General features: G+C 61.2%; 45 protein-coding genes, 1 tRNA gene and 6 pseudogenes. 34 read left to right on the top strand and 18 right to left on the bottom strand.

What is annotated here, in order from left to right; genetic code table 11:
• Positions 1–170: pseudogene (locus NKI24_RS29835) on the top strand (MFS transporter); the annotation flags it as partial.
• An 811-nt stretch (positions 171–981) separates the two neighbouring features.
• Entirely contained in the window at positions 982–1173 is a 192-nt protein-coding gene (locus NKI24_RS29830) for a DUF6494 family protein (RefSeq protein ID WP_023679340.1), read from the top strand.
• Between the two features lie 186 nt (positions 1174–1359).
• Here the strand turns inward: NKI24_RS29830 and selD are convergent, their stop codons facing one another.
• Positions 1360–2436, bottom strand: a complete 1077-nt coding sequence (gene selD / locus NKI24_RS29825; RefSeq protein ID WP_352750146.1) for a selenide, water dikinase SelD — start codon at positions 2434–2436, stop codon at positions 1360–1362.
• A 479-nt stretch (positions 2437–2915) separates the two neighbouring features.
• Between selD and fdnG the strand changes: the two genes are divergently transcribed.
• From fdnG to NKI24_RS36045, 20 genes and pseudogenes are all read left to right on the top strand, one after another.
• On the top strand, positions 2916–6002 hold the full coding sequence (gene fdnG / locus NKI24_RS29820; RefSeq protein ID WP_352750145.1) for a formate dehydrogenase-N subunit alpha: 3087 nt from the start codon (positions 2916–2918) through the stop codon (positions 6000–6002).
• A 12-nt stretch (positions 6003–6014) separates the two neighbouring features.
• Entirely contained in the window at positions 6015–6965 is a 951-nt protein-coding gene (gene fdxH, locus NKI24_RS29815) for a formate dehydrogenase subunit beta (protein ID WP_352750144.1), read from the top strand.
• A complete protein-coding gene (locus NKI24_RS29810) occupies positions 6952–7650 on the top strand; it encodes a formate dehydrogenase subunit gamma (protein WP_352750143.1) in 699 nt (232 codons plus the stop codon). The genes fdxH and NKI24_RS29810 overlap by 14 nt, the downstream gene beginning before the upstream one ends.
• Before the next feature lie 114 nt (positions 7651–7764).
• On the top strand, positions 7765–8685 hold the full coding sequence (gene fdhE, locus NKI24_RS29805; RefSeq protein ID WP_352750142.1) for a formate dehydrogenase accessory protein FdhE: 921 nt from the start codon (positions 7765–7767) through the stop codon (positions 8683–8685).
• 7 nt (positions 8686–8692) lie between these two features.
• Positions 8693–10114 (top strand): L-seryl-tRNA(Sec) selenium transferase, encoded by a 1422-nt coding sequence (selA, locus tag NKI24_RS29800; protein ID WP_352750141.1) that lies wholly within the window; start codon positions 8693–8695, stop codon positions 10112–10114.
• Positions 10101–10889, top strand: coding sequence for a tetratricopeptide repeat protein (locus NKI24_RS29795; protein WP_352750140.1), 789 nt, complete (start codon positions 10101–10103; stop codon positions 10887–10889). The genes selA and NKI24_RS29795 overlap by 14 nt, the downstream gene beginning before the upstream one ends.
• Positions 10886–12721, top strand: a pseudogene (selB, locus tag NKI24_RS29790) (selenocysteine-specific translation elongation factor); the annotation flags it as partial. The gene NKI24_RS29795 and the pseudogene selB, both read left to right, overlap by 4 nt.
• Positions 12722–12844: 123 nt before the next feature.
• Positions 12845–12940: transfer RNA gene (locus NKI24_RS29785), tRNA-Sec, on the top strand.
• A gap of 162 nt (positions 12941–13102) precedes the next feature.
• Entirely contained in the window at positions 13103–13411 is a 309-nt protein-coding gene (locus tag NKI24_RS29780) for a hypothetical protein (protein ID WP_352451688.1), read from the top strand.
• A 716-nt stretch (positions 13412–14127) separates the two neighbouring features.
• Positions 14128–14595, top strand: coding sequence for a Ros/MucR family transcriptional regulator (locus NKI24_RS29775; protein WP_352750139.1), 468 nt, complete (start codon positions 14128–14130; stop codon positions 14593–14595).
• A 1098-nt stretch (positions 14596–15693) separates the two neighbouring features.
• A complete protein-coding gene (locus tag NKI24_RS29770; protein WP_502901499.1) occupies positions 15694–16173 on the top strand; it encodes a transposase in 480 nt (159 codons plus the stop codon).
• The gene (gene msuE, locus NKI24_RS29765; protein ID WP_502901498.1) at positions 16166–16834 is read left to right on the top strand and encodes an FMN reductase; all 669 of its coding nucleotides are present in this window, start codon (positions 16166–16168) and stop codon (positions 16832–16834) included. Before NKI24_RS29770 ends, msuE begins: the two co-directional genes overlap by 8 nt.
• Before the next feature lie 222 nt (positions 16835–17056).
• Positions 17057–18019 carry a LysR family transcriptional regulator gene (locus NKI24_RS29760; protein WP_352678655.1) on the top strand — a complete coding sequence of 321 codons (963 nt, stop codon included), beginning with the start codon at positions 17057–17059 and terminating at the stop codon, positions 18017–18019.
• Between the two features lie 196 nt (positions 18020–18215).
• Positions 18216–19229 (top strand): amino acid ABC transporter substrate-binding protein, encoded by a 1014-nt coding sequence (locus tag NKI24_RS29755; protein WP_352750138.1) that lies wholly within the window; start codon positions 18216–18218, stop codon positions 19227–19229.
• Positions 19230–19359: 130 nt separating this feature from the next.
• Positions 19360–20487 carry an amino acid ABC transporter permease gene (locus NKI24_RS29750; protein ID WP_352750137.1) on the top strand — a complete coding sequence of 376 codons (1128 nt, stop codon included), beginning with the start codon at positions 19360–19362 and terminating at the stop codon, positions 20485–20487.
• A 3-nt stretch (positions 20488–20490) separates the two neighbouring features.
• Positions 20491–21630, top strand: a complete 1140-nt coding sequence (locus tag NKI24_RS29745) for an amino acid ABC transporter permease (protein ID WP_352750136.1) — start codon at positions 20491–20493, stop codon at positions 21628–21630.
• A gap of 12 nt (positions 21631–21642) precedes the next feature.
• Entirely contained in the window at positions 21643–22422 is a 780-nt protein-coding gene (locus NKI24_RS29740) for an amino acid ABC transporter ATP-binding protein (RefSeq protein ID WP_502901500.1), read from the top strand.
• 62 nt (positions 22423–22484) lie between these two features.
• The gene (locus tag NKI24_RS29735) at positions 22485–23717 is read left to right on the top strand and encodes a MalY/PatB family protein (RefSeq protein WP_352750134.1); all 1233 of its coding nucleotides are present in this window, start codon (positions 22485–22487) and stop codon (positions 23715–23717) included.
• Between the two features lie 134 nt (positions 23718–23851).
• A complete protein-coding gene (locus NKI24_RS36050; protein WP_502901497.1) occupies positions 23852–24307 on the top strand; it encodes an aspartate/glutamate racemase family protein in 456 nt (151 codons plus the stop codon).
• 17 nt (positions 24308–24324) lie between these two features.
• Positions 24325–24594 carry a 3-methyl-2-oxobutanoate hydroxymethyltransferase gene (locus NKI24_RS36045; RefSeq protein WP_502901496.1) on the top strand — a complete coding sequence of 90 codons (270 nt, stop codon included), beginning with the start codon at positions 24325–24327 and terminating at the stop codon, positions 24592–24594.
• A 187-nt stretch (positions 24595–24781) separates the two neighbouring features.
• On the opposite strand, the gene NKI24_RS29725 is transcribed toward NKI24_RS36045, so the two are convergent.
• A complete protein-coding gene (locus tag NKI24_RS29725; protein WP_352750148.1) occupies positions 24782–25204 on the bottom strand; it encodes a RidA family protein in 423 nt (140 codons plus the stop codon).
• Between the two features lie 59 nt (positions 25205–25263).
• The gene (locus tag NKI24_RS29720; RefSeq protein ID WP_352750133.1) at positions 25264–26112 is read right to left on the bottom strand and encodes an SDR family oxidoreductase; all 849 of its coding nucleotides are present in this window, start codon (positions 26110–26112) and stop codon (positions 25264–25266) included.
• Between the two features lie 97 nt (positions 26113–26209).
• On the opposite strand from NKI24_RS29720, the gene NKI24_RS29715 reads away from it, so the two are divergent.
• From NKI24_RS29715 to NKI24_RS29705, 3 genes are all read left to right on the top strand, one after another.
• Complete coding sequence (locus tag NKI24_RS29715) at positions 26210–27112, top strand: LysR family transcriptional regulator (RefSeq protein WP_352750132.1); 903 nt, start codon at positions 26210–26212, stop codon at positions 27110–27112.
• Positions 27113–27400: 288 nt separating this feature from the next.
• On the top strand, positions 27401–27700 hold the full coding sequence (locus NKI24_RS29710) for a type II toxin-antitoxin system Phd/YefM family antitoxin (protein ID WP_352678672.1): 300 nt from the start codon (positions 27401–27403) through the stop codon (positions 27698–27700).
• Positions 27701–27709: 9 nt separating this feature from the next.
• On the top strand, positions 27710–28141 hold the full coding sequence (locus NKI24_RS29705; RefSeq protein ID WP_352678674.1) for a plasmid maintenance toxin (PemK-like): 432 nt from the start codon (positions 27710–27712) through the stop codon (positions 28139–28141).
• 179 nt (positions 28142–28320) lie between these two features.
• On the opposite strand, the gene NKI24_RS29700 is transcribed toward NKI24_RS29705, so the two are convergent.
• The gene (locus NKI24_RS29700) at positions 28321–28503 is read right to left on the bottom strand and encodes a hypothetical protein (RefSeq protein ID WP_352451700.1); all 183 of its coding nucleotides are present in this window, start codon (positions 28501–28503) and stop codon (positions 28321–28323) included.
• Here NKI24_RS29700 and NKI24_RS29695 point away from each other — a divergent pair.
• The gene (locus NKI24_RS29695) at positions 28503–28652 is read left to right on the top strand and encodes a hypothetical protein (protein WP_352451701.1); all 150 of its coding nucleotides are present in this window, start codon (positions 28503–28505) and stop codon (positions 28650–28652) included. The genes NKI24_RS29700 and NKI24_RS29695 overlap by 1 nt on opposite strands.
• A 631-nt stretch (positions 28653–29283) precedes the next feature.
• Here NKI24_RS29695 and NKI24_RS29690 read toward each other — a convergent pair.
• From NKI24_RS29690 to NKI24_RS29680, 3 genes are read right to left on the bottom strand one after another with little or no spacing between them, the layout of a single operon-like run.
• Positions 29284–30156 carry a carbohydrate ABC transporter permease gene (locus NKI24_RS29690; protein WP_352750131.1) on the bottom strand — a complete coding sequence of 291 codons (873 nt, stop codon included), beginning with the start codon at positions 30154–30156 and terminating at the stop codon, positions 29284–29286.
• Positions 30153–31043, bottom strand: coding sequence for a carbohydrate ABC transporter permease (locus NKI24_RS29685; protein ID WP_352750130.1), 891 nt, complete (start codon positions 31041–31043; stop codon positions 30153–30155). Before NKI24_RS29685 ends, NKI24_RS29690 begins: the two co-directional genes overlap by 4 nt.
• Positions 31044–31086: 43 nt before the next feature.
• Positions 31087–32379, bottom strand: coding sequence for an ABC transporter substrate-binding protein (locus tag NKI24_RS29680; protein WP_352750129.1), 1293 nt, complete (start codon positions 32377–32379; stop codon positions 31087–31089).
• Positions 32380–32826: 447 nt separating this feature from the next.
• Between NKI24_RS29680 and NKI24_RS29675 the strand changes: the two genes are divergently transcribed.
• The 3 genes from NKI24_RS29675 to NKI24_RS29665 are packed head-to-tail and all read left to right on the top strand — an operon-like array spanning position 32827 to position 35298.
• Positions 32827–33702: an ROK family protein gene (locus NKI24_RS29675; protein ID WP_352451705.1), complete on the top strand. Its 876-nt coding sequence runs from the start codon at positions 32827–32829 to the stop codon at positions 33700–33702.
• On the top strand, positions 33699–34469 hold the full coding sequence (locus NKI24_RS29670; RefSeq protein ID WP_352451706.1) for a GntR family transcriptional regulator: 771 nt from the start codon (positions 33699–33701) through the stop codon (positions 34467–34469). The genes NKI24_RS29675 and NKI24_RS29670 overlap by 4 nt, the downstream gene beginning before the upstream one ends.
• Before the next feature lie 37 nt (positions 34470–34506).
• Positions 34507–35298 carry a sugar isomerase domain-containing protein gene (locus NKI24_RS29665; protein ID WP_352750128.1) on the top strand — a complete coding sequence of 264 codons (792 nt, stop codon included), beginning with the start codon at positions 34507–34509 and terminating at the stop codon, positions 35296–35298.
• A gap of 91 nt (positions 35299–35389) precedes the next feature.
• Here the strand turns inward: NKI24_RS29665 and NKI24_RS29660 are convergent, their stop codons facing one another.
• The 4 genes from NKI24_RS29660 to NKI24_RS29645 all read right to left on the bottom strand — a co-directional run bounded on the left by NKI24_RS29660 (position 35390) and on the right by NKI24_RS29645 (position 41215).
• The gene (locus tag NKI24_RS29660) at positions 35390–37429 is read right to left on the bottom strand and encodes a CHASE2 domain-containing protein (protein WP_352750127.1); all 2040 of its coding nucleotides are present in this window, start codon (positions 37427–37429) and stop codon (positions 35390–35392) included.
• Between the two features lie 15 nt (positions 37430–37444).
• A complete protein-coding gene (locus NKI24_RS29655; protein ID WP_352750126.1) occupies positions 37445–38170 on the bottom strand; it encodes a FecR domain-containing protein in 726 nt (241 codons plus the stop codon).
• Between the two features lie 95 nt (positions 38171–38265).
• Complete coding sequence (locus tag NKI24_RS29650; protein WP_352750125.1) at positions 38266–39540, bottom strand: tetratricopeptide repeat protein; 1275 nt, start codon at positions 39538–39540, stop codon at positions 38266–38268.
• Between the two features lie 487 nt (positions 39541–40027).
• The gene (locus NKI24_RS29645; RefSeq protein WP_352750124.1) at positions 40028–41215 is read right to left on the bottom strand and encodes a magnesium transporter; all 1188 of its coding nucleotides are present in this window, start codon (positions 41213–41215) and stop codon (positions 40028–40030) included.
• A gap of 685 nt (positions 41216–41900) precedes the next feature.
• On the opposite strand from NKI24_RS29645, the pseudogene NKI24_RS29640 reads away from it, so the two are divergent.
• Positions 41901–42664, top strand: a pseudogene (locus NKI24_RS29640) (TIM barrel protein).
• A gap of 519 nt (positions 42665–43183) precedes the next feature.
• Here NKI24_RS29640 and NKI24_RS29635 read toward each other — a convergent pair.
• Positions 43184–43432, bottom strand: a complete 249-nt coding sequence (locus tag NKI24_RS29635; RefSeq protein ID WP_352750123.1) for a helix-turn-helix transcriptional regulator — start codon at positions 43430–43432, stop codon at positions 43184–43186.
• A 132-nt stretch (positions 43433–43564) separates the two neighbouring features.
• Between NKI24_RS29635 and NKI24_RS29630 the strand changes: the two genes are divergently transcribed.
• On the top strand, positions 43565–44305 hold the full coding sequence (locus NKI24_RS29630) for a hypothetical protein (RefSeq protein ID WP_352750122.1): 741 nt from the start codon (positions 43565–43567) through the stop codon (positions 44303–44305).
• Positions 44238–44452: pseudogene (locus NKI24_RS29625) on the top strand (DUF2274 domain-containing protein). Before NKI24_RS29630 ends, NKI24_RS29625 begins: the two are co-directional and overlap by 68 nt.
• A 40-nt stretch (positions 44453–44492) precedes the next feature.
• Here NKI24_RS29625 and NKI24_RS29620 read toward each other — a convergent pair.
• A complete protein-coding gene (locus NKI24_RS29620) occupies positions 44493–45380 on the bottom strand; it encodes a LysR family transcriptional regulator (protein ID WP_352750121.1) in 888 nt (295 codons plus the stop codon).
• Positions 45381–45970: 590 nt separating this feature from the next.
• A complete protein-coding gene (locus NKI24_RS29615) occupies positions 45971–46225 on the bottom strand; it encodes a TylF/MycF/NovP-related O-methyltransferase (protein WP_352750147.1) in 255 nt (84 codons plus the stop codon).
• A gap of 320 nt (positions 46226–46545) precedes the next feature.
• Between NKI24_RS29615 and NKI24_RS29610 the strand changes: the two genes are divergently transcribed.
• The gene (locus NKI24_RS29610) at positions 46546–46974 is read left to right on the top strand and encodes an N-acetylmuramidase domain-containing protein (RefSeq protein ID WP_352750120.1); all 429 of its coding nucleotides are present in this window, start codon (positions 46546–46548) and stop codon (positions 46972–46974) included.
• A 57-nt stretch (positions 46975–47031) separates the two neighbouring features.
• On the opposite strand, the gene NKI24_RS29605 is transcribed toward NKI24_RS29610, so the two are convergent.
• From NKI24_RS29605 to NKI24_RS29590, 3 genes and pseudogenes are all read right to left on the bottom strand, one after another.
• The gene (locus tag NKI24_RS29605; RefSeq protein ID WP_352750119.1) at positions 47032–47238 is read right to left on the bottom strand and encodes a hypothetical protein; all 207 of its coding nucleotides are present in this window, start codon (positions 47236–47238) and stop codon (positions 47032–47034) included.
• A 137-nt stretch (positions 47239–47375) separates the two neighbouring features.
• Positions 47376–47942 (bottom strand): annotated as a pseudogene (locus NKI24_RS29595) (transposase); the annotation flags it as partial.
• Positions 47943–48157: 215 nt separating this feature from the next.
• Positions 48158–50140: an acyltransferase family protein gene (locus tag NKI24_RS29590; RefSeq protein ID WP_352750118.1), complete on the bottom strand. Its 1983-nt coding sequence runs from the start codon at positions 50138–50140 to the stop codon at positions 48158–48160.
• A gap of 204 nt (positions 50141–50344) precedes the next feature.
• Between NKI24_RS29590 and NKI24_RS29585 the strand changes: the two are divergent.
• Positions 50345–50830: pseudogene (locus NKI24_RS29585) on the top strand (transposase); the annotation flags it as partial.
• Positions 50831–51701: 871 nt separating this feature from the next.
• Here the strand turns inward: NKI24_RS29585 and NKI24_RS29580 are convergent.
• Positions 51702–52478, bottom strand: coding sequence for a calcium-binding protein (locus NKI24_RS29580; RefSeq protein WP_352750117.1), 777 nt, complete (start codon positions 52476–52478; stop codon positions 51702–51704).
• Positions 52479–52486: the final 8 nt, after the last annotated feature.

The following is a 52486-nucleotide window of genomic DNA, read 5'->3' as shown; positions in this document are numbered from 1 at the left end:
CATCGGTACCGCGCAGTTTGGCTGCCGCAGCCAGTCCCGCCCTGGCGGGCGCTCTGTTCGCTGCCTCGTTCCGGGCTTGGCCCCTCCTGATCTGCGGCACACTCAAAATCATTTATGATCTGCTGCTACTGATGCAGTTCCAGAACGTCAAGCCGCCAGAGGAACGCTGATATTTGGGTTGCTTGACCGGGAGGGGTCAATCGCGAACGCAAACGTTGGAAAGGTCGTCGATCACTTCGGCTCTGACTCCGGACTTGTCGAATGCCTAATGTGACCCGACATCCTCGACGCGATGCCTGCAGACCATCACTCGCAGCGCAGCAGGCAACAAAAGTCTCCGCTGGGCTCTGCCGATCAGGCAGGCCGTGTTTTGTAAAAGCGGCACCAACCATCGGGGCTGATTTCACCCGCGACAATCTCGGATGCATTCGGCTTCAGGAAATGGGTGCACCCGGCGCGGCGGCGACCTTTGTTTGGAACATCCTAATAAAGCGCCACAGGCTTTGGGGTTGTTTCGGCGCCGCGCGCCGCAGGCTGACCTGTCATGCAGGAAGCAAGCCCACCTGCACCGGCAAATCGCCGCGCCGGTCGTCGACACCTTAAGAAATGTCCGGCGAGACAGCGCTTGGCCTGGCTCACGTTGTGCCGACCCGCAATTTATCTCACCACGATCTTCTTTAATGATCTTTCCTCCCAATCGAACCCAAAGAAGCGCCGAGTGCTGATCAGATCGATTTGAGGTACTCGATCAGATCACTCTTTTCCTGATCGGTCAGATCAAGGCCGAGATGGCCGTCATAGTGCTCCTTCTGCGCAAGACGTCGATCGGTTCCACTCCTCCTGCCAGAGGTCGATCAAGTTAAGGACCCGACGTCTCCTCCCGGCTCGAGGTCTATTTCAATAAAACCGTGCGTCACCGTCCTGCTTCCTTGATCCCTTACCTTCCCTTACAATCCCTTCCGGACACAGAGGAGTTCCGCCATGAGCGAAGACGCCGTCAACATGTCGATCCGCAAGTTCCTGAAGGAAGTCGGCGTCACCTCCCAGCGCAAGATCGAGGAGACGGTGCGCGAAGGGCAAATCGGCGGCAAGAAGCTGAAGGTCCGCATGACGCTGACGGCGGAAGGCACCGGCCTCAACCACGTGGTGGACGGCGAGATCGAACTTCCATAAGCCGGGCGAAGCGATCTAGCGAAACGGCCGACGCGGCCGAAAGCGGTCGAGACGGATCAGCGTCCGCCGCCAATCCAGCGTGGACAGGGCAGGCGGCGTCTTTGCCTGCCGATCCATTGGTGGCAGGAGGTGGAGTGCCGCGAACTGGAGGGCGCCCCGTCATCTGGCGGGAAGCGGAGCGGCCGTTCAGGCCTCTACTACTATTGTCGGCGCGCCGGGCCTGGCATGGCCGATGATGCGAGCCGAAGGATAGCCGTCCGCGACGATCCTCTCGACGAGCGCCGCTGCGTCGTCGGTCTCGCAAGCAACCAGCAACCCGCCCGAAGTCTGTGGATCCGTGAGAAGATGGCGTCGCCACTCGGGCATGCCGGGAGGTAAGCTTACCGCGTCGCCATAGCTCGCCCAGTTGCGCCGCGATGCGCCGGTAACGTGGCCGTCGACCGCGAGCGAGGCAGCTTCGGAAAAGAGCGGCACGTCGTGGCTGCAAATTATCAGCGTGCACCCGGCACCGCGTGCCATCTCGAGGCCATGTCCGAGCAAGCCAAATCCGGTCACGTCGGTGACGGCGTGGACGCTCGCGTCCTGCGCCAGCTCCGATCCGATCCGGTTGAGAAGGGTGGTGGAGGCGATCATTTCGCGATAGCCGCTCTCGGAAAGCGCCTGCTTCTTGATGGCGGCGGAGTAGATGCCGACGCCGAGCCCTTTCGTCAGGATCAAGGCGTCACCCGGCCTGGTGTCAGAATTGCGTCGGATATCTCCGGGTCGGCATGTGCCGATGACTGCGAGGCCATAAATCGGCTCCGGCGAGTCGATCGAGTGGCCACCTGCAACCGGGATTCCGGCGTCGGCGCAGACAGCTTCGCCACCTTTCAGGATTTCGCGGACCATGAGCGTCGGGATCTTGTCGAGAGGCATCCCGAGGATCGCCAGCGCCATGATCGGCCGGCCACCCATCGCATAGATATCGGACAGGGCGTTGGTTGCGGCAATCCGGCCGAAATCGTAGGGGTCATCTACCATAGGCATGAAGAAGTCGGTGGTCGCGATGACGCAAGTCGCGCCGTCGAGTTGCCAGACTGCCGCATCGTCGCCGGTCTCCGTGCCGACGAGAAGCTGATGATAGGGACTGGCAGCCGCCGGATTAGCGAGAAGCTGCTGCAGCACTGACGGTGCCAGCTTACAGCCGCAACCGCCGCCATGGGCGAGGCTGGTCAGGCGCACAACGGGCGCATCGGTTATTTCGGGCGAGAGGGCGATTGCCATAGTCGTCGAGCCTCCTCTGCTGGCACGCTTTAGTAGGGATCAAGGTCAACCGGAATGGAAAATACGACCGCGCCAACGCACGGCGCGTTTGGAGCACGCTTGCTCTCAGCGGATTTCATTAAGTTAGGAAAGGCAAGCACCGTATCCGGCGTGCGAGGCATCGCCGTCATTGGGTATCGATCGAAAGGCGCCCCGGCCCGCGGGAGCTGTTTCATCGCCACGCTTTACAGTATGGTAATGCGTTCGTTTTCGTCAATCGCAGTCGCGGTCACGAAAAGATGACAAGAGTATTCAACAATAATACACAATGCCGATTTGCGGGCACAAACCTGTTGCAGGAAGGCGGTTCGGAGGGGCACTTTTGCTGCACCGTACGCACCTCGTTCTTTGGCATTGATTTTATTTGGTCCGAGACTAGTTACTCGGATTGAACCGTTGGTTCGAGTTGCCTTGTGGGGCACCGGCTTCGGGAGGAACCCATGAACATCGATCTTTCTCGACGCGCGTTCCTGCAAACAGCAGGCGCGGGTCTCGCCGGTACTACGCTTGGAGCCCTCGGCTTCGGCGATAGCGAGGCCGCACACGCGGCGGCTATACGGCCCTTCAAGCTCGCGAACACCACCGAAACACGCAACACCTGTCCATACTGCTCGGTGGCTTGCGGCATAATCTTGTATTCGAAGGGCGATCTCAGAAAGGGCGAGCCGGCCGAGATCACCCATATCGAGGGTGACACTGATCATCCGACCAATCGCGGCACCTTGTGCCCCAAAGGGTCGGCCCTGCTCGGATTTGTCAAGTCGCCGACCCGTCTGCAACATCCGATGATCCGCAAACCGGGCTCGGACAAGTTCGAGCCGATAAGCTGGGAAGACGCGCTCGGCCGCATCGCCCGCCTGATGAAGGACGATCGCGACAAGAACTTCGTCGCGACGAACAATGACGGCGTGACGGTCAACCGGTGGATCACCACCGGCTTCCTCGCCGCCTCGGCTTCGACCAATGAAACCGCGTTCGCGACCTACAAGGTGGTCCGCAGCGCGGGCATGCTGGTGTTCGACAACCAGGCACGTGTCTGACACGGCCCGACGGTGGCGAGTCTCGCCCCAACATTCGGCCGCGGCGCAATGACCAATTCCTGGACCGACATCAAGAACACGGATCTCGTCGTCATCATGGGCGGCAATGCCGCGGAAGCGCATCCTTGCGGCTTCAAATGGGTCACAGAGGCGAAGGCCAACCGCGGCGCCAAGCTCATCGTCGTCGACCCGCGCTTTACGCGCTCGGCTTCGGTGTCGGATCTTTACGCGCCGATCCGCCAGGGAACGGACATCGCCTTGCTGCTCGGGCTGATCAACTACTGCATCCAGAACGATAAGGTGCAATGGGACTATCTGAAGGCCTTCACCAACGCGACGTATGTCGTCAAGGAGGGCTTCACCTATCAGGACGGCCTCTTCTCCGGCTATAACGAAGCGAAGCGAGACTATGACAAGTCCAGTTGGGACTATGACATAGGCACGGACGGCTTTGCCGTTGTCGACGCGACATTGGCCAATCCCCGCTGCGTCTGGAATCTGCTCAAGAAGCATGTCGCGGTCTACACGCCGGAGATGGTCGAGCGCATCTGCGGCACACCGAAGGACCGGTTCCTGAAGGTGGCCGCGATGGTCGCCGAGACGTCGTCTCCGACCAAGGCGATGACCTCGATGTACGCGCTCGGCTGGACCCAGCACTCGAAGGGCTCGCAGAACATCCGCGCCATGGCGATGCTGCAGCTTGTTCTCGGCAATATTGGTATACGCGGCGGCGGCATGAACGCGCTTCGCGGTCACTCCAACATCCAGGGGCTGACCGACCTCGGGCTGATGTCGAACCTGCTGCCCGGTTATCTGACGCTGCCGACCGAGAAGGAGGTCGATCTGGCAGCCTACATGTCGACCCGAGGCTTCAAGCCGCTCCGGCCGAACCAGATGAGCTACTGGCAGAACTACAGGAAGTTCTTCGTAAGCTTCCAGAAGTCAATGTGGGGCAACGCGGCAACGCCGGAGAACGGCTTCGCCTACGACTACCTGCCGAAGCTCGACCTGCCGGGCTACGATCTGCTGCGGGCTTTCGAGCTGATGCACCAGGGCAAGATGAACGGCTATTTCTGCCAGGGCTTCAACCCGCTACAGGCAGCTCCGAACAAGAAGAAGGTGATCGAGTCCCTCTCGAAGCTCAAATACCTCGTCATCATGGATCCGTTGGACACGGAGACGGGCCGGTTCTGGGAGAACCACGGGCCGTACAACGATGTCGATCCGTCGCAGATTCAGACGGAAGTCTACCAGCTTCCCTCCACCTGCTTCGCCGAGGACGACGGCTCGCTGGTCAATTCGGGGCGCTGGCTGCAGTGGCATTGGGCCGGCGGCACGCCCCCCGGCGAGGCCAAACGCGATACCTGGATCATGGCGCAGCTCTATCTGCGCCTGAAGGAGCTCTACACCAAGGAAGGCGGCGCCTTCGCCGAGCCGATCGTCAAGCTCAACTGGCCTTATGCCGATCCCGGCGATCCGACGGCCGAGGAGCTTGCCCAGGAGATCAATGGCAGGGCGCTCGCCAGGGTAACCGACACGGCCGACCCGACAAAGGTGCTGGCCGAGGCCGGAAAGCTCTTGCCGGGCTTCGCCGCGCTGCGCGACGACGGCTCCACCTCCTGCGGCTGCTGGATCTATTCCGGCTGCTTCAACGAAAACGGCAACAACATGGCCAGGCGGGACACCACCGATCCTGACGAAACCGGCGCCTATTCCAAATGGGCGTTCTCATGGCCCGCCAACCGCCGCATTCTCTACAACAGGGCGTCGGCTGACCTCACCGGAAAGGCTTGGGATCCAAGCCGCAAGGTGATTGAATGGGACGGCACGAAGTGGTCGGGCTACGATGTCCCCGACATCTTGCCAACGGCAAAGCCCGATCAAGTAGGCCCGTTCATCATGAATCCGGAAGGCGTCTCGCGCCTCTTTACCCGGGGCATGATGCGCGACGGACCATTCCCGGCGCATTACGAGCCATTCGAGTCACCCATCGCGAACCCGATAGCTCCCAAAGTTCGCGGCAACCCCGCAGCGCGGGTGTTCGAAGGAGATATGGCCCAGTTCGCCGAATCGGCTTCGCAGGAGTTCCCCTACGCGGCGACCTCCTACCGACTAACCGAGCATTTCCACTTCTGGACCAAGCACGTCATCACCAATGCGGTGATGCAGCCGGAGTTTTTCGTGGAAATTTCGGAACAGCTTGCGGCCGAGAAAGGCATCACCAAAGGCGGCTGGGTGCGCGTCTGGTCGAAGCGCGGTTCCGTTGTGGCGAAGGCCATGGTGACCAAGCGGATCAGGCCGCTCACCTGCGATGGCAAGACCGTCCACATCGTCGGAATACCATTGCACTGGGGCTTCACGGGAGCGGCGAAGAAAGGCTTTGGCCCGAACATGCTCACCCCCTTTGTCGGTGACGCCAACATCGAGACGCCGGAATACAAGGCGTTCCTTGTCAACATCGAGCCCATCGCCGGGCCGGTAGCGTAGGAGGAGTAAGCGATGTTTCCTCCACTTCCAAATCCTTCGACGACGGATACCGCACCGCGTTTTTCCGACAAGGACCTCATCCGCCGCTCTGCCTCGACGGTTCCCGCGCCCGAGCAGCAATTGAGGGAAGTCGCCAAGCTCATCGATGTTTCGAAATGCATCGGCTGCAAGGCGTGCCAGACGGCCTGCATCGAGTGGAACGACACGCATCCGGAGATCGGCTTCAATGCCGGCGTCTATGAGAATCCTGCCGATCTGACGCCGGACATGTTCACGCTGATGCGCTTCAGCGAATGGGACAATCCCGAGACAAACGAACTCGAATGGCTGATCCGCAAGGATGGCTGTATGCACTGCGCTGACCCGGGCTGCCTCAAGGCTTGTCCGGCACCAGGCGCCATAGTGCAGTATTCGAACGGCATCGTCGATTTCGTCCATGAGAACTGCATTGGCTGCGGCTATTGCATCAAGGGTTGCCCGTTCAACATTCCGCGCATCTCCAAAGTCGATCACACGGCCTACAAATGCACGCTCTGCTCCGACCGCGTGGCTGTCGGCCAGGGACCAGCCTGCGCCAAGGCCTGCCCGACCCAGGCAATCGTGTTCGGCACAAAAGACGAGATGAAACAGCACGCCGACGGCCGCATCAAGGACCTGAAATCGCGCGGCTATTCGAACGCCGGCCTCTACGATCCGCCCGGCGTCGGAGGGACGCATGTGATGTATGTGCTGCACCATGCCGACCAGCCGGAACTCTATTCTGGTCTGCCGAAGGAGCCGAAGATCAGTCCGCTCGTGGAGGCGTGGAAGGGCGTGACCAAATATGCCGGCCTCACCATTCTCGGCGTGGCGGCCGGCGTCGGCCTGCTTCACCATCTGGTGATGGGACCGAACAGGGTCTCCGAGGCGGATGAGGAGCATGCCGAAGAGCTGACGGAAGGCGACAACGATGGCCGCATATGACGTGAAGCCGAACGAGCAGGTACATCCCGGCAAGCCAGTCATCGTGGACCGCTACACGGTGAGCGCGCGGATCAACCATTGGATCACGGCGGCCAGCCTGATCCTGCTCGCCTTGTCCGGCCTTGCCATGTTTCACCCGAGCCTGTTCTTCCTGTCGGGGCTGTTTGGCGGCGGCCAGTTCACGCGCTTCATTCACCCATGGATCGGCGTCTTGCTCTTCTTCAGCTTCCTTGGGCTTTTCCTTCGGTTCTGGAAGGCCAATTTGTGGAGGCCCGAGGACGGAACGTGGCTCGCCCGTTTCCGTGACGTATTGTCCAATCACGAGGACAACGTTCCCGACGTCGGCAAGTACAATGCCGGCCAGAAGCTCGTCTTCTGGTCAATGTCGATCCTCATCATCATCCTGATTTCGAGCGGCATCGTCATCTGGCAACAATATTTCGCCGCTTACACCACGATCGGCCAGCAGCGGGTGGCGCTGCTTGTTCATTCGATCGCTGCCGTGGCGATCATCGGCGTCTGGATTATCCATTTCTATTCGGCCATCTGGGTACGCGGCACCATTCCCGCCATGACGCGCGGACGGGTGACCGGCGGCTGGGCTTGGCGGCATCATCGCAAATGGCTGCGTGAACTGGTCGCAGGCAAACCGGACGGACGTTCGGGATCGAATCCCGCCGAATGAGCGGGTATTTGTTTTTACGCAATTCCGGACGGAAAACCGTTACACACTTTTGGTGGAATTGCTCTGGAGCAGTATCAAGCCGACCACGTGGCCCGTGAGGTTCGTGAGGTTGAAATGCCAAAGCAACAAGATCCGTCACGCCCTGACCCGACTGTAATCGGCGAGGTCTCGGCCCCACCCTTTGCGCGCCTGCCTGATCCGCGGACCTTGTTCATTCGCCGCTCCGAGCGATTGGATGTGTTGGCGGATGACCACCAGCTCGGCCCCTATCTCCGCTTCCTTTCTGCACTGACGGATGCGCAGCACCGCATCCAGGACGGCTTGCCGGAGATCGAATTGCCGACCGCGGAGGCGCGCGAGCGCGCACGAACCTTCGGTATGCCGCCGCTCGATCGCAGCCAATCCACTTCGGATGCCGCCCTTGGAATGACGCTCGGCCGCCTGTTCGAAGTGGCAGCCACGATCGAAAAACCCGAAGCGGCCGCAGCCGCCTTAGACAGGCTGGCGAATATCGATGCGTCCGGGGTCGACTCCATGGCGCGCAATGTGCTCACCGATGCGATCCCAATGAACGCGCTTGCCGAGCATGTCTATGTCGCGGCCGCGCTGCAGGTTCACTTTGCCCGCCTCGCGGCATGTCTCGACAGCTCGAAGCTGGTTCCGGTTGCCGACGGCGCCTGTCCGGCCTGCGGTGGGCCGCCCGTATCCTCGATCATCGTCGGTTGGCACGGCGCACACGGGGCGCGGTTCTGCGTCTGCGCGCTGTGTGGAACATTGTGGAACCACGTCCGTGTCAAATGTACGCTGTGCGGCTCGACCAAGGGGATAGGCTATCAGGAAATCGAGGGAGGCCCTGGCACGGTCAAGGCCGAGACCTGCGATGCATGCGGCTGCTATGTAAAGATCCTGTACCAGCACAAGGATCCGGCTCTCGATCCGGTCGCCGACGACGTGGCGACGCTCGGCCTCGACCTGCTCGTCCGCGAGGGTGGCCATCGCCGCGGATCGTTCAATCCGTTCCTTGTTGGCTATTGAGGATACGATGACCGCTTCATCCGCAAACCCTTTGCGCAATCTTCCGTCGGTCGACCAAGTGCTGAGGACCCCGCTGGCGGCGGCCGCAATCGAGCGCTTCGGACGGCAGGCCGCGACGGAGGCCATTCGCCGAGCCGTCGCCGATGCGCGAATGGCCTCCCGCAATGCCGCAGCCGTCGTGCCGGAGGCAAACGATCTTGCCGGCGACGCGCTCGTGCAGCTCAGGGACGGCGAACGCTCTTCCCTGCGCCCCGTTTTCAACCTGACCGGAACGGTGCTGCATACCAATCTCGGACGAGCCCTCCTCGCGAAAGAGGCGGTCGAGGCTGTTCGGCTGGCGATGCGCGAAGCGGTGGCTCTCGAATTCGATGTCGAGAAAGGCGAGCGCGGCGAACGGGACGATCATCTTCGATCGCTCGTTTGCGAGCTGACCGGAGCCGAGGATGCAACCGTCGTCAACAACAACGCGGCTGCCGTCCTTCTCGTGCTCAACACGCTGGCGCTCGGTCGCGAAGCGATCGTTTCGCGAGGCGAGTTGATCGAGATCGGCGGCTCTTTCCGGATGCCCGAGATCATGACGCGCGCCGGCGCCAGGCTTGTCGAGGTCGGCACCACCAACCGCACGCATCGCAAAGACTATGTCGCGGCGATCGGCCCGGAGACCGGGCTCATCCTCAAGGTGCACACGTCGAACTACCGGGTCGAAGGATTCACGGCCGAGATCCGGGCACCCGAGCTCGCTTCAATCGCAAAGGCGCATGGGGTACCGCTGGTCCATGATCTCGGTTCGGGCACGCTGGTCGATCTAGCCCGCTACGGCCTTGGGCGCGAGCCGACCGTGCGCGAGGCGGTCGCCGACGGCGCCGATCTCGTCACATTCTCCGGCGACAAGCTGCTTGGCGGTCCGCAGGCGGGTTTCATCGTCGGCCGCAGGGACCTGCTCACAGCGATCAGCCGCAACCCGATGAAGCGGGCGCTCAGGGTCGACAAGCTTCGTCTGGCCGCGCTCGAGGCGACGTTGAAGCTCTACCGCGACCCCGACCGCCTGGCCGAGCGCCTGCCGACGCTAAGGCTGCTCTCGCGCTCGGTGAGGGAGATTGCAGCGCAGGCAAAGCGCCTTGCTCCCCTGGTTGCTGACGCCGTGGGCGAAGCCTTTGCGGTCGACACGCTGGAGTGCCGGAGCCAAGTCGGATCCGGCGCGCTGCCGCTCGAAACCGTGCCAAGCGCCGGGCTTGCTCTCAAGCCGCGCTCAGGGAGCGGCCGGTCGCTCGAAGCGCTTGCGGCTGCGCTGCGTGGGCTGGGCGTCCCCGTGATCGGGCGCATCGAAAACCAGGCGCTCGTGCTCGATTTCCGCTGCCTGGAAGACGAGGCGAACTTCGTCGCCAATCTAGCCGGCTTAAATCCGGGAGGAACCGATGCGCTGGCTTGACCGCCTTGCGCGCCGCCCAGCCGAGAGGCCTGTGGCCGCACGCATGACCGAGGCCCTCGAAGCCGCGCGGCGAGGCGATCATGCCGTGGCTCTCTCCATATGGGAGCCGCTGGCTCACCGGGGCGTTGCCCGCGCTCAGAACAATATCGGCGCCTGCTTCGCCGAAGGGCTCGGCGTCGAGCGTGATGCGGATATGGCCTTTCGCTGGCTGGCGCTCGCCGCCGAGGCAGGGGATCCTGTCGGGCAAAGGAACTTGGCGTCGCTCTATTTCCGCGGCGAAGGCGTCGAGCAGGACTTTCGCCGGGCGGCCGAGCTCTATCGGGCCGCAGCGGAAACTGGCGACGGACCGGCGCAGGATATGCTGAGCTGGATGCTGCTGGAGGGCGAAGTGATGGCTCCCGATGCCGGCGAGGCGCGACGCTGGGCGCTTGCCGCGGCCGATCAGGGCATCGCATCCGCTATGACCCGGATCGGCATGCTTTATCACAATGCGCTCGGCGTGCCGCGCGATCCGGACGAGGCTGTCCGCTGGTGGCGCCGTGCTGCCATGCGAGGAGACGCCGAAGGGCAGGCAATGCTCGGCGCCGCCTGCCATCTTGGTACGGGCGTGCCGGCTGACGCGGTCGAGGCGCTGGTTTGGCTCCTGCGTGCCGAGGCAGGCGGCAGCGCCCTTGCCCGCCGCTATCTGGCTGCGGTGCGGGCCGAATTGAGCGCGGGCGATGCCGCCGAGGCCGAGCGTCGCGCCGCCGCGCCGTTGCCGGAGACCGCATCATGATCGTCGGCACGGCGGGACATGTCGATCATGGCAAAACTGCGCTGGTGCATGCGCTGACCGGTATAAACACCGATCGTTTGCAGGAGGAAAAGACACGCGGCATGACCATCGATCTCGGCTTCGCCTATTTGCCGGTGCTGGGTGGGGATAGCATCGGTTTCGTCGATGTTCCCGGCCACGAGCGTTTCGTACACACGATGCTCGCCGGCGCCAGCGGCATCGACTTCGTGTTGCTCGTGGTGGCCGCCGACGACGGCGTCATGCCGCAAACCCGGGAGCATCTCGCCATCGTCGACCTGCTCGGTGTCAAGCGCGGCGCCGTCCTGCTCACGAAATGCGATCTGGCCGGTCCCGAGCGCCGCACCGCGGTGGCGAGCGATATCCGCTCGGTGCTTGCCGGGACGATGCTTGCCGAGGCCCCCCTGATTCCCGTCTCGGTCGTTACAGGCGAAGGTATCGATGAACTCAGGTATCTCTTGGTCGAGGAGGCGTCGCATCTTGCCCGGCGTGCAGTCTCGGGCCGTTTTCGACTAGCGGTGGACCGTTCGTTCACGCTGCGCGGCGTGGGCACCGTCGTGACGGGCACCGTGCTTTCGGGTTCTCTCGGTACTGGGGACAACGTGGTTGTAAGCCCGTCAGGATTGCTTGCGCGGGTTCGATCGATCCACGCCCAGAACCGGCCGACTGAACGTGGTCGGGCGGGAGACCGTTGCGCGCTCAATCTGACCGGCGAAAGGGTTTTCAAGGAGGCGATCCAGCGCGGCGACGTAATTGTCGATCCGAAGCTTCACGCGCCGTCGGACCGGATCGATGCAAGCCTTCGCGTTCTGCCGGGTGAACGCAAGCCGATCGGCCAATGGTTTCCGGTGCGGCTCCACCATGCCGCGACGGAGGTGGGGGCACGCATCGTACTCCTCGGAGACGAACCGATCGGGCCTGGCGGCACGGCCAATGTTCAATTGGTGCTGGACAGTCCGATCGCGGCCACTGCCGGAGACGTTTACGTGGTGCGCGACACCTCCGCGCAGCGAACCATCGGCGGCGGACATTTTCTCGATCTGCGGGCGCCCAGCCGCAAACGCCGCGCGCCGGAACGGCTGGTCCAACTCGATGCCCATGCGCTATTGGCGCCCGAACTGGCCGCCGCCGCACTCCTTGATGCGCCGCCCCACTATTTCGACCTGAAGGCTTTCGCGCGCGACAGGGCGCTCAGTGACTGCGAGACGGAAGGCCTGATCGATCAACTCGGGCTTGTCCGTTTTGCCGTCGGAGAAATGCACCTCGTGCTGTCGCCGGAGCGCTGGTTGCGATTCAAGCGCGACTTGGCCGCGACCCTGGAGAACTTCCATGCCGACAATCCGGATTTGCCGGGCGTAGGAATGGAGAGACTGCGTATTGGGCTTGATCCACGTCTGCCGGCCCCCTCTTTCATAGCAGTTCTGCGGAGCCTTTCGCACGCTGGAGAAGTTGCCTTGGACGGCGCCTGGGTGCGGCTGCCCGGTCATGAGGCGCACCTGACGGCAAAGGATGAAACTTTCTGGCTGCAGATCCAGCCTCTCATCGGCGGACCCGAACGGTTCCATCCGCCGAGAGTGTGGGATATTGCCGAGGTGCTGGCCGCGCCGGCGACGGAAATCCGGCGACTTCTGAAGCTTGCCGGCCGCATGGGGAAGGTCCATGAGGTCGCTCATGACCACTTCTTCCAGCGCGAGGCGTTGGCGCAGATCGTGGAGATCGCGCGCGACCTCGCTGCGTCGATGCCCACAGACGAGTTCACCGCTGCTCAATTTCGCGATCGCGTGGGCAGCGGACGCAAGATCGCCATCCATATCCTCGAATTTCTCGATCGGCACGGCGTGACGCTGCGGCGGGGAGACTTGCGCCGTCTGAACAGGCGCAGGCTGGACCTGTTCCGCCTGACAGGCGAGGGTGAGCCGCCGATGGCGCAAATTTCTGGAGGAGCATCGTCCCCGGTGGGGCGTCCGGACTTCAAATCCGGGAGGGGCCGCGAGTCGGTCTCTGGTGGGTTCGACTCCCACTCTCTTCCGCCATCCTAGTGAGCCAAGATGAACCCGACGGCTTCCTTTCTGAATGACCTGAAAACGACGGCTGAGACCGCCAGGACAACCGAGGCAAGCTTCAGGCGACAAGCGGCCAATCAGATCGCGGTTCTGGAACAGGAGCGCGCTTTCGCCTTCAGGCGGCTCAATCTCATGCAGGCGATCTCGGACGCCGTGGCCTCAGCCGAAAGTGAGGAGATCGCCGTGGCCAGCGCTTTGGCCGTCCTGCGCTTGCGGCTCGGCTGGAACGCGGACAGCGAGGCGCGCACGGAAGCGATCACGCATTTTGGCCCCGTTGCGCTTGCGTTGTTCCAGGCTGCGAAGCTGCCCGAGGACGAACCCGCCACCAATATCGGCGAGGCCCTTGCGATTTTTGAGCATTGGTACTCCGAATCCCGGGGATCGTCGTTCTGGTTGCTATTCGAGCACCAGATCGTGGACACGCCGCTGGTCGACTTTTGACCGACGGACTTTTCGGCATACCCGGATGTGAAAGCAGAGAGCGCAACGTCGCTTTTTTACCGACGACACGATGCGGTAACCGGCGCCTCGGTTACCGCCGCAAGCAGCTGCTTGGGCGCGGACGCCGGAAGGCGTTCACTCCCATGACATGGGAGCCATATTCGAGCCTTATGTCGTCGAGGTTGGCCGGCTACCTAGAGATCGCGCGCGCTCTCAAGCCAGGGGATATGTGACAGGACGAAAGGCGCTCGGCGCCAGGAACGGCGCGCAAGAAGACAGAGAGCAATTAGCAGGTGGCCCGCGGAGCGCGCGACTCGATGGAAGGGCATGGGTGTCACCCCACCAAAGCTGGTGCAGAACTGCGACGAAGCGAAAGGCCCACCACGTCTGGGCATTGTTCCGCTCCGAGGCTTCATCATGGCTCTTTGATAATGGCAGGAGCAATCAAGGTGCTCATTGTCAGGTATCCCGCAATTCGTATAGGCCGCCATGGTTCTTGTTGCACAGTTCTTTGAAGGCGGACTCTGCTTCCCGCGGGATCGTCTTCTCGTACTCACGCCATTTAGGGAGGCAGCCTTTGTCCCCGGGGAGCTTCGTATAGGTCGGGCAGCCCTGGCGGCCGGTCGATGATCCCGAGCATTTCGTTCTGTGGACCTGCTTCTTGCGCGATCCGAGTTTCCCCCATACGAAAGCGGACTTGCAATAGGAGTTGATGAATGACCGAAGAGAAGAATCGCCAGAACGCGGAATTGATGGAATTGACCGCGGATATTGTCGCGGCGTTTGTCCAAAATAACGCAGTGCCCGTAGCAAGCCTGCCCGATCTGATTTCTTCGGTAAACTCCGCTCTCGTTAGCTTAGTCAAGCCAGCTGAAGTCGAGCAGCCAACACAGAACCCGGCGGTCAATCCCAAAAAGTCTGTGTTTCCCGACCACATCATTTCGTTGGAAAACGGGCGCAAGTTCAAGTCGATGAAACGGCACTTGGGCTTGCTTGGCATGACGCCTGACGAGTATCGAGCCAAGTGGGGGTTGGCGCGGGACTATCCTATGGTGGCACCAAGCTACGCAGCACAGCGATCGGAGCTGGCGAAGTCGATCGGACTTGGTCGCAAGGCGGGCGCAAAAATGCCCGCCAAGAAGCCCCCGGGCAAGAAGGTAGCAGCCAAGCGGGTGAAGGCCTAAGACCCAGCCTCAGGCAAGCGGACCAATGCAATGACACGCCAATCATTGCCGAAGAGCTTGAAAGCGCGGCCGATCGCATCGCAGACATTTCGCGCGCGGATCTGCAGATCATTCTGCGTCGCGCTGCATTGATGCTCAGAAATATGACAGGCGTGCCGCTGGAACCGGCAACTCATGACGGCTCTGAAGTCCATTGCTGCTGAATGAGAGTCGGCGGATCAGACCTACTTCAGGTCATCTTGTGCGAGTGGCTCGAAACAACGCGATCCCCGGGGGGTCAGGAATTGGTGATGATTCGTTTCCGACGCTTGATCGAAATCAGATGGGAACGACGGGTTATCTGGAGAGACCAGAGCGAAGCGCTCCCGTCCATTCACTGTCCTCATCGAATTCGCGTACCGGGAGTAAGACGCGACTTCGACACATCGGCGAACGGATCAAAAGCTGCCCCCAGTCTCAGCGACGGGTCCTTACGATATGGCTCTGCTGGGCCTTCTTTGACCGATCGCAACTCTGTTATTATCGGATGGGAGTCCTTCAGCGAAGTGAGCGAGTAGTCAACTTGTCGCCACATGGGCAACTTCATCCGGTCGTTCGAGCCGCCCCCTCATATCATTCGGGAACGCGAACTTTCGACCGCGGGGGAAGTTCGCCCGCTCGCGGCCGCCCTTGTGCCAATCACGTCGCTACTGCCCTGCATTGTACAGCGGCGTCGCAGCACATGGGCGGTGGTCGTTAACACGCTGGGGTTCGGAGCGATGGGCTTCCTGGTCCTTGCATTTGCGCTTGCCTAGGTCCTCAAAACGCCGAACCATCCCTGCAGCAGATGGTGGCCGCGATTTTGGTTCCCGGAGTTCACCGTCTCTCAGCGCGGCCTCCGGTACTGGCCCTGCCATAGGGGTGGCGCCAGAAGACGCCCAGGAACGACTGCAACGATGGCGATGACGACAGATATGCACCAGGCTGCAGCCTCTGCTTCTTGAGGCACTGCGCTACCGCGCAGGGGAGCAGGGGTTTCTGCCCGTATTGACTAAGCCCCGTAAGCCCTTGATGTTGCGTGCTGGAGCATAGATATTTGGCGTCGCTGTGGAGTATCTCATGGCCGATCTCAAGGAAACCGAATCGTCCGCGCCGACCGAAGTGCCGGTGAAAGAACAGACATCTGGCACCAAGAAAACGGCGTCGAAGCCGAAGAAAGCAACCGGGCAGCAGACGCGTGCCGTGCGGACCAGAGCGGCCAAGTCGGGCAAGCCGGTGCCTTCAGCAGAAGCGGTCGCTTCCGCCACAGTCCGGAAAGCGCGGAAAATATACTCTGCAGAGGAGCGTGCCCAAAAGCTCGGAGAGGTCGAGAAGCAGACAAGCCGGGGGGAGAGCACCAAGGCCGCTGTCAAGAAAGCAGGAATATCGGAACAGACCTACTATCACTGGAAGAAGGCTGCCGGGCAGGCGGCGCCGCATAGCGACGAGCTCAAGGATCTGCTGAGGCTTGAAGAGGAGAATGCCCGGCTGAAGAAGCTCCTCGCCGACCGGCTCCGCAAGGAAAATGCCGATCTCAGGAAGAAGCTCGGGCTTGATTGAGCCGGTTCTTGGGGAAAGCTGCGCCGTTGGTCGGGCGCCGAATGCACTTGTGCCGCCTGAGTTTCGACGCCGCTCTTTTCTAGCTGAGCTGCTGCGGCAGAACATCGTCGTGCTTTCAGGCAACACCCACAGGCCGTCGAAATCACGAACGCTGGCGCATCATCTGGGGGAGGCGCTGCGCGAAAGATTATCCGTCACGGTGAATTTCCTCGATCTGGTCGACGCCGGCCGCGGTTTGGGTGCAGCATTCACGCGGCAGGAATTGACGCCGGAGGCGCTGAGTGTCTTGGGGGCTGTCGAGCAGGCTGACGCGCTGATCGTCACGACGCCGGTCTACAACGGCTCCTATGCGGGCCTCTTCAAACATCTGTTCGATCTCATCGATCCGCTGGCGCTCGTCGACCGGCCGGTCCTGATCGGCGCGACGGGTGGTGGCCAGCGCCACGCTCTGGTGGTCGAGCATCAGCTTCGCCCCCTGTTCGGCTTCTACTCGGCCCTGACGGTGCCAAGCGCCGTCTATGGCAGTGACAGCGACTTTGCCGACGGCAAGCTCACGGACCCGCAGGTTCTGGCGCGGGCCGGGCAGGCGGTGGACCAGTTCGCCACCCTGGTTTCGGCACGGCAGCCGAAGCGCCAACAGGTCAGTCTGGCCTCAGCCTAAGGGGCAGCGAGTCGTAGACGTCCCTGGTCCTTAGGTTCGCCAGACCATACGAGAGAATGCGAAGGAAATGGGTTGGCGAACCCTCCGCTAACCTATTGATTTCCCAATACGGAACGTTGACCCTGCAGGTCGAAGGGTCGCATTTGTTCGCCATGGCATCGTTCGCGCGTTGGAAGCGATGTTAGCATGCGGGCGAGGCATGATGAAAACGGGGAAGGTCTCATGAGTTTCGATGATATCGATCTCAATTTGCTGAGAGTGTTCGACGTGATGATGCGTGAAAGGAGCGTAACGCGCGCAGCTGCCGAATTGGGAAGAACACAATCAGCTGTAAGTCATTCCCTATCAAAACTTCGGTATTTATTGCAGGACGAATTGTTCACGAGAGACGGGGGCGAAATGCGACCAACCCCTCGGGCAGTGGAGTTGCTGTCAGATATTTCTGCTGCGCTGGCGACGATCCGCGCGTCGATCGACCGGCATCAGATTTTCAATCCAGCAACGACGCGACGCAACTTTCGCGTGGGACTCACTGACTATCACGCCATGATATTCATCCCAGGGCTCATTCGAGAATTTTCGAGGCAAGCGCCTGGCGCGACGCTGAACGTCATTCCCGCAAACGGACCCGAAATCGGTTCATCGGTCTATTTGAGACAAGTCGACTGTGCACTGACGGGAGCGGCAATACGCGACGACCCAGGTCTCTTGAAGGTGGAGCTTGGCCAGGATCGATTGTTTTGCGCGGTGTGGAGTGGAAGCAAGATCGCCAGGAACGCAATGACACTGGAAACATATTTGGCCAGTTCTCACCTGCAGATTTCCGCAGATGGTCTGGCAGAAGGCCTCGCGGATGCCGCCCTCAAGCAGCATGGTCTCCGGCGCAATGTCGTTGCGACCATCTCGAATTATCTGGTGCTGCCCTGGGCGCTTCGCGGCACTGAACTGATTACTCATTGCGGCGATGCAATCCTGCAAATGCTGGACGAGAGGAGTGAGGTGACGTTGGTCCCGCCGCCCCTTCCCGTATCGAATGTGAATGCCTGGCTCATTGTTCACCGCCAGATGGCGAATGACCCGGGTACCAAATGGCTCCGGGAAATAATCATGAGCATCTACAACGAATCGCGGACCGAGAGAGACCAAGGGTCAACTGTCGGAGCACCGGGGTTGGCTGCACCATAGGTCGCGCGCGCCGTCGCTCATTCGATTAGCCCGCCCCAAGCAAACTAGCCCGATCAGCACTCAAGCTCCCTTTCACCCGAGAGCGAGTGCCTCCTCGATTATGAATGACGCTCATTTTCGCAATGAGAACAGTCAATTTGACGAATAGTCATACTTGAGGCCACATTCCCTTCAACAAAAACAGGGGAATACCGAAATGAGATCGATGTTTAAGGGCTTTCTTGCCCTCGCTATCGCGTGCACCGCCTCCTCGGCGTCGTCCGCAACCCTCGACAATGTCAAGAAAAATGGCGTGCTGACGTGTGGCACAAATTCGGCCACGGCTGGCTTCAGCCTTCCCGATAATGAAGGCAAATGGACCGGATTTGTGGTCGACTATTGTCGCGCCGTGGCCGCTGCCGTGCTCGGGGATGCGCAAAAGGTTAAGTTCATCCCATTGACGCCAAAAGATCGCTTCACCGCCTTGCAGTCGGGGGAGATCGACATTCTTGCACACAACGCAACATGGACATCGTCGCGCGATACGTCGCTCGGCATCCTGTTTGCGGGGACGTACTTCTATGACGGTCAGGGATTTATGGTGCGCAAGGCGGACAACATCACATCAGCCAAGGGGCTCGAGGGCGCATCGATTTGCGTCACCCAGGGCACCACGACCGAGTTGAACCTTGCCGACTATTTTCGCTCGCAGTCGATCAAGTACACCACGGTTGGTTTCGCCGACGAGGAAGCTGTCGTGAAGGCTTACGAGGAGGGGCGTTGCGACGTCCTGTCGGCGGACACCTCCACCTTGAACGCATCGCGGCTTCGCATGGCCAAGCCGGACGACAGCATCGTTCTTCCCGAACTGATCTCCAAGGAGCCGCTTGGCCCGGCAGTGCGGCAGGGAGACGACCAGTGGTTCAATGTGGCTAAGTGGACGCTTTACGTCATGGTGGCCTCCGAAGAATACGGGGTCACCTCCAAAAACGTTGATGCGATGAAGTCGTCGGACAATCCCAGCATCCGCCGTCTGCTTGGCGTGGAAGGCAGCATCGGCAAGGACATCGGGCTCGCCGACAACTGGCCGGTCGAGGTGATCAAACAGGTCGGTAACTACGGCGAAGTGTTTGATCGGAATGTCGGCAAGGACTCCCCGCTGAAAATGGAGCGCGGCATGAACGCGCTCTGGAACAAAGGCGGCGTTCAGTACGCTCCGCCGATTCGCTAGGCAAAGCATGGTTGCAAGGCGCTGGCGCGTTACCGCCAGCGCCTTGCACAGATCCCGATAGGAACACGCCATGTCCGATTTGTCGCTTCCAGCGCCCTCGCGCAGGAGCCTATCGCTGCACGATACGAAAGTGCGCGGCGTTTTCTACCAGCTCTTGCTCGCAGGTTGCCTGTTGGCTTTGGCCCTGGGCATCGGCATGCAGACCGCATCGAATATGCGCGTCCGGGGGATTCCGCTCTCATTCGATTTTTGGGGTGAGGCTGCCGGCTTCGACATCAATCAAACCCTGATACCGTACGATGCACTATCGACCTACGGTCAGGCGTTCTGGGTGGGAGTGGTCAATACCCTCTACGTCAGCTTCCTCGCAATCTTGCTGGCCACCTTGCTTGGCTTCGTCATCGGCGTTGCCCGCCTCTCGCCGAACTGGATCGTTTCGAAGGTGGCGACCGCCTATGTCGAGCTTGTGCGCAATGTCCCGTTATTGCTGCAGCTGCTGTTCTGGTACAACGCCGTCCTCAAGCCGTTGCCTTCCCCGAAGGCGTCCATCGCCATCCCCGGCGGCATCTACCTCAACAATCGCGGCCTCATCATTCCGGAGATCCAGTGGCATCCGGGGGCGGGGCTTGTGGGCCTGGCATTCGTGGCGGCCGTTTTCTGCTGCATTGCATTCTGGTTCCGCGCCAAGAGTGTCCAGAAACGAACTGGCAAGCAGTTGCCGGTGCTTTTGGTCAGTTTGGCGACCTTGATAGGATTTCCGCTGATCGTGTTCCTGGCGGCTGGCGAGCCGGTCTCGTTTGTCGCGCCGCAGCTGCGGGGTTTCAATTTTCAAGGCGGGCATCAGCTCTATCCAGAGTTTGCCGCTCTCCTGATCGGTCTATCGGTCTATACCGCATCTTACATCGCCGAGATCGTCCGGAGTGGAATCCAGGCAGTGCCAAAGGGCCAGAGCGAGGCTGCATATGCGCTGGGGCTGGCGCCGGGCAAGACGCTTCGCCTTGTCGTTGTTCCGCAGGCGCTGCGTATTATCATCCCGCCTTTGACAAGCCAGTATCTCAATCTAATCAAGAACTCGTCGCTTGCGGTGTTCATCGGCTATCCCGACCTCGTTCAGATCTTTGCCGGGACGGTACTCAACCAGACCAGCGCCGCCGTCCAGGTCATGGCGATCACCTTGTCCGTCTATCTCGTTATCTCCCTTGCCACGTCGTTGGCCATGAACGCGTGTAACCGACATTTTGCGATCGTCGAGAGGTGACGCATGAGCGATCAGTCCATGCATTCGCCAGTTGTCAGCAGCGCGCCCATACCAGCGATGGCGCCCCCCGCTGACGTTTGGCCGGGTCCAGTGACCTGGATGAAAAAGAATCTGTTTTCGACGCCGTCTTCAGGCGCGCTGACAATATGCTTTCTCCTCTTCGCCGTGTGGCTGCTGCGTCACTTTCTGAGCTTTGCGATCTTCGACGCGGTCTGGAGCGGCGGTCGCGAGGCTTGCCGCACGAACAGCCAAGGAGCTTGCTGGCCTTTCATTGCCGAGAAGTTCGACTACCTGCGATACGGCGCGTACCCGGCTTCCGAGCGGTGGCGCGTTGATCTCGCACAGGCTATCGGCGCCATCCTCATCGTTTGGCTCCTGTGGACGAAGGCTCCGCGGCGCAAAGTGGCGGCGTTGCTATTCTTCCTTGTCTACCCCGTTGCCGCGTTCGTTCTCGTGCGCGGGGTCGCCTGGCTCCATTTGTCTGTCATCGATACGACGCTCTGGGGCGGTCTCCTGATCACGCTGCTGATGTCGATTGTGGGCATCGTCTTCTCGCTTCCGATCGGGGTTATCCTGGCGCTTGGACGCAGGTCCGAACTCCCTTTCGTCAAGGCGGTTTGCGTCACATTCATCGAAGTCGTCCGGGGGGTGCCGTTTATCACGGTATTGTTCATGGCGAACTTCATGATGCCGCTCTTCGTCCCGGACTATCTGACGCCTGATCGTCTCCTGCGCCCGCTCATGGCGATAGCGCTGTTCTCGTCCGCCTATATGGCCGAAGTTGTGAGGGCCGGCCTTCAGGCGATCCCGAAGGGCCAATACGAGGCGGCGAAGGCGCTTGGGATCAGCTACTTCGACATAATGCGCCTGATCGTCCTCCCCCAGGCGTTGACGATCGTCATACCGAGCATTGTCTCCACCTTCATCGGTCTGTTCAAAGACACGACTCTGGTCGCCATCGTCGGCATCGCGGATTTCCTGAGGGCCGTCGAAACTGCGCGGGTCGATCCGAACTGGGCAGGCCCGACGATCTCCTCAACCGGCTACCTCTTTGCGGGACTGGTCTACTGGGGCTTTTGCTTCGGCATGTCCCGTTACTCGCAATCGATGGAGCGCAAATTGGCGCGCGGCCACAAATCCTAGGATGCGACGATGATGCCACAAGCAGTATATGCAGCGACGAAGGGACAGCCCTACAACAAGGCGATGGCCATCGAGCTGCGTGACGTCAACAAATGGTTTGGCTCATACCATGCGCTCAAGAACATCAGCCTCTCGGTGCCGCAGGGGCAACGCATCGTGATCTGCGGTCCTTCCGGGTCGGGCAAATCGACGATGATCCGTTGCATCAACCATCTCGAGGAGCATCAGTCAGGCGAGATCATCGTCAACGGCAAGGCGGTAACCGGGGATCTGCGCAAGATCGATGAAGTCCGCAGCAACGTCGGGATGGTTTTCCAGCACTTCAACCTGTTTCCCCATCTTACGGTGCTTGAGAATTGCACCCTTGCGCCGGTGTGGGTGAGAAACATGCCGCGGATGGCGGCCGAGGAATTGGCGCGCCACTATCTGGAGCGAGTCAAAATTGCGGAGAAGGCGGACAGCTACCCAGGGCAGCTGTCAGGCGGCCAGCAGCAACGCGCCGCGATAGCCCGGGCTCTCTGCATGAACCCAAAGATCGTGCTCTTCGACGAGCCAACCTCTGCCCTCGATCCGGAGATGGTCAAGGAAGTGCTGGACACGATGGTGTCGCTCGCCAGCGAAGGCATGACGATGCTGTGCGTGACGCATGAGATGGGCTTCGCACGGGAGGTGGCCGATCGCGTGGTGTTCATGGACCGCGGGGAGATCGTCGAGACCAACACGCCCCATCAGTTCTTCACCAACTCTAGGTCGGAACGGGCGCGGCAGTTTCTGGCGCAAATCCTCAAGTAGGGCCGTCCGCAGAGGCAAAGCGGCCGTGGCCGTGGCAATAGATTTTTTCAGGTGATTATCACATGGCTTGTGCAGACACGCCCGCATCGGCGGTTGGGCAACGAAATATTCCGAGAATTGATTTCGACCAAATCCACGATCGCCAGCAATTCGGATCCGTCAAATGGGCCAACCAGTGGGACGAGTTCTCTCCTCAGGTCGAAGGCCAGGACCTGCTGTCCCTATGGACAGCGGATATGGATTTCCGTGCCCCGGAAACCGTCATCGCGCGGCTGCGCCAGGCCGCGGACCATGGAATCTACGGCTACACACGACGCGATCCGCGCCACTATGAGATCGTGCAATCGTGGTTCACACGCCGGCACAATTGGTCACCGAAACTGGAGACCCTGCTTCCCGCGCCGGCGATCATGCCGTCTGTGGCTGCGATATTGCGAACCTTTACGAAGCCCGGTGACGGCGTCATTGTGCAGCCACCCGTGTACTCGCCCTATTTCGAAGTGGTTCAGGGAAACGGGCGGGCTCTGCTCACGAACCAGCTGAGGCTGCAGAACAACAGGTATGAGCTCGATCTGGAGGACTTCGAGAAACTGGCGGCCGGCGGCGCCAAGGCGTTCCTGCTGTGCAATCCTCACAACCCTGGCGGAATGGCCTGGACACGAGAAGAATTGTCTGCGCTGAACGACATTTGTGAGCGCCATGGGATCTTGGTCATATCCGACGACATTCACTGCGACATAAGGCTGTCGGATCGTCCCCACATCGTCTTCTCCTCCATCTCGGACGATGCTGCGGAGAAGTCGTTCATCTGCACCGCTCCAACGAAGACTTTCAATCTTGCCGGGGTGCCTTCGGCAACCATTTCGGTGGCGAGCAAAAAGCGCCGCGAGGCGCTCCTTGCCGCAATGCAGGCGTCATTCATGGTGAACGCGAACTTTTTCGGCCGCCTGGCTCTGGAGGTTGCCTACAGCACCGGCGCGCCCTGGCTCGATCAACTCTCAGGCTACATCGCCAGCAACATCGATCTGGTTTGCGAATTCGCCGGTAAACATCTCCCAGGCATCACGCCCATGCGGCCCGACGCGTCGTTTCTGGTGTGGTTGGACGCGCGCACACTCGATTGCAAAGTGGGTGGAATTCAGAAGTTCTTTGTCGATCAGGCCGGGGTCAATCTGTATGACGGCCGCGTCTATGGGCCTGGCGGCGAAGGTTTCATCCGCCTGAATGTCGGCTGCCCGCGTCCTCTGCTACGCCGAGGGCTGGAGCGGATGTCCAGCGCGCTGGCATCCTTGTGACTGAGCGGAACCAAGCCAGGATGCCCCGAATGCGAATTGCCATCATCAATCCCAACACGACCGCTTCGATGACCAGGGGGATCGTCGCAGCCGCCATGGCGGTGGCAGGCCCAGGGACGAGATAGTGGGCATGCATGCCAACGGCTGGACCTGAAGCGATCGAAGGGCCATTTGACGGTGCACTCTCCGTACCGGGCCTGCTCAAGCAGGTGGTCGCGGCGGAAATGGACAATGTCGACGCCATATATTGGCTGCTTAGACGATACGGGTCTCGACGCGGCAAGGGCCATCGCTACCAAGCCCGTCATCGGTATAGGCAAGGCTTCGCTTCATCCGTCAGCCTTGTCGCTCACAGCTTCTGTGTCGTGGCCACTCTGTCGCGTTCCGCGCCACTGATTGAAGACAACATTCGCCGTTACGGGTTCTCCCATCGCTTCCGGCGCGTGCTTGCCTCCGACATCCCGGTCCTCGAGTTGGAGAGATCTGAAAGTGGTGCCTCCGAACGAATTTCGGAGCTCATACGCGAAGGTGGAGGCATAGGCTGCTTTGGCGCCGAGCTGGAGGTGGTCTCCGACCGGTCGCCGAACTGATCACCTGGAATACACCGATGATCATGCTCGGCATGAGCGCCGGCCCAAATGCCGACGCGCAGTATTTGTTCAGCGAGGACGTGCTTGGCCACACCGCTGGCCACAGGCTGCGCCACGCCAAGACCTACCGCAACTTCGCCGCCGAATATGAGCGGCTGCAACGCGAGCGTATTGCCGCCTATCGCGAGCTCATATCCGACGTGCAGACGGGCGCTTTTCCCGAGCCGCAGCACGTGGTCCCGATCACAGATGAAGAGTTCTCGATCTTCAGCACCGCTCTCGAATAGAAAGCCAAGATACACAACAGGCTGCGAGATTCCCTTGCGGTACGCTGACCAAACGAACCTAATCTGTTCGGTCAGTTCACGACCTCGGTTCTCGCAGGTGGAGGTCAGCTATCTCCGCTCCGGACACAAAAGCTGACAGGCTGCCTTCGTGACCCAAATAGCCAATACAGAACTGCAGGGCGAGCGATCAGCGCTTGTCCGCCGGCTGGCTGCTCGTCGTCGAAGGGATGCGGGCGATGACCTTGATCTCGAAATCGAGGCCCGCAAGCCAATTGACGCCCACTGCGGTCCAGTTCGGGTAGGGAGGTGCACCGATTTCTTCCGCTCGGACGGCCAGAACTGTCTCGATCTGTTCGTCCGGGTTAGTGTGGAACGTTGTGACGTCGACGAGGTCGTCGAAGCTGCACCCGGCGGCCGCCAAGACCGCGCGCAGATTGGCGAAGGCCCGTCGAACCTGATCCTCGAATACGGGCTCAGGCGAGCCGTCCTCACGGCTCCCGACCTGACCCGACACGAAGAGAAGATCGCCGGACCGAATGGCAGCGGAATAGCGGTGGATATCGTATAACGCGTGCCGGTTGGCCGGGTAGACGGCGTCACGTGTAGGCATCTCATGTTCCTTTCTGTCTTGATAAGAGGTGGGCACGAGCAGCGGGCCGGAGCCGGGGGTCACAGCCGCGCCAACTCCTCGTCTGTGAAATCCGCCGCAACCGCGATGTCATTCTGCCGGTCGAGCTCCTCGATGCGTCCGCCGAGTGCCTTGCGGATGCCGGCATAGGCCTCGGCACCGAGCACCAGCCGTTTCGGGAGCGGACCATCCTGATCGGCAAGCCTGATCATTGCGTCCGTCATGCGGTCGGGGTCGCCCTTGATCACCCATGAGACACCCAGCGCCTCGCGGATCTGACCGGCGGGTGTTCCCTCATAGGCCGCGAGCGGCTTGGTCCGCGCGAGATTGCCGCCGAACCCGGTCCGCGCCGGCCCGGGTTCCACAAGGCTGAATTCGATGCCGAAGGGAGCAGCCTCCTGCGCCACGGACTCGACGAACCCCTCGATACCCCACTTGGTCGCGTGATAGAGGCTGAAAGCCGGATAGGCGATCTGGCCTCCCTCGCTCGATACCTGTAGAATCCGACCACCACCCTGGCTGCGCAGATGCGGCAACGCCGCCTGGATGAGCGTGATCGAGCCGATGAGATTGGTGTCGATGATGTCCCGAACCTGCACATCGCCAGCCTCTTCAGCCGCGCCGAGCAGGCCATAGCCAGCATTGCTGACGACGATGTCGATCCGAGCGGATGCCGCGAAGGCCCGGTCGACCGCGGCGCGGACCGAGCTCTGGTCCTTGAGGTCCATTGCGACGATGCGGAGCCGTTCGGGGTAACTTGCACGCAGGTCGGGAAGTGCGTCCTCGCTGCGGCTGGCACCGACAACGCGGTCTCCCCTGATCAGGGTCTTCTCCGCCAGCAGCCGGCCTAGACCGGAAGACACACCCGTTATGAGCCAGGTCTTTTCCATTTCTCATTTCTCCAATTGATCCCAGCAGGAGATAGGGCAATCGCATTGCGCGCATTAGCCGTTGAAATCGGCATGGGATAATGCAAAATCCCCATCAATGCCCCGCCCGTCGCTCAACGATCTCACCGCCTTCGTCGCCGTTGCCACACACCGCAGCTTCCGCCGCGCAGCGGACGAGATCGGCACGGCACCTTCCACATTGAGCCATGCGATGCGTGCGCTCGAGGAACGCATGGGCGTGCGACTTCTGAACCGCACCACACGGAGCGTCTCGCCGACAGAAGCCGGGTTCCGGTTGCTCGACCGTCTTCAGCCGGCGCTCGCCTCGCTGGACGAGGCGCTCGACAGCGTCGCGGGGTTCCGGGGCAATGTCGCAGGAACGGTCCGCCTCAACGCACCGCGATTGGTGGCCGGGCTTCTCGTTCGCGCGGTTCTTCCGCGGATGGCGGAGCGCCATCCGAACGTGACCGTGGACATCGTCGTCGAGGGACGGCTCATCGATATCGTGTCCAGCGGGTTCGATGCCGGCGTGCGCCTCATCACATCAATTCCCAAAGACATGACCGCCGTGCCGTTTGCACGCGCGTTGACGTTCATCTGTATCGCGTCGCCCGCCTATCTCGATCGCTTCGGGGCGCCGGGAACGCCCGAGGAATTGCAACGCCACCATTGCATCGGCCACCGTATGCCCAGCGGCAAGCTCTATAGATGGGAGTTCGAACGCGCAGGCCAGGAACTGGTGATCGGGGCAAACGGCCCCATCGTCCTTGATGACGAGGAACTGATGGTCGAAGCCGCAATAGAGGGTCTGGGCATCGCCTATGTGGCGGATTGGGCCGCCGAAGCGGCGTTGTCCGATGGCCGGCTGCGCAAGGTCCTGACCGCGTGGACGCCAGCACCGGAAGAAGTTGCGGTCTACTACCCCGGACATCGAGCCGTGCCGCCCGCCCTGCGGGCTTTTCTCGATGTTGTAAAGGACCTGCTGAAGAAAGAACCCTAACCAGATCAACGAAGCCGACGCCCTCGCGCGGAACAGCCGCTCTCCGGACAAAGCTGCCCTCGCCACCGGTTCCTTGGCCATGCGCGTCTGAAGTTAGTCCGTGCGTCTGAGCTGGGCTGTGTGGGCGCCTACCCACTGCGTTAGACATGGCGCAGGAAAGGACGCCTTTGACACTAACTCCTTGGCCGATAATCAGGCGGTGACTGGCTGCATCAGTTCGAAGATGTTGCCCGGCATTTGCGGAAAGCCCGGAAAGCCCGTATATTCCGGAATAAAGGAGTCTCGCCGATGAGCACCACCGTCACCGCCGCCGCCGTCTCGAAAAATTTTGGCGCCTATCAGGATGCCGCGGTCCGCGACCCGGTAATCATCACCAAGAACGGTCGCCCGCGCACGGTGCTGCTGGCCTATGAGGATTTTGTCCGGCTGTCGAAGCGCGACCGGCGGGTCGATCTGACAGCGGAGCTCGGCTCGGACGAGATCGCCGCGGTCGAAGCCTCTGAAATGGAGCCGGATCTCGACCATCTCAACGACGAGCTCTCTGGGTCAAAACCCTCGGGTCGAAACCCCACGGGGCAAAAGGCCTGACGGCAAAAAATGCTACCGGCTGAAATCAAGGTCGGCTACGTCTTCCGTTACTCCTACCTCTGGCATTGGCAACACCGCGAAGGCCGCGAGGAAGGCGACAAGGACCGGCCCTGCCTGGTGCTCGCGCTGGTCGCCATGCAGGAGGACGGCTCGCCGGTCGTCCGGGTCCTGCCGATCACTCATACGCCGCCGTCCGATCCCGATGATGCCATCGAGATTCCGGCTGCGGTCAAGCTGCGTTTGCGCCTTGACGGTGAGCGGTCGTGGATCGTTTTGACGGAAAGTAACCGGTTCGCCTGGCCGGGGCCTGACATCCGGCCGCTGGAGACGGAGAGCGGCTACTACGGGCCGCTGCCACCGGCGTTGTTTGCCGCGGTCAAGCGCCGGTTTGTCGCCATCGCGACAGGCCAGGCGCATACGAGCACGTCGCGTACGGCGTGACGTCGGCAGGTGCTGCGGCATGCCGAGCAGCGTGAGGCAATGGCAGTCTCCATCAGGGCATCTTCCAGGCAGGTTGAGGCCTCAACGTCGATATCCATCTGCACCAGCGCGAACCGGTCGTCCGACGCCCGCAGCCAGCCGCCCTCCAGCAGCGACGCATCGCGTGGCTTCGGCTGACGCTACGCCGGTGAGCGCGGTCCGCGTTGGGGGAGCACGTCGCGTTCGGTTTCGACGCCGTCATTCGCCCAGCGCACCGACAAGTCACGATCGCCGAGGTTGATCTGGGCCGGCACCACCAGCGGCATGACCGGTCCGGTTAGCCGCATCAGATGGGGAGGCTGGCCGAGCGCCGAGCGATTCAATGAAAATCGATGCGCTTTTGATAGTCTGCCGGATCGGGCAGGGGCATGCGCTCGGTCGAGCGATAGACGGCGTCCTCATGCGGGTCGTCCACCTCGACAGGCTTGTCGAGCGGCCGATGATCGCCAGGCGGGGCGAAGCGAACAGCTGAAGATCGCGGTCCTGCTCTGACCCAGCTCGCGTCGCATGAGTTCGAGCAACTATTCGAGCGAGAGCTTCTCGCGGGGGCGCAAATTCCTCGATCGGGGCTAGCTTCCCGAGATGAGGCAGGTCACCGCCCGCATCGGGCGATGCCGCCAGATCGGTGTAGATGCCGGCGATGAAACGTTAGAGCTCGACCATCGGCTGGATCAGCACGTCCTTCCCGCGATAGTCGTCGAAGGGTGGGGGATCACATTCTTGCTCACTGGAACAGCGCCTCCCTTACCGCCTGCTCGGCAAGCAGGACGCACTGCGTCGAAAAGGTGCGGTGCGAAAATATTCGCCAGATCTGACGAGACGGTCCGACTCCGGTTAAACGCAGCGTCCAATCACTACCTTCCCGTGACCTTCCGAACGTCTGCAAACGAGCAGGGCCGCGCCGCTTTTCTGGCAGCTGTGAAAACGGCCTGGGGCGGGTACCAAGCGTGAGATTCACTAGTTGCAGCTAACACGGTGGAGGCATTCGCGGCCAGTTTACTGATGAACTGATGGCTCTCAGAACGCGGTCATCTGCTTAGCTCCGTTCAGCGCACCAGCGCGTCCCGATGACAGCCACACGGATGCCGGCAGTGCCGCCGACGCTATCCCTTGACCGCCGAGCCGACGATCGAATCCACAAAGAAGCGCTGCAGGAAGACGAAGAGCACCAGTGGCGGAAGCACGGCAAGCGTCGCGCCAGCCATCACCAGTCCCGTGTTGAGAGCGCCTCGATTGTAGCTGAGCAGGCGACTAAGGCTGATGACGATCGGATATTCGTGTGCATTGCCCTGTAGAACGGTCAGCGGCCAGAGATAGCTATTCCACTGATAGACGAAGGCAAACAGCGCCAGTGCCGCGATTGCCGGCGCCACGCTCGGCGCGACGATCTTGAACAGGATCAGGAGTTCCGACGCCCCATCCATCCGCGCTGCGTCGATCAGATCGTCGGGCACGCCGGCTATGAACTGGCGCATTAGGAAAATGCCGAACGCATTGGCGAGATTTGGCACGATAATACCGGCAAGGCTGGCGTTCAGGCCGATTGATCCGACGAGACGGTAAAGCGGGATCAGCGTGACGATCGGCGGCAGGAACATGGTGGCGATCAGCACCGAAAACAGCAGTGAGCGGCCGGGAAAGTGATGCTTGGCGAAGGCGTAGCCAGCCATCATGCTGGTGACCAGAATGCCGGCGGTGGTGATCGTGGCGATCACGAGCGAATTCCACATCGAGCGGCCGACATTGATGACGCCGGACACTTTCTCATACGCTTCGAGGCTCGGCGTGCGCGGTATCCACACCGGCGGCACCTGCATGGTTTCGGCCGGCGTTTTCAGGCTGGAGAGCACCATCCACAACAGCGGGAAGGCGGAGGCCACGGCAACCAGCAGCATCAGCGTGGTGAGCAGCGCTCTGCGGCCCGCCAGGCGTTTGCGCGCCAACCGGCTCGATGCTGAGCGGCCCGGCGCGCTCATTCGTCATCCTTCCGGTTGGCGAATGCAAACAGCGCACACACAATGACGATCAGCGCCAGCATCAGCATCACTGCCATGGCCGAGCCCAGCCCGCCTTGTGCCCGCTCGATGCCGACTCGGCGGATATGGTAGGTCAGCACGTTGGTCGAGCCGACCGGCCCGCCTTGGGTGATCAGCGCCACCGGCTCGAACACCTGCACGGCATTGATGATGGCAATGACGGCGCTGAACAAGAGCGTGCGGCTCAATAGCGGCAAGGTGATGAAGCGGAACTGTTCGCGCCGGTTGGCGCCGTCAAGCGTCGCCGCCTCGTAAAGACTGCCCGGGATCTGGGTCAGCCCGGCAACGGCCAGCACCGTAAAATAGCCGATCTGCTGCCAGACATTGAGGACGACGATCGAGATCAACGCCGATCTTGGCGAGGACAACCAGAGTTGCGGGCCGATGCCGGCGAGACCGAGCACCTGGTTGAGCGGCCCCTCGCTCGGCGAATAGAGCTTCGACCAGACCAGCGTCACGGCGATCATCGGCACCATGTAGGTGGAAAACAACACGGTCCGCAGCGCCGTGCCGCCTGCGACATCGCGCTGGTGGACGATCGAGCCGAACACTACCGAAAGGGGCAGGATGAGCATCACCGACAATGCCGTGTAGATGGCGGTGTTGAGCAGCGCTCGCTTGAAATCCCGCCCGACCGAGGTCGGCCCGAATATTTCGCGAAAATTGTCGAAGCCGATGAAGCTCGCATTGGAAAAAGGCGTCTGCGTCGACCAGTCCTGGAATGACAGCCAGATGGTGAGCAGCATCGGCAGCAGAATGAAAACGCCGATCAGTGTCATGGCGGGCGCCAGCATGATGCCCGCCGAGGCACGATAGGTCTTGATCATCGCTCTGCTTCCAAAGCGTCGGGCTGTCGAAACAGCGCCTTCGCTATTTGGCGGCACGCTCCAGGATCGAGACGGCATCGGCCTGCGCGTTCGCCTGCGCATCCTTGGCCGAGAGCTGCCCATACTGCAACGCCTCGAGCGTCTGCTGCAGCGATTCGCTGAACTCCTGGCCGCCCGGGACGACAGGGAAGGGCTTGGCGTCGGCAAGCACGCTGACATAGCCGGACAGGAACTCGGAACCGAGCTTGTCCTCATGGGCTTCGATGTCGGAGGTCCGCGTCGGCAAGATGCCCATCGACATCAGAATATCCGACATTGCCGATGCGCCGTTCTTGCCGGACTTCGGACTGTTCAGCCATACCAGGAAATCCCATGCCGCTTTTTGTTCGGCCTGACCGGCATTGGCGTTGACGACGGTCATCCATGAATAGGAGATCGAGTGCGGCTTGTCGCCGCTCGGACCGACCGGGATGGGTGCGGTGGCGATATTGGAGAACTTGTCGCCCATGCCGCCCTTCAATGCGCTTTCCCACCAGTTGGCCATGATGATCATGCCGGTCTTGCCGGAGACGAAATTGTCTAGGAAGGGGCCGGTTGTGTTGGCGTCGGCCGTGGCCATCGCCGGATCGGTGGCGCCGGACTTGATCAGGTCCTCGCAAAGCTGGAAAGTCTCGCCGGCTTGAGGACTGTCGAGCATCGGTTTGCCGTCCTTGACCAGCTCGCCGCCATTGGAGACCAGCAGCGAGGCGAAGGGATGGACGACGCCCGCCGCCCAGGAATTGATCATGCCGAAGCCTTGCTGGCCGGCATCTTTCCTGGTCAGCTTCTGGGCGGTATCCTTCAATTCGGACCAGGTCTTCGGCGCGGCTGTGATGCCTGCCCGTTTGAACAGCTCCTTGTTGTAGTTCAGCGCATAGACGTCGATCTCGTTTGGAATGCCGTAAAGCGTGGCGCCAACAGAGGCCGCACTGACGACACCGGCCGGCCACGCACTCTTGACCTCGCCGGCAACCGCATCGGGGGCCGGCGCGACCAGCTTGTCTCGCGCCAGTTCGGGCAGCCACAAATCATAGATGCCGCCGATCGTCGGCCCGTCCGAACTGCCGCCCTGGGAACGCAGTGTCGTCAGGAGATCGCCGAAGGGAACGGCGCGCACGGTGACGGTCACATCCGGATTGCTCTTGGCGTAGTCCTTGGCCGCAGCGTCCAGCAAAGCAACCGTCTCCGGCGACCAGTGCGTCAGATAGGAGATGTTGACCGACTGGGCCCAACCAATGGTGGGCAACGCCAGCAGGCCTGCGGCCAGTGCCAGTTTCGAAATCCAAGCCAAAGACATACGGATCCTCCGCGTAGCCGCACAGCGATGTCAATGACGTTATGACAACTTGAAGCAATGATGCAAGCGCAATCTTCGTGGAGAGTTCCTGCCGGTGTTGCGGCGTTTTCTTGCTGCGGTCCACAAGCATGTGAGATTATATTGTAAAAACAAAGAATTAGCTGATACAGCTCGAGCTGATTCTCCCCTGCCGGCCATGCCCGAACATACTGCAAGGCACTTGCGGTCGAAGTAATGTCGTTATAATGACACTGAGCCGCTGCAAAGGACGCCGATGTCGAATGGGAGACGGAGCATGGTTCATCGACACGCTGCGCTCAGCCCGATCGGCTTTGGCGCCGCGTGCACCGGGGTCTGTACGGCACTGCCGACCAGAGCCGACGACACCGTGGCGTCGTGGAGCTGGCGCTCCGAGGACCGGGCGGTGGCCAGTCGGAGCCGCTCTCGATGACACGCGTTCTCGCCATTGATCTCGGCGGCACCAATTTGCGCGCCGCAATCCATACCGGCGATGTTCGCTGGCTGGAGATGCTTAGCCGCGAGCCTGCGCCGGCAAGCCTTGATGCCTTCGTCGCCCGAATCGGTGCCTTGCGCGCCGAGGCCGGTCCGGTCGAGGCACTTGGCCTGGCGGTGCCGGGGCTTGTCGAGGGCTCGATCTGCCGCTGGGTTCCGAACCTGCCCTATTTCGATGGTGTCGACGTCGCGACCTTGTTTCCTCGTCTGCCTGTTGCCATTGGCAACGATGCGCAGATCGCCATGCTGGCCGAGGCGGTCGAAGGCGCCGCGAAAGGCCTGTCCGATGCCATCCTGCTGGCGATCGGCACCGGTATCGGCTCCGCCGTTCTGGCTAATAACCACATCGTCGCCGGCGCACGGGGCGGCGCCTGCTCATTCGGCTGGGCCTGCGCCGACATCGAGGATGAAGGCGAGGACCGCAGCGGCTGGCTGGAGCGCTTCGCTTCCGGGCGGGCGTTCGACGCCGCGGCGCGCCAGATCGGGCTGGCCAATGGCGGCAGGCTGGTCGAGGCGGCCCGGGCTGGCAACACGGCCGCACTTGACGCCTTGGAGCTGCCGGCGCGCCGGCTGGGCACTGCCCTTGCGGGTGCGGTCGCGTTGCTCGATCCGCAGGCGATCCTGATTTCCGGCGGCCTTGCCGATGCGCTGGACGTGGTAGGGCCGCCGCTGCTTTCGGCTTTGCAGCGTCATCTGCCGCCGCATCTGCGCGATGTCGTTCTGCGGTCCGGCGAATTCGGCTCCCGCGCCGGTCTCGTCGGCGCCTCGCTGGCCGGTCTCGCCGGAGCACAGTGGAGGCAGATTAGATGAGCCAAGCGAGCTTTCAGCAACCCGACCGCAGAAGGCCCGAGCCGCTCTGGTATCAGGTGGAAGAGGCCATCCGCGCCATCGTCAAGAGTGGCGAGTGGGCGACTGGCGACCAGATTCCGGCCGAAGACAGACTGTGCGCCCTGTTCGGGGTGAGCCGCATCACGCTGCGCCACGCGCTGCGCAATCTTGAGGAGCACGGACTGCTCAGGCGCGAACATGGCCGTGGCACCTTCGTGCGCTCCACCACGCTGGTCGCTGGTACCCGCGAACTCACCAGCTTCACGCAGGAAATGGGCAATATGGGCGTGGTCGCCGGCTCGCGCTTGCTCGACTGCAGCCTGACCACCGCCAATGCCGCCACGGCCGGAGCGCTGGAGATCGAGGAGGGCGACCCGGTGGTGCGCATCCGGCGGCTCAGGCTCGGCAACAACGAACCGATCGGTATTCAGACTGCGCAACTCTCGGCCGCGCGCGTGCCCGGCTTTCTCGATGCCGGCCTGTTGCAGGGCTCGCTCTACGAAGCGTTGGAACGCCATTACGGCATCGTGCCGGTCGCGGCGCGCGAAAACTACCGTGTTGGCGCTGTCGGGGCGGCGGATGCCGAGTTGCTCGATCTGCCTGCGGGGAGTCCCGCTTTCGTGGTCGAGCGCATCACCACCGACGAGCGTGGCCCATTCGAATTCACCGTCTCGGTGATGCGTGGCGACCGCTATGAAATCCGCTCGACGCTGCGCGCCGGCCGTGCCCCGCCAAACGCAAGAAGCTGAGCCATTACCGAAGCCGACACATAACAGGAGAATCCACGTGTCCGATCTTTACATACCCCGCCTTGCCGCCCTCATCGAACAGGCTTCGAAAGCCAATGCCGAAGCCTTTGGCGAGGCGGCCAGCCGCTTTGCCGACACGCTCGAGAGCGGCGGGTTGGTTCATCTTTACGGCTCGGGCCACTCGGTGTTGCCGGTCCAGGAAGTGTTTCCGCGCTACGGCAGCTATGTCGGCTTCAATCCGCTGACCGACCCGCGTGTCATGTGGCATAACGTGCTCGGCGCCGGCGGCGTGCGCGAACTTCTGTGGCTGGAGCGGACCGAGAAATACGCCGAGAGATTCCTCGACCACCAGCCGCTGAACAAAGGCGATTCGATCATCATCTTTGGCCACAGCGGCCGCAATTCGTCCGGCATCGACACCGCGCTTTATGCGAAAAAACGCGGTATCTTCGTCGTTGCGATAACTAGCAAGAACAATCTCGACAAGCCGGCGACGCACTCTTCCGGCAAACGGCTTGCCGATGCCGCCGACCTTGTCATCGACACCTGCTCGCCGATCGAGGATGCAATCGTGCCGGTCGAGGGCTGGAGCCGACCGGTCTCCGGTTCGTCGACCGTGCTTGCCATGATCCTGGCGCATGAGCTGATCGCCCGCACCGCCGAGGCGCTTTCGAAACGCGGCATCGAACTGCCGGTTTTTGCCTCGCCGACAATTGCCGGCGTCACACTGCACGACACCGACGTCATCTATGGCGTCTATCGCGAGAAAATGCTCGAGGCACAGAAGAAGCACCTGCCGACCTTCCAGGCGACCATGCGCGGCGAATGAGAAACAGGCGACGCCGCCCAAATTGCGAGGCCTCCCGAACGGGTAGTCAGGTCGCGATACCGGGCGGCCCGCCGCGATCCACTGGATCCGATCACCGTTTTCTTCGGATTCCGGGTGTAAGATCAGGAGGAGCCGTTTTTGGGGACAGCGGCGAACCGTCCAGCATGGCTGGGGCGCCAGACTGCTCGCCGTGTTGGTCCCGATCTTCGCGGCCCATACGCTGGCGAGTGGCTTGCATCTCCGGAATGGTGAAAACCGGCACCTCGCCCTTGAAACCCTGGAGCTCAAAGGCGCCCGCCTGGACGACCGGCATCGATGCTCCTGCCGCAAAGCCGGGACCAAGCACCAGGGGGATGCCCAGCTTCTTGGTCGTCGACTCGAGCCGTGCCGTGCGGTTCACCGGCGAGCCGATCGCGGTGTAATCGAAGCGCCGTTCGGAGCCGAAATTGCCTACCGAGCAAATGCCCGTCTCGATGGCGACGCCGATTGCGATGGAGGGGTGGCCGTCCGCGCTGAAGGCGGCGTCTTCACGCTTCACCCGTTCGAGCAGGGCAAGCCCCGCGTCGAGCGCCCGCTCGCGATGGTCCGGCTGATCAAGCGGCGCGTTCCAGAAGGCGAGCACCGCATCGCCCATGAACTTGTCGATGGTGCCGTCGCGCTTGAGGATCTCATCGGTCGCAATGCCGAGGAAGTGGTTGACCACCTTGGCGATTTCCTGGGTATCGAGTTGTTCGCTCATCCTCGTGAAGCCGCGTATGTCGCTGAGCAGAATTGTGATCTCGCGCTTCTCGCCGGACAGGATCGCTTCGGTGTCCGAGCTTGCGAGGCGCTGCACCACGGAAGGCGACAGATACTGGGAGAACTGCCGTGCCAGGGTGGACCGGCGCTGCTCGCTGCGCCTGTAGAGGACATAGCCTTCGAAGCCGGCTACCAGGATCGTCGCCAGCGCCGGCTGCAGCGGGTCATAGAGTGCACCCTGCAGGCTGTATTCGAGAGCGCCGAACACGAAGGGCGTGACGGCAAGCAGCACGAGAGCCAGGGCACCAAGCACGACACGCCCGGCGAGCACTCCGGAAAGTCCGATGAAAATGACGGCACCGAGGACAAACCAGAGCCGCTCCACCGTACGCGCGTGCGGCGGCTCTGTCAGGTAGCGCCCGGCAAGCAACTGGCCGATTGCATCGGCGTGGATGTCCGCGCCTGGTCGCGCTGGACGTGTCGGGGTGGGCAGGTACTGCGTCAGTCCCACGGCCGACAGATCGACAATAGCGATGGCCTCCCGCAGCCGCGGATCACTGCCGCCCGAAAGGATAGTGCTGGCAGATATACGGGGCGTATCCGTGGCGGTTTCCCAGAGGCGGATGCTCCCCTCCGGCTCGAGCGGCACGATTGCGCCGGCCATCCTGAGTGCGTTGAACCCGGCGGCATTCATCCGGGCTATGTAGCCGTCCTGCCCGGCGTAAAGGCGCAGAAGCTCGAGCGCGAAGGACGGCCACAGCTGCACGCCTTGAGCGGTATTGCGAAGCCACAGCAGCGGCACATGGCGCAGTACGCCGTCGGGATCAGGCAAGGTGCGAATTACGCCGAGGCCCGCGGCGGCGTTGGAGAATTCGGCAAGCGAGCCGGTCAGGCCGGCGAAGCCGGGAAGTGTGTCGGGTACCTGTCCGACGATCGACCAGCCGGCTTTGGGCCCTGCTTCTGAAACTGTCGCCTCGTTGCCCAGGCTGACGGCAAGCGCCGTTCGATTTTTGGCCAGCGCCGCTGCCAGGCGCTTGTCTCCGGCGATGCCCTCAGGCGAGGTGTCGGCCTCGGGCAGTACCAGCGCAAGCCCGACCACCGCCGCGCCGGATTCGGTGATGCCATCGACCAGATCGGCCAAGAGGCCCCGGTTCCAGGGCCATCGCCCATGTGCCTTGAGGCTGGCGTCGTCTATCGAGACGATCACGACAGGATTGCTCGTCGCCTGGCGCGGGGCGAGAAACTGGTAGAAGTCGTACGTCCGCTCACGCAGGCGCGACAACGGCCCGTCAAAAGCCAAATGGCAAGCGAGCAGCAGGAGCACGACCACAAGGCCGGATATTTTGCGCCTGCCAGCTTGCCGCCAATCAGCCCAACCGACCAAGAGGCTCATGTCGTGCGGCCAGGCCTAATTGCAGTAGTAGCAGCAACCCTCACCCTCACACTCGCCCTTATCCACGCCCCCGCCCACAGGTGGCGTTGGGGTGTCGGGGAACTCCATGACCACTCCAGGCAATGCGCCATCGGTGGAGTCGCAGACTTTGAGCGAGCCGCCCAGTGCCGACGCACAAAGCGCGCTTACGTCCAATCCCGGACCCGGTGCGCCTGGCAGGCCGGTGCCGGCAATCCGGTCGATGCTGTCCAATATCGGGAAGGTGTCGATTCCGCCGTAGCCGGTCAGCAGCTTGCCATCTTCCGATGTGCAGGCGTAGCCCGGGTTTGTGATGACCAGCCGTTTGCCATGGATCGTGCAGGTCATGCGGCCGGCGCGCAGAATGCCCACGGTCTGGCCGGCTGCCACCAGCACTTCGATGATGCCGCCTCTGGCCCCGAGCACCATGTGCGGCGTCGCAACCTGCATGACGCCCCCTTTCGAAACCTGGCCGCCATAAAAACGGGCCAGGCCGCTGTTCATCCCGATGTCGATCTTTCCCGATCCGGAGCCCGGATTGTAGACGAATTCATCGATCGTCAGGCTGGTGTTCGGACCAATCTTGGCGCTCGATTCGTCCCGGAACACCAGCATCCCAAGACCGGTGGGATTGCTGCGCAACTGGTCGCCGAGTTCGACGCCGGCACCCACGTTCATTGTCCCGCCGTTGTTGCGGACGATGTTGGTCTGGTAGGCCGTCATCGACCCGACCGTCTCAGCGGCGGAAGGTGCTGCAAAGGCAAGGCAGGCGACAAAAATGGCGATCTGACGGTACGGGGTCCTCATCGCGGCCTCTTTCAGTTGAGCGTCAACGTGTAGCTCATGAGCATTTCGAACGATTTTCGGTCGCGGTTGGCGATGTCGAAGTTGGTTTCGCGATAGGCGAGATCGACGCTGATCTTTTGCGCCTCCGTCAGCTGAAAATCGCTTTCCGAGGCAATGCGCCAGAAGTCGCTCTTGATATTTGTGCCGATGCCGACGGACAGATCGGGAGTGTTGCTGTGGCCGGCCGAAAAGGCGATCTGGTGCGACCATGCGAAAAGATCCGGTACGTTCATCAACAGGCCGCCATAGCGGACCTCGCCCGTGTAGCTGTGGCCGATTTCGCCAGATCCGGAGGCGAAGTCATTCGAGCCGACCAGCCGCAGTCCGAGCGCCTGGCCATTGCGGAAGCGGTAGCTGCCGCCCGCCTCATAGAAAACCCTGCTATCGGCGAAAATGCCTTGCGAGGGGCTTAGATCGATGTAGCCGCCACCGGCGAAAAGCGTCGTTTCGACCGTCGGGCGCACGAGAAAGCGTCCACTGACACCGATGCCGGTTTCGTGGATATCGCTGTCGAAACGATCCGTAACGGTAAACGCCGAAAGCAGCAGGCGCAGCGAATCGATCCCACTGTTGGGTAGCCCCTTGTCCCAGGTAATCGCTGCGTCGCCGTGGATAAAAGTCTTCTCGCTACCCGGAACTGACAGGTCTTCCGTGAAAAAGCGCTGTGTCGCCGTCAACGACCCCGAAAGGACGAGAGCGTCGGCGCTTGGCGTGCCGAGGTCCCATCGCACAAAGCCTTCCGCCCGCCCATAGGGCGAGACGAAGCTGTCGTCGTCCTGCGCCCCGCCGGGCTCAAAATCGGTAAATGCGCTGAACACGCCGCCGGTCAGGGCGAGTTCCCAGGTGATGCCACGCAACGCGCGCTCGATGCGGGCGAGCAGACGAACAGCTTCCTGCTGCTCACTTGCGGTCAGGCCGCCGACTTCGATGCCATACTGCACCTGCCGCCGGGCCAATTCATAAGAGCCGACGTGGTAGTACAGCCGGCTGGCCGCCAGCCGGGCGCGCGCATCGCGGGGATATTTGATCAGATACTGCTCGATTGAGGAGATCGCCTGATCGTATTGCCCCGCGTTGACGGCAACTGTGACGAACTGGGCGAGCGTTCCGTTGTCGGCCGGACTGGCGATGCGGGCCGAAAACGCATCGTCATAGGCCGGAAAGAGACCCTGCGCGCCGGCCGGCAATACGCCGGTACAAAGCAGCGCCGCGGCGAAGCCGAAGATAGCTGGAAACGAAGATTGCATGCCGAGAACCCACCCCAAACCCGACTAGTGCGAAGGACTTAGCACGACCACAAGAAAAAAAGCGACTGAACTTTGACGAAATCGTCCGAGTTTTCAACAGCTGTTGCAGCCGCGCAACAAACCATCGGAGTTATTCCTATTCCGGCTGCGCCGGTTGTAAGAAATCTTCTCAGCGTTGCAGTAACGATTGAAGTATTCGGCACCAGTGGCAACTAACGCAAATCATCATCAGTGGCGGATCGCACAGCCGACAAGATTAATATTGTTTGCGCGATTCTGCACGTATCTGGTCACCGAATGAGGCTTCAAGGTCACCCACGGCTCATCCAAAGGCCTTCCGTCGCGTTGCGCAGGGTCGGAGAGCTGCCGGAAGGTGCTTCTCACGACGCGTGCGCGATGCGGCCTGACTGTTGCTATTTCATTGAACGCGACAAGGTCAGCTTATCGCCCCCGACTCCCAGGGAACGCGTCACCGGACGCGCCCTTGCTACAGCACGAGCATGGTGGCCAGCCCCAGCATCAGGCCCATGCCTACGATATCGGTCACGGTGGTGAGAAAGATCGCCGAAGCGACCGCCGGATCGGCGCCGACCCGGCGCAGGCCCAACGGGATCAGCACGCCGGAGATTCCGGACATGAGGCACGATCCGGACATGGCAAGCAGGATCACAAGTGCCAGCATGGGCGCCTGGGCCGCCGACTCCGGTTGCCGCGAGGCGTAGAACCACATCGCCGCAGCCGCAACAAGGCCGACGAGCACGCCGTTGGCGATCCCGAGCGCGCCCTCCCGCATCACCAGGTGCAGCTTCGGTCGTTTGTCCACATCCCCCAGGGCAAGGCCACGCAGCGTCATAGCGAGTGCCTGGCAGCCGGTGTTTCCGCTCTGCCCGGCCAAGACCGGGAGGAACGCCGCCAGGGCGACGATCTTCTCGATGGTGCCTGTGAATGAACTGACCACGAAAGCGGCCATGAAGGCAGTCAGCAGGTTCAGCTGCAGCCACGGATGACGCTTCAAGAAGGCTGAAAACAGCGGCGTAAAAGAACGCTCCTCCTTCTGGACACCCACCATCTGGCCAGACTGGGCGGAAATCTCGATGATTTGCTGCTCGAACAAGCGCCAGCCGCGAACCTGCCCGAGCAGCCTGTTCTCCGCGTCCACCACCGGATAGACAGGGTACTGACGGCGTACTGCTGCCTTGCAGGCGTCGCTCAAAGACAGACCGACATTAAGGGCGAACGGCCTCGGCAGCATGATCTGATCCATCGTCGCGTCCGCTTCGCTCAGCATCAGATCGCGCAGGACCACCAGGCCAACCAGTTTATTGCCCTCGTCCGTGACATAGAGATAAGTGAGCTCGGTCGGCACCTGGGCGCGTCTGACCGCCTCCACTGCGGCGGCAACTGTCGTCGCGACAGGAACGCTGGCGGGAATCGGGTCCATCAGCTCGACGAGCGAGTCGGGGACCGCGAAATCCTTACCACCGCCATGAGACCTGATGGGCCGCATATGCGGCGGCAAATGCTCGGCCACCTTACGGGCGTGCCCGTCCGGCAACAGCTTTAGTGTGTCCCGGATGAACTCGGGAGATTCTCGGGCCAGCAATTCAGCCGCGTCATCAGGTGCTCGAGCACGCAGCGTGCGCACCAACTTCTGAACGTCGTTCTCTTCTTTCATCTGCCGCCGCCCCCAAATTCCTAGTGTCTTGCCTGACAGTATGACACGGATCGGATCGCTCTGTCTGGCGCGCAGTGATTCAAGCGCCTCGATCCCGAAATCTTCGCCTCTCGGGCGCCGAGTGGACCGAACCCAGACAGATCTGAGCCGTTGCGGCGTACATAAAGGCGGGCTGTAACCTCTGCGTGTCGCCGAGAATTCAACGTGTTGCGAACTTCATCGGTCTTTTCCTGGGATCTGCGAGCACGCCGCAGCAATGAAACTTAAACCCGGAAATTCTGCAGAGGCAGGGTCTCCGGCGTTCGAATTGATTGCCTCATCCGGCGCATCTTGCCAGTTTCACCAGCTCTGGAGGCGGATGAATTCGCCAGGATGTACAAGGTGATCTGCGTGAAACCGTAATTTAGCCTGAGAAAGGGATTCTCTGTATGAAGTGTGTCAGGAACGAGAGGTGCTCTTGAGAGCTTACAGGTTTGGGGGCAGGCAGTCTGGTTTATGAGACTCGAGCTCGTCGCGGTCCGATCCGAGTTAATGTAGGCCCACTGATCACAGCGGTAGACCGCTCGATCGCACCTGGGGCGAACGAAACTCGTTTCGAGAGTGGCATCGGTTCGGCAATTGCCGTCTCACCTAGCAGTGATCCGGACGGCCTGGGATTCCTGGCCGCCCATCATCGGGGATGCATATGAGCAACATTATCGCCCCAGGTTTTAACTCAATTTCTGCCAATGCCGGGTTGGAGAGCCTTGCGGCGGACTTTCGCAGCTTTGCCGATATGGCGTCGAAGCCGTCGAACTGGGACTGACGACCCCCGACCTTCATAGCCGGTGGCCATATAGTCCCTGAAAAAGCCGAGAGGCTTATCGCGCTGACGAGGCAGTTCGATTTCCGCTATACGGTTCACGGCGTCGTCTCATCGAACCTCATGGACCCGGCGGTCTGCCGCTACCAGATTGATGCCGCCAAGGCCCTTGGGGTGGCGCAGACGGCAAAGGCGGTTAGCCATCTGAACCTGGTGGTGCTTATCGATTTCAGTCACGCTTATAGTGAATCGACCCATCGCGGCCTGAACTTCCGTGAGCAGCTGCGGGCCATGCCGCCGGTGACGGGCCACCTGCATGTCCATGGTTCCTTCGGGCGCCCACAGGGCTTCCACAGAACCTATCTCCCGCAGGAGGATGCAGCGCTAGTCTAGGGATAGGCGACCTGCACATGCCGCTCGGCTGGGGCGATATCGAATGGGATGATATCTTCAGCGAGTTAGTCTTCTTGCCAGGGACCGTCCGCATCATGGAAATTGGACCCCGCTATCGCAACGAGCAGCGCGATTGCCTGGCCCGGGTAAAAAACCTCATCGCCTTAAACAATCGCGCTGAGCGCGGAGTAAAGGTCCGGCCTTACGCAGCAAAAGCACCAACAGGCAAACGAGGTGGTGCAGAGCCTCGTTGACGGCTTCAGTGACTGCTATGGCGTTGATAGCTGGTTCAGTTTTACAGTCCGCCGGAATATAGCGTTTGGAGGGGCGGTCGCGTATCCGCCCTCCGCTTTTTCAACATCATCAGCGTGTGTTGTGACAATTATCCGGCCGCGTGCGATCTTGGTGCGCTCTTGTTTGAAGATGTCATGGTATCGAACGACCGAGAACAAATACACCTCAGACCTACCTTCGAATACGGCAACGATTTGATCCCGGCTTACGCCGTTTCTGCCAAAGGTATCGGAGATACCGCCATCGAGAGGAAGCAGCAACGAGTCGCTTCCTCGTTCTTCGATTCCTCGATCTGGAATGGGAGCGCCTTTTGGCACAGACTCGAAGGTTAATGAATGCGTCTTTGATAAGTGCGGGGTAGATCGGGTTTCTTGAGACGAAGATGGAATTGGACGCCGCCCGATGCGCGACGACGGACTTGCCGCGAACAGATGACAAACCGGTCAGCGGCAGCGTAGGACCGTTCATGGCGGGTGAATTCATTTGCCGTCAGATCGGCGGGCGAGCCGAACTCCAGGCCCGCCGCCATTCTCGGGGATGAACTCGACGCCAGCGGCCTCGAGGGCACTGCGTATTGCATCAAGGTTGTTCCGATGTGGAATGCGCGCCCCACGTTCGAAATCAACGACGGTTGCTCTGGAGACGCCGGCTGCCGTTGCAAGTTCGCTCTGGCTCCAATCCAGCATCGCCCTGGCTCCCCTGCATTGTTCCAAGGAAATTAAGCTCATCGGCTGATGTCAGTCTTTTTGGTTGACTTTCGCCTGAGAAATCAGGCAAAATGGGAGACGCTAGGACGGCTGAGCAGGTGTTGCTGCACCTACCCAGCCTGACCGCAACCCAAGCTGATTGGAGCTCGGATCATGGCTGATTCCGACAATACCACGACTCTGCCTTCCGTCACCCGCAGGCGAGTGCTTGCGGGAACAGTTGTGGCTACTACCGCGTGGACGCTCGAAGGTAACGCCTCCGCAGATGGCGCCGGAAGTACGAATCTACGATCTGATCCTGCACTGGCGCTTTGGCGGGAATGGCAGAAAGCCGACAAATTGGCCGGGCAGCTCTGCCGCATGCAGCAGCACCTGGAGACGAGGCTTGCTGAGAGCATCGGCTTTCCATGTGTGACCGTCCGCCTGCCAGAGGGAGAGGACGTGACCGTCCACTCGATCGGGGCGGTCAATGATGTACTGGGCAAAGGGCCCGATATGGCGGCTCTCCGCGAGAAGGCCGCAGCTGATTTCGCGGCACATCAGGCCCGCTGGGATGCGGCTGCCGAGGAGATCGGTTACAACGCTGCACTCACGGCCGAACGCGAGGCTGCCGACCAGACGAAGGATCTTCTGGGAGCCTTCTCAACCACCCACGCTACCACTCTTGCCGGTGTGGCGGGCAAGCTCGATGCCGTGTTACGGGAGGGCGAAGCCTGGGAAGAATGCTCCGAGTTTCCATGGCCGCAACTCCGCTCAGCGCTCCGTGATCTGGTGCGCATCTCCGAAGAGTTTGATGCTGACCGGGTGCCGCGTCTAGGTATGCGGCATGACCAAGCTGAAACTCTCCGCCATTCCCGATGGCCGGCCGGTCAAGATCACGATCGAACTGCTTGACGCCGTTCATCGCGATCTCATCACCTATGCTGAATTGCTCGGCCGCAGACCGGATAGATAGTCGCCGATCCGGCAAAGCTGATAGCGCCGATGCTGACCCGGTTCATGACAACGGACAGAGCCTTTGCCAGAGCCGACGAACCCTGAAGCCGGGATGACTTTTCGGATCATTGTGGTCGGAGGGCCGTCAGGACCAATACCGATCGCGCAGGAATGCGATGAAGACCGTGAGGGCAGGATTGACATTGTCCGGGCGCCAACGGGCAAAGCTGGAGATTTGGATTGGCTTGCCCCCGATCCGCAGCTTACGGCAGACGGCGCCTTCAGGAACGCTGTCGGCGTCTCCAGCGTGGATCAGAGCGACACCGAGGCCATTTCCGACAAGGCGCAGAAGGATGCCCGCAGTGACGTGATGTTCGACAATTGCGGGAAGCTGCACGCCATTTCCAACAGCGTCGGCGAGCAGAAATGCTTCGCCCCTACGCATGAGCAGCGTCTCTTGGCCCAATTCCGACCACTCGATTACGGGACGGCTTACGAGAGGATGATTCGGAGCGAGAACAACGGCTAGAGTATCCTTCCACAATTTCAATTCGAATGCGCCGCCAATGGATCGGGAGGAGGAAGTGACGGTAACGTCGACCTCCGCCCCGCCCAACATAGCCCGTGGTTCAGGGTGAGACCCTTCGATCAAGCTGATGGTCACATTTGGATGACATTGCCCGAACTCGATGACCGCATCCAGCGCTCGCCCGGCGAGGATGAGTCCGTTGGAGCCGATGGAAAGCCTTTGTTGTTCATCCTTGATCCCCGTCCTGGCCAGCGTCAGAGTATTGTCCAGTTCGAGTAGCACGGAGCGCAGACGACCCAGGAAACGCTCGCCGGCCGGGGTTGCGCCCACGCCGCGGGCATGGCGATGAAATATCCTCGTTCCCATCGCATATTCGAGATCGCGTATGCGCCGGCTGAGCGCGGAGTGATCGATACCGGCGCGCCGCGCCGCGCGCAGGAAGCTGCCCTCCTCGGCGACCACAAGCGCATAATTAAGTGTCGAGAGTTGAATGGAGCTCCGCATCTCTGCTCAGGTAAGTAGCGACGTTCGCAAGACGTTTGAGCGTTTTTGACGACTGCGGCTATACCCAAATCTCAGTATTGACACCAGATGAGCTGTCCAACCCGTTCCTTTTAGATCAAAGTCACAAACGGCATGTGCTTGATCCGCTTCCACTGCTCCTTTGCCGGGGTTCGTGAGCAGCCATGGCGAAATGCACTCTCGGTACGCTTCCGCAGGCTCTTAGTCCGGGCAAGGGCGAGTCTGCGGCACCCGTCGGGTTCGCCAGGCGTCTGACATGCCTAGGCTCGGCACGGGTCGACTTCTGCTTGGTGAACTGCGCAAAGCCAGGATGCGACCTATAATCGCCGGATCACGGCATGAGGGAGGATTCGTGTCAGACGGCAGTCAGCGCGGCCGGCAAGGAATTCATCGGTCGCCGTCCTCGAAGGTTCGCTCAAGACAGAACTTGACCGGATCGTGCCAATCGCAATCGAGATGGGCCAACGCTATTCTGGTTTTCGGATCAAAATCTACCGTGTCTTCGAACAGGCCCTTATGAAGGACGATCCTTTCGCCATCGACCGGGACGCCAAAACCCGTGAAGCTGGCACTCACCTTATCGAATAGGTTGCCTTGATACCGGTAATAGGTGTCACCGCCAATGCCTGTGGATCGTCCCGACCGGATGGTCTCGTAACGGGCCTTGGATTTTCGTCGTCCTGTTCTGTCGGGCTCGGGATCATGCCAAACACATCGTAGCCGTGGAAATGACGGTCTCCGTCGAGTTCGGACGCAATGTAGATTGCCGAACCACCGAGTGCGATCCCGTATTCTATGAAATCGCCGGGTACCTTTTCACGCCCCAGCTGCGCATCGCGAAGGCTGATAAACTTTGCGTCCGAAAGATACGTCAGCCTACTCTAAGCCTGTTTGCATTCTTCGTACGCGTAGGGTCACTCTCGACAACATCTTGTGGTCCCCTCCAAGATCGCAAACGCCGTGTCGCTCCAAGTTGAGCGCGGCAAACACTTAGCACAACCACCGACTATCTCAACCTCCCTGCGAGGGCGGACAGGAACTGCCATGGACAGCACGTTCAAGGGGCGCTGCGAAGCGCATTAGCGATCTCGACATTCCGCGCATTGGCGCGACGATCGGCGTCGGCGAGGACGAAGTTCACGCCTTCATGGATATCGAGGCGGCAGGGTCCGGTTTTGATAGCGAGGGCCGGCCGAAGCTGCTGTTCGAGCCGCATGTCGTCCATCGCAACCTGTCCGGCGCCAAGCGTGCCGCCGCGGTGAAGGCCGGGCTCGCCTATGCCAAATGGGGCGCGAAGCCCTATCCGAAGGACAGCTATCCGCGCCTGGTCGCGGCCATGGCGATCGAAGAGGCGGCGGCGCTCAAGTCGGCATCATCGGGCCTGACGCAGATCTTGGGCGAGAACTTCAAGGCCGCCGGCTTCCCGTCCATCCAGGCCATGGTGCAGGCGTTCATGGATGACGAGGCGGCGCATCTCGAGGCGACGGTGAAGCTGCTTGTCGCCTGGAAGGTGGACGACGATCTCCGCGCGCATCGCTGGCCGGTTGTCGCCGAGACCTGGAACGGCCCCGGCTAGAAGAAGAACCGCTACGATTTCGAACCTCGCCACGGCCTATCCCAAGTGGCAGAGGCTTCACGCACCGACGTCGAGAACGAGGCGCGCCCGCGCCATGACGCTAATCGAACAGAGGAACCACGACATCCGGAAATCACCGATCTGGATGCTGCTCATCTGTGCGGTGAGCTCGGCGGTCGCTGGGTGCCAAACGAAGACCGCTGCGACTGAGGGCGCCGGCTTCTCGCTGCTGACACCAGCATCCGCGACACGCGACTTTATCATCAAGAACGACCGGCCATTCGCCAATCAGGTGGCCGGCAATAACCGGACGTGCCAGCGCGCGCCGGCCTGCACGAAGTAAGGATGGCCGGCAGCATGCGCATTTGGCTTGGCCCGGTCCTGGTCACGATCAACAACGGTCGGACGTTGCCCGTCTTCGCCGACGCTTCTAAGCGGGCCGTCGTGCTGGTCTCCAGATCCCGACATGCCTGCGCAAGGTCGTGGTGAGCGCCAGCCCGAGATGAAGTCGATATCGTTGGCCACCAGTCGATGACCTGCGGACTGCAATAATGGCTGTCGGCCCGGATCAGGATCCGGGTGTTCGGCCAATTGCCCCGGATCGCCCGCACCAGGCGTCGCAGGTGTGAGGCGGATTTCTGCCCCAGTCGGCCGCTTGTCCGGTCGCAGGGTCGCGCTGGCGAAACGTCCCCGCGCCATCGAACACCACGATCAGCCGGAAGCCGTATTCGTCGTAATGGGCATTGAACAGCCCCAATTGCTGGCTGCCATGCACGGCGTCAAAGGTGTCGTCAAGGTCGAGCACGATCCGCTTGGAGCCTGGCGGAAGGACCAGTTGCCGCACCCCGGGGCAAGTTCTCCAGCCGGCACATCGTCGACCGGGAGGCCAGATCCCGACCCGAAGGCAGCGCATCCTGGGCGATCTTTAAGATCGGATCGGAGCGCGGCCGGTTGGCGTCGTTGCCATCCTAATAACTGGCGGCAATCATCTTGCCGTAAGAAACCAAATCCTGCGTCATTTCAATGGCCTACACCAAATTCGCCAACCCCATGAATTTCTCAGGGTAGACAGCAGTCTCAGGATTCACAAGCGCAATCTGAAGATTGCTTGACGGCCCGCCGCGCTTCTTGTCCACATCAGAAATCAGCCTCTGGTCTCCTGAGCAGGCCGATCCGCGGCTGTTTACGAGGGCGGCAAATCCAGTTTAACAGCGAGATTGGCGGGGGAAATGGCGTTTTCGAAAATGGCGGCGAGAAGATGGCCCCCTGCTTTCGAAAGGTGTGTCTTGTCCTGGTATAAAATCTCGTCGCCCGCTTTCAACCGGCAATCACTTGGCCCGCACAACGCCGGCACGATCGGGATGAATTGAACCGAGCGCGGAAGCAGATCGGACAGGAACTTGTTGTCATTCCAGTGCGGTTCGGCCGGCATGGTCGAACAGGGCGCGTCGGCCATTCCCATGAAATAGGCGCGGATCAGGCAGACTAGCACATCGGTCGGGGGTTCTGGCGCCGGTCCAACGACAGCAGTCTTGATGCCGCGTGCCGCCAGCCTGTAGGCGGTGCTCCGTATAGACGACGACAAGTTGGCCCTGGAAACCTCCGGCGAAGGCCAGGTGCCATCCCTCGAAAGAAGGCTTCTGTCGCTTCTAGAATAGGTGTTCCACCGCCCGGCCAGGATCACGAGGGAGACGTTCGGGTCGTCAAGGATTGCCTTCAGCGCGGCCGAGTTGAAGGCCGGACAATCGGCCCGCATTGGGCTTGAAGGGAGCATCTGTAACTCGGGCAATGGTGCGCACCCGGCCTTTGTAATCTGCCGGACGCGCACACCTATCGCTTTGCCAGCCTCATCGAGGGATGACGCCAAATGTGCGGCGTGGGAATCGCCCCATAAAACGATCGTAGGTGACAGCGTGTCTTCGCTGCCGAGTATGCATTTGCTCCCGGCGGGAATAAGTGCACCGCGCATGAGGCACGGCGAAGCCTGAAACGTGGCTCTCTCTGCCATCATAGCCGCAACCGATGGGGCCATGGCTGGCCCTCTGTTTGGGAACCCTTGGCCTTTGATGATGACTAGGGATAGGCAGCAAGCAACCACCATGGCGCTTGCAGCCGGGACGGCCCACCTCCAAATCGCCGTTTCCTGCTTCTGACGGAATGGGCGCTCCACAAACCGCCAGGAAAGAGTGGAGATGAGCAGTGCTGCAACAACGATGCTCACCCGCTCCGAGACAAACAGGTCCCGGTCTTTGTAGAGCCCTAAGAAGACCAGCAGCGGCCAATGCCAAAGGTAAAGCGAGTAGGAAATCAGCCCGACGAAAGCGGCCGGAGAAACGGATAGCGCTCTCGAAACTGCGGTCTGATGGCGGATGCCGGCGGCGATCACAAGGGCGGCTCCAATGCAAGGGCCGAGTGCAGAGAGGCCGGGGAACGGCGTATCGCTGTCGATTATGAATAGCGAAGCGACAATGAGCGCAAGACCGGCGAGAGCGGCGATTTCGGCCGGTCTCCGCTCGAGCCGAGCGGCCATCGCTTTAACCGACGGCAGCGCGATGATCCCGCCAAGGAGCAGTTCCCACGCCCGCGTCGGGAGCATGTAGAACACGAAGGGCTGATCGACTGGAAGCCAATACTGGCCGGCGGCAATCGAGGCGACGCCGAGCGCTGAGACGATTATCAAAGCCCACGGCCTCAGCCATGCCATCAGGATCATTAGCGCCAGCGGCCACAGCAGATAGAACTGCTCCTCGACCGCGAGCGACCACGTATGCAGAAGCGGGAGCGATCCGGCGGCTGCGGTGAAATAGTCCGTGTTTCGATAGAAAAAGATGTTCGCGCCGGACAGCGCAGCGGCAATCGCACTCTTGCTGAAGCTAATGAATTCTCCCGGCGGCAGCACAAACCACGCCATCACAAAGCAGGCACCGAGCACCGCGAACAGGGCCGGGAAAATCCGGCGAACGCGGCGATGGTAGAATTCTACCAGCGAAAATGTGTCGTTCTTGATCCGCTCGATGATGTCGGAAGTGATTAGAAACCCGGAGATGACAAAGAAAATATCGACTCCGATAAAGCCGCCGCTGATCGCAGAAAATCCGGCGTGGTAGAGGACAACAGGAACAACGGCCACGGCCCGCAGTCCGCTGATGTCGGGTCTATAATTCATGCTGCGTCCCCCTAGGGTCGCGGCAATCTAAACGTCTTCCGGGACGTCAAAGTCAACCCACAACTCAGAGGCTACCATGGACCTTTTATTCAAAGGCGCTGCCAAGCGCCTCGATGATCTCGATTTGCCACCGCTCAGCGCTCGGATCGGCGTCGGCGAGGACGAGATCCAAATGGTTGTCCAGGCAGATTGCCCTTCAGCAGCCGGCTTGAGCGGTACGACTGCGAGTACAAACGCAACGGTACCGCCAACCTGTTCGTCTTCCTGACGCGCACCGCTCCTGGCGCAAAGTCAAGGTCACCGAGCGACGCGCGGCACAAGACTTTGCCTACTGCATGCGCGACCTCCTCGATATCCATTACCCAAAGGCCGAACGCGTCAGGGTGGTGCTCGATAATCTGTCAACCCACTCGGCCGCTATGCTCTACCAGGCCAGGCCCGCTTCAGAGGCGCGACGCATCCTTCGACGGCTGGAATTCCACTACACGCCCAAACACGCCAGCTGGCTCAACATGGTCGAGATCAAAATTCGGCGTTCTGCGCGGCTAGTGCCTCGATCGTCGGATCGACAGCTACGATCGCCTCGTCGCAGAGACCGCTGCCTGGGAGCATCTGCGAAACACGAGCCGCGCCCGGACCAACTGGATGTTCTGTACCGAAAACGCACGCCTTAAGATGGCCAAAGCCTAGCCCAAGCCGACTTCCAAAGAGTCATAACCTCTGTGCAGAGATACTAGCGTTTTGATGACGTTCGCGAGGTGCGCGTGCCGAGCACAGTACGTGACCGATCTTCGTACTGAGCGGATTCGTTGGTTCATTCACACACTTGGTCCCAGGTGCGAGACTTCGACTACCGCTCGAGGCTCTCGCCGTGATTGTAGGCGCCCCGCTCGACCCAAGGCCGGGCCCCACCGATACAATAGTCAAGGAGATGGTGGGATCCAAGCGACAGAGGCTCAACCATGCCAAAGCCCTCGGCCTCCACAGCCAGAAAGCTGGGGTTACAACAACCCCAATGGCACCCACGAAAAACGGTTAGGGCTCAAACCGAGAATGGCTTGAAGCGGGGCCGGACTTCGAAGCAACGCCTGAAGCCGTCCGCGCTCGCTTGACAGGTACCAAGCCACGTATCCGCGCGCCGGCCGAAACGCGACAGGTGGCGTGATGGATCCCAAAACATTGTCGGCTGACGAACGTAGCGCCTTTCTTACCAACATCGAGATGAGATGTGAAAGCGTGGTCGAACACATCGCGCACATTCGGCGAGTTCAAGAACACTGGCGCGCCGTTCGCGCTGATTACCCTATAGTCAATTGCTCGGGGGTGCTGCTCACAGTCCGCATCACCCGCCCCCGCGGGGGCACACGCAAAGGGCGCGCGGATGTCTGCGCCAAGCGACGGTTCCTATAGCAGGCGTGTGGATCGGCTTCGCCTCTTCACCGGCACGCCGATGTAATCCCGGGTAAACGTCAGCCCGAAGGCGGTACCCACGTCCGAACATCAGGTGCTTGAACAAAGACGGAGCGGCGGACCGGCTCGAAGGTCCGCCGTCCTGGGTCGTTCAGATCACAAGGAATGAACCTGCCGTAAGTGACAGACCTGGGGAGAGAGTGGCGAACTGTATTTGAGCTGCGCCGCCGATCCCGTCGCTATCGAAAGAGAGCGCTCCGGTTGAACTGTTGTAGATGACATGATCGGAGCTATCATGCGCAGCCGTGCCAGCAAAGAAAGCATCGGATGAAAGGCCGCCCAACTTAAGCCCGGCAAAAACGGCGTCGTCGAGCTGGATCTTGTCCTGGAGCTTGTTGAAGTCGGTGACCTTGTCGATATTGCCGGCTCCAAGAGCGCTGTTGAACACGAAAGCATCATTGCCTCCGTTACCGGTCAAGATGTCGGCACCGCCGCCACCGTTGATGATGTTCGCGCCGGAATTGCCTTGGACAGTCTGGGCAAAGGCGTTGCCGGTCAGGTTGATTGCAGACGTACCGGACGGATTGGTGGTGGCGAGAAACTGGATCGACGAGCCAGCGGAAAGGGCATAGCTCACCGCGCTGAGCACTTTGTCGGTGCCGCCGCCCACCGCCTCAATCACCTTGTCGCCGGCATTGTCGACATTGTATGTGTCGTTGCCGCCATAGCCGGCCATCGTGTCGGCTCCGCCGCGGCCGTTGATAACATTGGCTCCGGCATTGCCCTGGATCGTCTGGGCGAACTCATTGCCGGTCAGGTTGATGGCTGTGGTGCCGGACGCGTTCGCGGTCGCGAGAAACTGGATCGACGAGCCAGCGGAAAGGGCATAGCTCACCGCGCTGAGCACTTTGTCGGTGCCGCCGCCCACCGCCTCAA

Origin of the sequence: Mesorhizobium sp. M0701 (assembly GCF_040320365.1) — a bacterium.
Classification (GTDB): domain Bacteria; phylum Pseudomonadota; class Alphaproteobacteria; order Rhizobiales; family Rhizobiaceae; genus Mesorhizobium.
Note: the sequence above shows the minus strand (reverse complement) of the source record. Positions and strands in the feature narration are given on the sequence as shown.

Excerpts from the sequence above, each read along its gene's own strand:
- NKI24_RS36045 (WP_502901496.1), top strand. The coding sequence starts at position 24,325 with ATGATCATGCTCGGCATGAGCGCCGGCCCAAATGCCGACGCGCAGTAT.
- NKI24_RS29655 (WP_352750126.1), bottom strand. The coding sequence starts at position 38,170 with ATGACGGCCTACCAGACCAACATCGTCCGCAACAACGGCGGGACAATG.
- NKI24_RS29630 (WP_352750122.1), top strand. The coding sequence starts at position 43,565 with ATGGCTGATTCCGACAATACCACGACTCTGCCTTCCGTCACCCGCAGG.
- NKI24_RS29755 (WP_352750138.1), top strand. The coding sequence starts at position 18,216 with ATGAGATCGATGTTTAAGGGCTTTCTTGCCCTCGCTATCGCGTGCACC.
- NKI24_RS29735 (WP_352750134.1), top strand. The coding sequence starts at position 22,485 with ATGGCTTGTGCAGACACGCCCGCATCGGCGGTTGGGCAACGAAATATT.
- NKI24_RS29780 (WP_352451688.1), top strand. The coding sequence starts at position 13,103 with ATGCAGGCGATCTCGGACGCCGTGGCCTCAGCCGAAAGTGAGGAGATC.
- NKI24_RS29605 (WP_352750119.1), bottom strand. The coding sequence starts at position 47,238 with ATGATAAAGTCGCGTGTCGCGGATGCTGGTGTCAGCAGCGAGAAGCCG.
- NKI24_RS29660 (WP_352750127.1), bottom strand. The coding sequence starts at position 37,429 with ATGAGCCTCTTGGTCGGTTGGGCTGATTGGCGGCAAGCTGGCAGGCGC.
- NKI24_RS29590 (WP_352750118.1), bottom strand. The coding sequence starts at position 50,140 with ATGAATTATAGACCCGACATCAGCGGACTGCGGGCCGTGGCCGTTGTT.
- NKI24_RS29650 (WP_352750125.1), bottom strand. The coding sequence starts at position 39,540 with ATGCAATCTTCGTTTCCAGCTATCTTCGGCTTCGCCGCGGCGCTGCTT.
- NKI24_RS29635 (WP_352750123.1), bottom strand. The coding sequence starts at position 43,432 with ATGAGCTTAATTTCCTTGGAACAATGCAGGGGAGCCAGGGCGATGCTG.
- selD (WP_352750146.1), bottom strand. The coding sequence starts at position 2,436 with ATGGCAATCGCCCTCTCGCCCGAAATAACCGATGCGCCCGTTGTGCGC.
- NKI24_RS29705 (WP_352678674.1), top strand. The coding sequence starts at position 27,710 with ATGCTACCGGCTGAAATCAAGGTCGGCTACGTCTTCCGTTACTCCTAC.
- fdhE (WP_352750142.1), top strand. The coding sequence starts at position 7,765 with ATGCCAAAGCAACAAGATCCGTCACGCCCTGACCCGACTGTAATCGGC.
- NKI24_RS29685 (WP_352750130.1), bottom strand. The coding sequence starts at position 31,043 with ATGATCAAGACCTATCGTGCCTCGGCGGGCATCATGCTGGCGCCCGCC.
- NKI24_RS29795 (WP_352750140.1), top strand. The coding sequence starts at position 10,101 with ATGCGCTGGCTTGACCGCCTTGCGCGCCGCCCAGCCGAGAGGCCTGTG.
- NKI24_RS29720 (WP_352750133.1), bottom strand. The coding sequence starts at position 26,112 with ATGGAAAAGACCTGGCTCATAACGGGTGTGTCTTCCGGTCTAGGCCGG.
- NKI24_RS29760 (WP_352678655.1), top strand. The coding sequence starts at position 17,057 with ATGAGTTTCGATGATATCGATCTCAATTTGCTGAGAGTGTTCGACGTG.
- selA (WP_352750141.1), top strand. The coding sequence starts at position 8,693 with ATGACCGCTTCATCCGCAAACCCTTTGCGCAATCTTCCGTCGGTCGAC.
- NKI24_RS29740 (WP_502901500.1), top strand. The coding sequence starts at position 21,643 with ATGCCACAAGCAGTATATGCAGCGACGAAGGGACAGCCCTACAACAAG.
- NKI24_RS29830 (WP_023679340.1), top strand. The coding sequence starts at position 982 with ATGAGCGAAGACGCCGTCAACATGTCGATCCGCAAGTTCCTGAAGGAA.
- NKI24_RS29710 (WP_352678672.1), top strand. The coding sequence starts at position 27,401 with ATGAGCACCACCGTCACCGCCGCCGCCGTCTCGAAAAATTTTGGCGCC.
- NKI24_RS29680 (WP_352750129.1), bottom strand. The coding sequence starts at position 32,379 with ATGTCTTTGGCTTGGATTTCGAAACTGGCACTGGCCGCAGGCCTGCTG.
- NKI24_RS29775 (WP_352750139.1), top strand. The coding sequence starts at position 14,128 with ATGACCGAAGAGAAGAATCGCCAGAACGCGGAATTGATGGAATTGACC.
- NKI24_RS29610 (WP_352750120.1), top strand. The coding sequence starts at position 46,546 with ATGGATATCGAGGCGGCAGGGTCCGGTTTTGATAGCGAGGGCCGGCCG.
- NKI24_RS29715 (WP_352750132.1), top strand. The coding sequence starts at position 26,210 with ATGCCCCGCCCGTCGCTCAACGATCTCACCGCCTTCGTCGCCGTTGCC.
- fdxH (WP_352750144.1), top strand. The coding sequence starts at position 6,015 with ATGTTTCCTCCACTTCCAAATCCTTCGACGACGGATACCGCACCGCGT.
- NKI24_RS29670 (WP_352451706.1), top strand. The coding sequence starts at position 33,699 with ATGAGCCAAGCGAGCTTTCAGCAACCCGACCGCAGAAGGCCCGAGCCG.
- NKI24_RS29620 (WP_352750121.1), bottom strand. The coding sequence starts at position 45,380 with ATGCGGAGCTCCATTCAACTCTCGACACTTAATTATGCGCTTGTGGTC.
- NKI24_RS29690 (WP_352750131.1), bottom strand. The coding sequence starts at position 30,156 with ATGAGCGCGCCGGGCCGCTCAGCATCGAGCCGGTTGGCGCGCAAACGC.
- NKI24_RS29725 (WP_352750148.1), bottom strand. The coding sequence starts at position 25,204 with ATGCCTACACGTGACGCCGTCTACCCGGCCAACCGGCACGCGTTATAC.
- NKI24_RS29695 (WP_352451701.1), top strand. The coding sequence starts at position 28,503 with ATGAAAATCGATGCGCTTTTGATAGTCTGCCGGATCGGGCAGGGGCAT.
- NKI24_RS29675 (WP_352451705.1), top strand. The coding sequence starts at position 32,827 with ATGACACGCGTTCTCGCCATTGATCTCGGCGGCACCAATTTGCGCGCC.
- NKI24_RS29810 (WP_352750143.1), top strand. The coding sequence starts at position 6,952 with ATGGCCGCATATGACGTGAAGCCGAACGAGCAGGTACATCCCGGCAAG.
- NKI24_RS29770 (WP_502901499.1), top strand. The coding sequence starts at position 15,694 with ATGGCCGATCTCAAGGAAACCGAATCGTCCGCGCCGACCGAAGTGCCG.
- NKI24_RS29645 (WP_352750124.1), bottom strand. The coding sequence starts at position 41,215 with ATGAAAGAAGAGAACGACGTTCAGAAGTTGGTGCGCACGCTGCGTGCT.
- NKI24_RS29745 (WP_352750136.1), top strand. The coding sequence starts at position 20,491 with ATGAGCGATCAGTCCATGCATTCGCCAGTTGTCAGCAGCGCGCCCATA.
- NKI24_RS36050 (WP_502901497.1), top strand. The coding sequence starts at position 23,852 with ATGCCAACGGCTGGACCTGAAGCGATCGAAGGGCCATTTGACGGTGCA.